The sequence below is a fragment of the Leeuwenhoekiella sp. NPDC079379 genome (assembly GCF_044542075.1).
Taxonomy (GTDB): domain Bacteria; phylum Bacteroidota; class Bacteroidia; order Flavobacteriales; family Flavobacteriaceae; genus Leeuwenhoekiella.
Genome location: NZ_JBITTU010000004.1, coordinates 57,672 through 115,342 on the forward strand (window position 1 = coordinate 57,672; position 57,671 = coordinate 115,342).

Here is a 57,671-nt window from a genome sequence, read left to right on the forward strand (position 1 = left end):
GAGCAATCTGGAGAATCTACAGCATTGACTCCTTTTGATATATATCAAATCGCCAAAGGTCAACAGGCCGGAAATAGGGAAGCAGCTTGTATAGCTTTTGAAGAGATGGCCCTTGCTGTTGGAGAATCTTTAGCTAATACGCTGGCACTTATAGATGGACCTGTGGTAATAGGTGGCGGGATTGCAGGAGCTTCAGATCTTATTATTCCTAAAATTATTGCGCATTTAGAAGGTTCTATTTATGATCTGAACGAAAATGCTATACCGCGAAGTATCGCTTCCATTTATAATATTGATACTGAACATGGGTTACAAACTTTTTTAAAGAATTCTGAAGTTGAAGTGACTATCCCATTTAGTTCTAAAAAGTCGATTTATTCTAAAGAAAAACGCATTGCACTAGGAGTTTCAAAACTGGGAACCAGTAGAGCTATATGTCTTGGAGCGTACGCACTGGCACTTGACTACCTTGATAAAACAAATCTATACGCTTAGTTTTAAAAAATTTGATACAAAAAAAGCCTAATCATAAGACTAGGCCACTAATAGTTCAGGAAATTATCTGCTATTTTAAAGCTTCAGCAATAGCAGCCTTAGCTAAAGGTTCCATCACTTTATAACCTTCTAACGTAGGATGCACCCCATCATGGGCAAGTCCTTCTTTAATACCATTTTCGGTATTTACCATAGCAGAAAAATAATCGAGGTATACAAAACCTTTGCCTTTTGCGTAATATTTGAGCATCGTATTGATCTCGTTTATAGGCTTTACAGATTCTACCTTCGGCTTCCACGGGTATTTTGCCGCGGGTAAAATTGAGGAGATCACAACTTTAATTCCGTTTGCTTCTGCGAGTTCTGCCATAGAAACGATATTTCCAAAAGTCTGCTCAGCGGTCATCGGGCCGGTATTGCCGGCAATATCATTGGTTCCGGCAAGTATAACCACCACTTCAGGCTTTAAATCAATAACATCTTGCCGAAAACGCAGCAACATTTGTGGAGTTGTTTGACCACTTATACCGCGACCTATATAATTATTTTCAGTAAAGAAAGCAGCATCGTCTCTTACCCAACCTTCTGTGATAGAGTTTCCTATAAATACAACCCTGTTTTCCGGGGAATTTGTTGCATCTATAGTGGCGTTAGCTTCGGCATACTTTTGAAGGTTAGGCCAATCCTGAGCTTTTAAATGAAATAAACTGCTGAAAATCATTAGAAGAGTAACTAGAGAAAACTTAAATTTTGTATGCATAACTCAAGACTGATTAAAACAATAGTGATTTTAAAATTAGCGTTTTTAATCTTCGTTTGAAAGCGAGTAAGGATATGCTGATTTTGTGGTTCCACGAGAGGTATTTGGTTTAGTACTCATATCAAAATCAATTTTCATTCCTTTGATCATAGCTTTATGGCTCAGCCAGTTTTTATCATAGATATTACCGTCAATTTTCATAGTTTCAATGTACTTATTTTCCGGACTATTTTTAGGAGCGTTAATTTCTACTGTATTTCCATTTTCAAGATTTAATGTGATTTTTTGAAATAGGGGAGCACCCAAAACGTACTGATCTGTAGCGGGAGCAACCGGATAGAAACCCATTGCAGAAAACACATACCAGGCCGAAGTTTGCCCGTTATCTTCATCACCGCAATAACCGTCTGGCGTGGGTAAATACATCTTGTTCATCGTCTCACGCACCCATTCTTGCGTTTTCCAGGGTTGACCGGCATAATTATACAGGTAAATCATATGTTGTATGGGTTGATTTCCGTGAGCATATTGCCCCATATCTGCAATTTGCATTTCTCGAATTTCGTGAATCACAAAGCCATAATAGCTATCGTCAAAAACCGGAGGAAGACTAAAAACAGTATCTAACTGCGCCACAAACTTATCTTCACCTCCCATGAGATCTATAAGACCCTGCATATCGTGAAATACAGACCAGCTGTAGTGCCAGCTGTTTCCTTCCGTAAAGGCATCACCCCATTTAAACGGATTAAAGGGAGCCATAAATTTGCCATTTTTATTTTTACCACGCATCAAACTGGTTTGAGAATCAAAAAGATGCGTGTAGTTCATCGCTCTTTTTTTATAAAGATTAATTTCATTTTTGGGCTTTTTTAAAGCCTTAGCCAGTTGATAAATTGCGAAATCATCGTAGGCATACTCTAGCGTACGCGCGGCATTCTCATTAATACCAACGTCATAAGGTACATAACCCAATTTGTTATAATATTCAGCACCTTTGCGACCTACAGCATCTAAAGGGCCTTCATTATTTGCACCATGAATTAAAGCTTTATACAAGTTCTCAATATCATATGTATAAGCATCACCGCTTTTAAGATAGGCTTCTGCAACTACCGAGGCTGAGTTGTTACCCACCATAACATTACGCAAGCCCGGGCTTGCCCACTCTGGTAACCAACCACTCTCATCATAGGCGTTAGAAAGACCTTCCTGTATATGTGCATTAAGTTCTGGGTACATTAAATTTAAAAAAGGAAATAAGGCTCTAAACGTGTCCCAGAAACCGGTATCTGTAAACATATAGCCGTCACGCACTTCCCCATTATACGGACTGTAATGAACAATTTTACCTGTAGCATCATACTCGTAAAACTTTCGGGGAAATAATAAAGATCGGTATAAACTGCTGTAAAAAGTTTTGAACTGGCCCGTAGTTCCGCCTTCAACGTTAATACGTTTTAAATTAGCATTCCACAGCGTTCTGCCTTTTTCTTTTACCGTATCAAAATCATCAGACCCTATCTCTTTAAAGTTTAATTCGGCTTGCTCGTAACTAATAAACGAAGAGGCCACCTTTGCATTTACCTGTTCATCCTTTTTTGTTTTAAAACCTATTACGGCACCAGCGTGGTTTGCAGTACTTTCTAAAGCATCAGATAATATGGAATCTTTATAGGTTTTAGTAAGATCAAATTCTTTGTCAAAAACAATGACAAAATAATTTTTAAAATTATCAGGAACTCCGCCGCTGTTGCGCGTGGTATATCCAATTATTTTTTGCTCCTTCGGAATTATTTTAACGTAAGAACCCCGGTCAAAAGCATCAATTACTACTGAAGCACTATCTGTCTGTGGAAATGTAAATCTAAAACGGGCAGCACGTTCGGTAGGAGTAAGTTCTGTCGTAATATCGTGATCTGCGAGATACACGCTGTAATAATAGGGTTTTACAAGTTCCGCTTTATGTGAAAACCAACTTTTACGTTCTTCTTCTTTAAATCGCAATTTTCCGGTAACTGGCATGATTGAAAATTGCCCGTAATCATTCATCCAGGGAGAAGGCTGATGCGTCTGTTTGAAACCACGTATCGTTCTGGCGTTGTAGGTATATGCCCAACCATTGCCCATCTCACCGGTTTGTGGCGTCCAGAAATTCATTCCCCACGGTAATGCAATTGCAGGATAAGTATTTCCTGTAGAGAGACTGGGATCACTATCGCTGCCTATTAAAGGATCTACATAATCTACAGGATTTTCTATAGATTGTATTAGCGCATTTTGGCCATTTAGAGCGTTAATTATTAAAGACAAGAATGCCACGAAAAGTATTTTTTTCATTCGAAGTATATTTGATTTAAAGATAGAAATTTACCCACATAAAACGATTTACTAAAATCAACATTATTATTACGGTATCTATTCTATCTAAGTAGACTAAACAAAACGACATTTAACTTAATAGCTTTTTAAGCTTATAAATTAAATGTCGTTTTATAATTATTAAATAGGATTGCTCCTTGATATTTATATTAAAGTGTGTAGCCTTCTCGGTAACTACGCTTTACAAATTGATTTGCTTCTTCAAAATTAGTCACGCGCATAGCATCAGAGTCCCAAAGCATTTCGATATAGCGTCCCGGGTAGTCAAAGCCACCACCTTCTCGTTCTTTACGCACATCAAAACCACGTATAGCAAGGTTTGCTATTAATAATGTTTCCGTTAAAGGTCCAGCCACACTAAATGGTGAGCTTACTTCTTTTTTACCATAGCCTGCAAGAGCAGCTTCTACCCATTGGCCGTAGTGTCCTTCGGCTTGCCCGGCAACGCGCTCGTACTTTTGAGGCACGGTAGTTTGCTCTGTTTTTGAAGTTGGCAAAAGCTGAGGATTACGAGAATAGGTACCACACATCATTTTACCTTTTGTACCTATAAATAAGACGCCATTACCGCCGTCACCAAAGACTTCATTAGGACCTAATTCTTCGGGGCGAGCAGGTTGTATACCGCCATCCATCCAATGTAATTTTACATCGCCTTTTGTTTTATCTGTTTGAGCAAAAGTCATTGTAACGTGACTTGATGGAGGACAAGCTTCTGGGAAATAACCACGTTTAAACTCATCTACATAAACACTACCTACACTGCATTGCACATCTTTAGGATATTTTAGATTGAGTACACGTACCGGTACTTCTACCAGGTGACATCCCATATCGCCCAGAGCGCCGGTACCGTAATCCCACCAGCCACGCCAGTTAAAAGGAACCAGACCACCTACATAGTCTTTATAGGGCGCTGTACCCAACCATAAATCCCAATCTAATTCACTTGGGATAGGAGCAGCCGTTTTTGGCCACGGAATTCCCTGAGGCCATACGGGACGATCTGTCCAGCAATAGACTTCTTGTATATCACCTATTAAACCGGCATCAAACCACTCACTCATTAATCGAGTGCCATCATTAGACGCACCTTGATTTCCCATCTGTGTAACCACTTTATACTGCTCTGCAGCTTCAGTGAGTTTACGGGCTTCATATATATCGTGCGTTAAAGGTTTTTGAACGTAAACATGCTTTCCTTTTTTCATGGCAGCAATGGCAGGAGCAGCGTGATTATGATCTGGTGTAGCTATAGAAACAGCATCAAAATGCTTTTCTTCTTTATCTAACATCTCGCGCCAGTCTTTATAATATTTAGCTTTAGGGAATCGTGCTCTTGAACTTGCTGCTCTTCGATCATCTACATCACATAAAAATGCAATATCAGCTTTGCCACTATCTGCAAAACTTTTTATGTCACTTTCTCCTTTTCCACCTACACCTATACCTGCAACAAGTAGCTTATCACTGGGAGCTGTATAGCCCACGCCACCTAATACGTGTCGGGGAACTATAGAAATACCTAAGGAAGCAATAGATGCTTTTTTAATAAAGTCTCTTCTTGGAGAAGAAGATGCATTTTTATTTTCGTTCATTATTTTGATTTTTAGTTGTTCTATGATTGAAAAAAATGTCTACGGAATAATTTTAAGAATTCTTCCGCAAACGACTTCATTAATTAGCCTTGAAGTTAATTAGAATTTTCTAAAGCGCTACATAAATCGTTTTACTTTATTTTTAGCTCAAATTAAGCCCATTGAAATTTCAAGAGTTAAAGCAGTTTTTTACCAAGAAAATGAAAGAATACGTTCTTCATCTTTATAGTATAAACTAAATTGTATTATCCTCTTAAGGAAGAATCTCTGGGAATGAGTTTAGCATCAAGAACCGTTTGTATAAGTGGGATGTCTTTGTCTTTAGTTTTTAAGAGTTTAAACATAATACGCATTAATTCTTCCGCCATTTCCTGCAGCGGTTGTGCTACTGCAGAAATAGACGGATTATTAATTTTAAAGAAGTCATTGTCGTCAAAAGTAACAATACCCAGATTGTAAATAAGTTGAGGGTTTGTCTCTTTAATAATCTCTAGTGCATTTTGTGTAAGATAGTTTGTTGAGAAAAAAACTGCATCAATATCATTTTCTAATAGCAGAGATTGAATAAGATTAGAACTTTCTTTATGATTAATTTGTTTAAAAGGTAATTCAAGAATAGTGCTTGTAAGCCCGGCATTTTTAATCGCATCTTCATAACCCCGTGCACGATCAAGCATTTGATTTTGATTTGTATCTGTGGTTATTAAAGCTATTTTTTTAAAATTATTATCAATTAGATGTTGGGTAGCCTCTTTAGAGGCTACATAGTTATTAATCACTACGTGATGTGTGGGTAAATCTTCAAAATAGCGATCGCCTAAAACTACAGGAGTTCCGTTTTTTATAAGTGTTTCAATTTCGTCTTTAATCCCGGAAGAGGGTATGATTAAAAATCCATCTACCTGACGCTCACTAAAGACACGTATGAGTTCGCGAGAGCGTTTATCATTGTTTTCGTTGCTGCAAAAAAGAACTTTATATCCCTTATCATAGGCAATATCTTCAATGATTCTGGCGATTTTAGCAAAAAAACTATTGCCAATATCTTCTACCATAAAAACCAGAATTTTACTTTTTCCTGTTCTTAGGCTTTGTGCAACCTGGTTAGGTGTATAGTTAATTTCCTCAACGTAATCTTTAATTTTTTTAATAACCTCCTTTGAGATTTTGCGTTCTTCTCCTTTTCCATTTAATACAAATGAGATAGTTGTTATTGATACACCAAGTGCCTTTGATATATCTTTTATTGAGGGTCTTTTTTGTTTCATTTTGCTAATCACCCACAACCCGGGATTTATATTTGAGAGTTAAACTCGTAGTGCTATTTAAATTCTTTTAGCAACGCTTTAAAAAAATAGCACAAGCTTATTTAAATAAGGTACTATTTACATACGGAAGCTAATACATTTTTATTTAACACATAAATTAAGGTACTGAGATAAAGCTTTTTTAAACCAACTTAGAATTAGTGATTATGCTCTTGTATTCTAAACTATGGGTTTTATTTTTATGGAAATCTCACCTATAATAATAACGTAGAGCAGCTCGCTTTCCCTTTTGTAGTATAACTTTACTCACTTATTTAAATAGCAATTTAGAGAACTTTTCCTTTTAAAGTATTTACTAAGTATGAGGTTAAAACTAGATAGGTTTGTGTTATCCATTATTTTGGTAATTGGCTTGGCCTACTTCATTCCACAATGGGGGACTGAGGAAAGTGCTATACCCATAAATACAATTAGTGCCATTGGTATCTCTTTGATATTCTTTTTTTACGGGGTTAAATTGAGTCCGTCTAAGTTAAGAGCCGGTCTTTCTAATTATAAATTGCATCTGCTTGTACAAGCCTCGACGTTTTTAATATTCCCGCTACTCATATTACTGTTTAGACCTTTGATACAAAATGAAGAACAGGAAACAATCTGGCTTGCATTTTTCTTTTTAGCCGCTTTACCCTCTACAGTAAGTTCTTCTGTAGTAATGGTTTCATTAGCTAAAGGAAATATTCCATCGGCGATTTTTAATGCCAGTATTTCTGGACTAATAGGTATTTTGATTACGCCTTTATGGATGGGTCTTTTTATAGACGCAGCAGAAACCGAATTTAATTTTACAGAGATCTATGTTAAGCTTATTGTGCAAATAATTTTACCGGTCGTACTTGGTATGTTTTTACAAAGGTATCTGGGTGACTTTGTACAACGTCATTCTTCTAAACTAACTTTGTTTGATAAGTCTATTATTCTGCTCATCATTTACAAAAGCTTTGCAGAATCGTTTGCTGAAAACTTGTTTAGCTCGGTTTCAATACTTGATTTGTTAGCTTTATTTGGTGGTGTTTTAGTGCTCTTTGTTTTGGTGTTTTTAATTACCGGTATAATGTCTAAACTTTTAGATTTTTCTATTGAAGATCGCATAACAGCTCAATTTTGTGGCACAAAAAAATCACTGGTTCACGGTACGGTATTTTCTAAAATACTTTTTGGTAATATGGCCGGTTTAGGTTTAATTCTATTGCCGCTTATGCTTTTTCACGCTTCTCAGATTATGATAATAAGCGCAATCGCTTCGCGTTATGCAAGACGACCCAATTCTCTCTAAAGCTTAAGAAACCCACCGCTCAAAAATATCCTGAGTAAAAGTATCTTCTTCTTTAAGAATTATTTTTTCAACGTGTGATGTTGTAGTGAGGTGTCTTCGAATAATACGATCTGCATATCCCGAATTCTTTTGAGGAACAAGATACGGTGTGAAGTCTTCGGCTTTATGTACAGATTGTTTGGCATCAATAAACCCATAACCCGCATATTTGCCTTGTTTTAAATAGATAAAAGATTTTTCTCCGGTATCTCTTCCTTCATCTAAAAGAAGACACGAATCATCATAGGTTTTCATAAAATTAAAAGCTTCAGCCACTCTTGCGTTGTAGGTACTCACTTCTATTTCTTCTTTGCAAACACCGCTACAAGTATGCAGTTTATAGTGATTGCATATAGTCACTCCTTGTTGTAAACCACAATATTTTGGACATAAATTAAAGGTCTCACAAACCAATTCTAAAAAATAAATGGCCTCCTCGTGGGTATAAAACTGCATTAAACTCACCGGTGCGATTTTATTTTTATGCAGTGCAAATTGCTGTATACCCTTTTTATTTGGGTAGGAGGTAAGCTTATAGGGCTTTGAAGGGTTTTTCTGTGCTTTGTTATATTTAGGATAATGCTTTAAAATGAGTTCTGCTTCGCGCAGAAGCGCAAGGAGTTCGCTTCCTGTGCGTTCAAAATCTATGCTATGCGTATCCTGTAATAACGCGTATTTTCGATTGCTCTTTTCTCTAAAGTGAGACAATACCCGTTTCTGAATATTTATCGCTTTACCTATATATAAAGGTGTCCCTTTTTTGTCTTTAAAGAAATACACACCAGCATTTGTGGGCAATTCTTCAAAGTCTGCTGATTTAAAATGTGGGGGTAGAAACGATTCTTTAGATTTTCGGTTTAAAAAACCAGAAATTACTTCATAGTCTGGATCTAGTTCTATACAACGCCGAAATAATAGAACTGTTGCTTCTGTATCTCCCTGAGCGCGGTGTCTATCGCGATGCGGAATATTTATAGAAGTACACAAATTTCCCAGGCTGTAGGAGAATAACCCGGGAATAAGTTTTTTAGCAAGTCGCACGGTACAAATGCGCTTTCGATTAAAATCAATGCCTAAGGCAGTAAATTCTGCGCGTACTACATTATAATCAAAACCAACATTGTGGGCGACAAAAATACAGTCTTTGGTAATTGTGTTAATGGCAGGAGCAAGGGTCTCAAATGTAGGTGCATCCTCAACCATAGCGTCGTCTATACCGGTAAGTTTTTCTATGTAAAAGGGAATTTCTCGCTGTGGATTAATGAGGGAAACAAAACGATCTATCTCAACACCATTTTGCAAGACAATAATACAGATCTCTGTAATTTTGTTTCCTTTAATTCCGCCACCGGTCGTTTCAACATCTATGATGGCAAACTTCGCTTCTTCCATAGTTCAAAAATAATTTATTCTTCAAAACTAAAGAAGGAATTTATCCATATTAACGGAATTTATCCATTAATGTTTATCAAAAAAAGTCCGAATAGAAATCCGGACTTAAAGTGCTATTCTGAATAGATTTTAATCATTTTGCTCTAAAAACCATTCTATTTTTTCAACTTCAGTTGTACAACCGCAATAAAACGGAGCACGCTCATGCAACTCATTTGGAATACGCTCCATAATACGGCCATACCCGTCTGAGGCTTTCCCTCCGGCTTGCTCGGCAAGAAATGCCATAGGGTTGCATTCATATAACAGTCTAAGTTTTCCTTTAGGAGAGGTCGTACCCGTAGGGTATAGGTAAACACCACCTAATAACATATTTCTATGAAAATCTGCGACTAAAGAACCAATGTATCTAGACGTAAAGGGTCTGTTTTCTTCTTCATTTAATTCTTGAGTCCAGCGAATAAATTTTTTAATTCCCTGCGGAAAGTGGACGTAATTGCCTTCATTAATTGAATATATACGACCAGATTCAGCATGTTTCATATTAGGGTGTGACAGAAAAAATGAGCCTATTCCCGGATCAAAGGTAAAGCCGTGAGTACCATTACCCGTGGTGTAAACCAGCATTGTTGAGGTACCATAAATTAAATAACCAGCTGCAACCTGATTGATACCGGGTTGCAGAAAATCTTCGATCGTAACCGGTGTCCCTACCGGGCTGATGCGGCGGTATATGCTAAAAATTGTACCTACCGTAATATCTACATCTATATTAGAGGAGCCGTCAAGCGGATCTATTAAAACCACATAATTTGCATTTTTATGCTTTTCTTCATTAAAAACTAAAAAATCTTCAAGTTCTTCTGAAGCAAGCCCACAAATTTCACCTCTGTCTTTAAGGGTGCTTATAAACATATCATTTGCGAGAACATCTAATTTTGCCTGAGATTCACCCTGTACATTTTCCTGGCCTGCTTTTCCTCGAATTTCGGCAAGCCCCGCTTTATTTATTTCTTGATTAACCATTTTACCCGCCAGGCGTATCGCGCTTAGAAGAGAACTTAATTCTCCTTTAGCATAAGGAAAATCTTTTTGATTTTGAATAATAAATTCGCCTAAGGTCGTGTGTCTTTCCATAATATGAAGTGGTTGTCTAAGTAATATGCGTTATGAATTTATATTTAACAAATTACGATTAATACAATCGATTGCAAAGGTTATTTATTTATCAATTTTGCACCGAATTATTGTGCTAAAATAACCCAAATTTTATGGAAATATTCTGTTTTTGTAAGTCAATTACTTATTTAACTCAATTGACTTAAATTGAATTAAAAAGGCTGTAATTAAGCATTAATTTTGACTTAAAGCACACGCCTTTCTAATTTAAAACTTTTAATTTTCAGCCTTAAGAAATAACTAAATGAGAAAGCGTATTGTAATTATAGGTGGAGGTTTTGCAGGAATTAATCTTGTAAAGCATCTTGTTAAATCTGAAGTTTATGAGGTAATACTTGTAGATAAGAATAATTACAATTTTTTTCCTCCACTATTATATCAGGTTTCAACGGGCTTTTTAGATCCTTCGAGTATTACGTTTCCGTTTAGAAATCTTTTTAGAGGTAAAAAGAACTTTAGATATAGAATGGGTGAGTTGCTTGAAATTTTACCCGAAGAAAAGAAAATAATTCTTGATAATGGCGAACTTACCTATGACTATCTTGTTTTAGCAACAGGAACAAAAACCAATTTTTTTGGTTTAGATCAATGTCAGCAGCATGCGATACCTATGAAAACGCTTGAAGATGCTTTAGAAATGCGTAATATTTTACTTCAGCGTTTAGAGCAGGCAACACGTATACATGATAAATCACAACGTTTACCTTATTTAAATATGGTAATTGCAGGTGGCGGTCCCACGGGAGTCGAGATTTCTGGGGTGTTTGCAGAACTTCGTAATAATACCATACGTAAAGAATTTCCTGAGCTTATAGGATCTGGATCTAAAATTTATCTGGTAAATGGAGGGAGCGAGCTATTATCTCCTATGAGTAAGAAGAGCCAGGATTATACGTATAAGAAGCTTAGTGAGATGGGTGTTGAAATTTTATTAAACACGCGTGTAGTTGATTTTGATGGTGAAAAAGTATTGATGAAAGACGGCTCCCATATATATAGTAAAAATCTCATTTGGGCTACGGGAGTGATAGGTCATAAATTTAGAGGTGTTCCTGAAGATGCATATCAACGCGGAAATCGTATTCAAGTGAATGCCTATAATAAAGTTGTAGGCTGCGACGCTCTTTATGCGATAGGAGATTCAGCTATAAGCAATGCAGATCCTAACTTCCCTGAGGGACACCCACAACTTGCTCAGGTAGCTATGCAGCAGGGTGTAAGGCTCGCTAAAAACCTTAAGTTAATGGAGGCGGGTAAGGAGCCTAAGACTTTTACTTATAACGATAGAGGCTCAATGGCAATTATAGGAAGTAATAAGGCTGTGGCAGATGTGCCAAAACCAAATCTACATCTCAACGGATTTATTGCCTGGTGCGCCTGGTTGTTTGTACATCTTTTCGCATTAATTGATTACCGCAATCGCGTACGTACTTTCTACAACTGGTCTACAGAATACCTAACAAAAAATCAAGATTTGCGTCTTATTATAAGACCTAAGAAAGAGGAATTAGACGTATAATTCACTTAATTAAAATTAAAGCATTCTGAAAAGTCCTATTTAATAAAATTAAGTGGGACTTTTCACTATGTGTATTTTAAAAATAAAATTCCTACAAAATCTATTCCTACAAATAATATTCTTCATAATTGTAATGTTAACATTTTTAACCAATAAAACGGTTTAGTTTCTATTTTTCAAAATCAGGTGATTATTGTAATAATTACGTTTAAATACATTCAAATTGAATGTAAATCATACATTTTATTGGTAAAAATCACTATTTTAATAAGTTTAAACTTGTAAAAAGCGATGAATTTATTTACTAAATCGTTTAGCCTATATGTATTTCATCGTATTATTTTGTATTTAAAAGATGTTTTTTTAGTTTTAGTTAATAGAAACTAACCAATTCTTTACGACCAATGATTCTCCAAAACGTTCAATCTTATCGTCTCAAAATTTTGCCCCTGAGCGATAAGGTTTAGTCCCCTAAGATTTTTACAACTAATGATTGAGTGCCTCGCGCATTTTCAATCCAGATCATTTTTGCCCAATTTTTAGATTTTAACTCTCATTCTAATACGCTTATACTATGGTGAACTTTACTTTTAAACAATTAGAAATTAGATTTGTAACTGTTGCGTTACTTTTCTTAATATCAAATGTGGCAGTACTGGGTCAAGACAGAACTTTTGCGACAACTGTCATTGATAATGCAAGCGTAACAAATTTGCCGTTTGCCACAGATCAAAATTTATCAACTCAGGCGCGTGTGCGGGCTAATTCAGGGGTATCTGCTTTAGGAGTTGAAATAACTGCTCCTACTATAGGGCATATCGAACTGGGTTACACTACCACGGTACTCGCAAATACAACGACTTATATTCAAGTTGAGACAGATAATCAATTATTAGATGTTTTAGTAGGTGGGACTTTAGGAGGTTTAGTAGGAGATGTATTAGATATAGTTTTAGGAGGACAGGAAGTTACAATTGAAGCTAAAAATGGTGGCACAAGTGTTTTAACAGTAAGCACTACAAATCCTTCCGCTTTCAATACAGAAACCGCACGCGTTTTAATAGGACCTGACGGTAACTATTATATAGCCATAACTCCAAATCAAAATTATACGAGTATTCGTGTTACTAATTCTACAGGATCTGCATTGCTTGGTCTTAATAATACAAGGGATTTATTTATATCAGGTATTTTCACTGCTTCAGGAACTAGTTTTTGTAATGAACCTGCATTTACTTCATTCAATTCAACAGGTATAACACTAGACGCCTTGCAGTTGGCCGGCTCGGGTGTTACAAATCCTGAATTTGCAATCGACTCAGACCCTTCAACTTTTTCTCAAATTAGCTTAGGTGTTTTAGCTGTGGCAGGTTCTATAGAGCAGGTGGTCTATTTTGATACACCTACTCAACCTACAGAAGATTTTAAAATAGCCCTTCGTGTAGATCCCTCATTACTTGCTTTAGGGCTGGCAAATAATGTGGAGCTATTAGCTTATAACGGTACTACTTTAGTCAGCTCTTCAAGCCTTTCATCCCTATTAAATCTTGATTTGTTAGGACTATTGCAAAGCAATGCAATTGTGCAGGTACCCTTTGATATTGCTGGTCCTGCAGATCGCATTGTGATACGCTACGAATCTTTAGTTAATGCCAGTTTAACGCAGCGTATAGATCTTTTTGACATTGCAGTTACTTCAGGGATTCCGGTGCTCGATACTGCATCCCAAAATGTGGAGATTTGCGCTGGTGAAACTGCAGATTTAGTAGCTACAACAAATACATCTGGAGCCGAGTTGAGATGGTACGACAGCGCTATAGGGGGTAATTTATTAGCAACTGTTGCGAGTGGTGATACGTTTACAACTTCCACGTTAACAGCGGATACCACATTTTATGTAGCCTCATTTTTAGCAGGCTGTGCCGAAGAATCTGGGAGAGTAGCGGTGACTGTGACAGTTAACCCTATTCCAGAATCAGGAGATATAACGGTGCTAGGTTTAGACTTGCCTATATGTATTCCTGAAATATTAAATATAGTACCCACAACAACTCTAAATGGAAGTTTTAAGTACTACTTAGATGCTAATGGAGACGTTGAAATAACAAACGGTCTCGTAGATGGAAATCTAACATATACTATAAATCCTGAAGGCGAACTAGAAGTAGAAGGTCTTACGGAAGCTGAAAGTCCGTACCGGGTTTATGTAAGTCTGGTTGATGCGGTAACCGGTTGCGAGAATGCACCGGGAGATTTAAAAGTTGTTGACGTAACTCTTAATGGGGGTCCTCAACCTACTATAACACTTAATCCTGTAACTACAGATGGTACTGTTAATAGTGCAGAAGCCTCAGCTCCAGTAACGATTACCGGGACCGTAGGAGGTGATGCAGAAGCGGGTGATCCAATTACGGTTACAGTTAACACTTTTGACTATACTACAACAGTTACCGCGGGGTTAACATTTATGGTTGATGTTCCCGGCGCTCAGCTAGTTGCAGATTCAGATTTAACCATTGAAGCTGAGGTTACTGCATCTGGTCTGTTATGTCAAAATACTGTAAGTACCAGCATTGGTTATACTTTAGATTTAATACCTCCAACAGTTCCTACGGTTAATACGCAAATCACTAATAACACCACTCCAACAGTTACGGGGACTGCAGATTCTATAGATAACCTGACAGTCGTGGTAAACGGAGTTACCTACACAGAAGGTGACGGAAATTTAACCGACAATGGTAATGACACTTATACTTTAGTTATCCCTATCGGAAATGAAATTTCAGAAGGAACTTATGATGTGGTGGCCAATGCTGTTGATGTGGCAGGAAATTCTTCAGTAGACACCACTACAAATGAATTAACAGTGGATCTTACTAATCCAACAATTCCCACAGTAAACACCCAAATTACTAGTGATACAACACCCACGGTTACGGGAACTGCAGAGTCTGTAGATGCACTTACAGTGGTGATTAATACTGTTACCTATATAGAAGGTGATGGTAATTTAGTGGATAATGGAAATGGTACGTGGACGTTAATAATCCCTGCCGGAAACGAACTTATCAACGGAATTTATGAAGTTTTAGTTACTGCTACAGACCTTGCTGGCAATATGGCAACTGACGTTACTACAAATGAATTGACAATAGATAATACCATCCCAACAACACCAACGGTTGTTGCTCAGGTAACAAGCAATACGACACCAACAATTACGGGAACAGCAGATAGTGCAGATGATTTGACGGTAACAGTTGATGGAGTTGATTATAACGAGAGCGGTACAGATTTAACTGATAATGGCGATAATACCTGGACCTTAATTATACCTACTTCTTTAGCTGAAGGTACTTATAATGTTACAGCAGTGGTTGTTGGTATCGGGGGCACAGCTACAGATCCTACAGTAAATGAGTTGGTAATTGATATTACAAATCCTGTGATACCCACAGTTAATTTCTTAACGACTAATGATACTACCCCAACAATTACGGGAACGGCTGATTCAGTTGATGATCTTGTGGTTGTTGTAAACGGAGTAACCTATACAGAAGGCGATGGTAATTTAACCGATAATGGGGATGACACGTTTACCTTAGCTATTCCTGCAGGTGATGCCTTACCTGACGGTACTTACGATGTAGTTGCCACAGCCACTGATGGAGCAGGCAATACATCTTCAGATATCACAACTGATGAGTTGGTAATTGACACAGCAGCGCCAACGGTCCCTACAGTTGATGCGTTAGTAACCAATAATTCAACCCCAACAATTACGGGAACGGCTGATTCAGTTGATGATCTTGTTGTCGTTGTAAACGGAGTAACTTATACAGAAGGCGATGGTAATTTAACCGATAATGGTGATGACACGTTTACCTTAGTTATTCCTGCAGGTAATGAAATTCCAGATGGTACTTATGATGTGGTAGCCACCGCAACTGATGGAGCTGGCAATTCATCTTCAGATATTACAACTGATGAGTTGGTGATTGACACAGCAGTGCCAACAGTTCCTACAGTTGATGCCTTAGTAACTAATTCAAATACTCCAACAATCACAGGAACGGCTGATTCAGTTGATGATTTTGTTGTGGTTGTAAACGGAGTAACCTATACAGAAGGCGATGGTGATTTAACTGATAATGGCGATAACACGTTTACCTTAGTTATTCCTGCAGGTAATGAAATTCCAGATGGTACTTATGATGTGGTTGCCACCGCATCGGATGACGCAGGCAATTCTTCTTCAGATATTACTACTGATGAATTGGTGATTGACACAGCAGCGCCAACAGTGCCTACAGTTGATGCCTTAGTAACTAATTCAAATACACCAACAATCACAGGAACGGCTGATTCAGTTGATGATCTTGTGGTGGTTGTAAACGGAGTAACCTATACAGAAGGCGACGGTAATTTAACCGATAACAGAGACAACACGTTTACCTTAGTTATTCCTGCAGGTGATGCCTTACCTGATGGTACTTACGATGTAGTTGCAACAGCCACTGATGAAGCAGGCAATACATCTTCAGATATTACTACTGATGAATTGGTGATTGACACAGCAGCGCCAACTGTCCCTACAGTTGATGCATTGGTAACTAATACAACTACCCCAACAATTACGGGTACGGCAGATTCAGTTGATGATCTTGTTGTAGTTGTAAACGGAGTTACCTACACAGAAGGTGACGGTAATTTGACTGATAATGGGGATGACACATTTACATTAGTGATTCCTGCAGGTAATGAAATTCCAGATGGTACTTATGATGTGGTAGCCACCGCAACAGATGACGCAGGCAATACATCTTCAGATATTACAACTGATGAGTTGGTAATTGACACAGCAGCGCCAACAGTACCCACAGTTGATGCCTTAGTAACCAATAATTCAACACCTACAATTACAGGTACTGCCGATTCAGTTGATGCTTTGACGGTTGTTGTAAACGGAGTAACCTACAGTGAAGGCGATGGTAATTTAACCGATAATGGTGATGGCACCTGGACTTTGATTATTCCTGCAGGTAATGAAATTCCAGATGGTACTTATGATGTAGTAGCCACCGCAACGGATGAAGCAGGCAATACATCTTCAGATATTACAACTGATGAGTTGGTAATTGACACTGCATTTCCAACTGTCCCTAGAGTTGATGCGTTAGTAACCAATAATTCAACCCCAACAATTACCGGAACTGCTGATTCTGTAGATGATTTGACAGTTATCGTAAACGGAGTAACCTACAGTGAAGGCGATGGTAATTTAACCGATAACGGAGATAACACGTTTACTTTAGTAATTCCTGCAGCTGATGCTTTACCTGATGGTACTTATGATGTGGTAGCCACCGCAACGGATGAAGCAGGTAATACATCTTCAGACGTTACAACTGATGAATTGGTGATTGACACAGCAGCGCCAACTGTCCCTACAGTTGATGCCTTAGTAACTAATTCAAATACACCAACAATCACAGGAACGGCTGATTCAGTTGATGATCTTGTAGTTGTTGTTAATGGAGTAACCTACAGTGAAGGCGACGGTAATTTGACTGATAATGGCGATAACACGTTTACCTTAGTTATTCCTGCAGGCAATGAAATTCCAGATGGTACTTATGATATAGTTGCCACCGCAACGGATGACGCAGGCAATTCCTCTTCAGACGTCACAACTGATGAGTTGGTAATTGACACAGCAGCGCCAACTGTCCCTACAGTTGATGCCTTAGTAACTAATTCAAATACCCCAACAATTACGGGTACGGCAGATTCAGTTGATGACCTAATAGTTGTTGTAAACGGAGTAACTTATACAGAAGGCGACGGTAATTTAACTGATAATGGTGACAACACGTTTACTTTAGTTATTCCTGCAGTTAATGAAATTCCAGATGGTACTTATGATGTGGTAGCCACTGCAACGGATGAAGCAGGCAATACGTCTTCAGACGTTACAACTGATGAGTTAGTAATTGACACAGCAGTACCAACTGTTCCTACAGTTGATGCCTTAGTAACCAATTCAAATACACCAACAATTACAGGAACGGCTGATTCAGTTGATGATCTTGTAGTTGTTGTTGATGGAGTAACCTACAGTGAAGGCGACGGTAATTTGACTGATAATGGCGATAACACGTTTACCTTAGTTATTCCTGCAGGCAATGAAATTCCAGATGGTACTTATGATATAGTTGCCACCGCAACGGATGACGCAGGCAATTCCTCTTCAGACGTTACAACTGATGAGTTGGTAATTGACACAGCAGCGCCAACTGTCCCTACAGTTGATGCCTTAGTAACTAATTCAAATACCCCAACAATTACGGGTACGGCAGATTCAGTTGATGACCTAATAGTTGTTGTAAACGGAGTAACTTATACAGAAGGCGACGGTAATTTAACTGATAATGGTGACAACACGTTTACTTTAGTTATTCCTGCAGTTAATGAAATTCCAGATGGTACTTATGATGTGGTAGCCACCGCAACGGATGAAGCAGGCAATACGTCTTCAGACGTTACAACTGATGAGTTAGTAATTGACACAGCAGTACCAACTGTTCCTACAGTTGATGCATTAGTAACCAATTCAAATACACCAACAATTACAGGAACGGCTGATTCTGTAGATGATCTTGTGGTGGTTGTAAATGGTATTACCTACGCAGAAGGCGATGGTAATTTAACCGATAATGCTGATAACACGTTTACATTGGTTATTCCTGTAGGGAATGCGTTACCCGATGGTACTTATGATGTAGTTGCCACCGCTACGGATGCAGCAAGTAATGCGTCTTCAGATATTACAACTGACGAGTTGGTGATTGATACGGCAGCGCCAACGGTCCCCACAGTTGATGCGTTAGTAACCAATTCAAATACCCCAACAATCACGGGTACGGCAGATTCAGTTGATGACCTAATAGTTGTTGTAAACGGAGTAACCTATACAGAAGGCGATGGTAATTTAACCGATAATGGTGATGGCACATTTACATTAGTGATTCCTGCAGGTAATGAAATTCCAGATGGTACTTATGATGTGGTAGCCACCGCAACGGATGAAGCGGGCAATGCATCTTCAGACGCTACAACTGATGAGTTGGTAATTGACACTGCAGTTCCAACGGTCCCTACAGTTGATGCCTTAGTAACTAATTCAAATACCCCAACAATCACGGGTACGGCAGATTCAGTTGATGATCTTGTTGTAGTTGTAAACGGAGTAAACTACACGGAAGGCGACGGAAACTTAACCGATAATGGAGACAACACGTTTACCTTAGTTATTCCTGCGGGTAATACGTTACCGGATGGTATTTACGATGTAGTTGCAACCGCAACGGATGCAGCGGGTAATGCATCTTCAGATATCACAATAGATGAATTGGTGATTGACACAGCAGCGCCAACTGTCCCTACAGTTGATGCCTTAGTAACTAATTCAAATACACCAACAATCACGGGAACTGCTGATTCTGTAGATGATTTGACAGTTATCGTAAACGGAGTAACCTATACAGAAGGCGATGGTAATTTAACCGATAATGGTGATGGCACATTTACATTAGTGATTCCTGCAGGTAATGAAATTCCAGATGGTACTTATGATGTGGTAGCCACCGCAACAGATGACGCAGGCAATACATCTTCAGACGTTACAACTGATGAGTTGGTAATTGACACAGCAGCGCCAACAGTCCCTACAGTTGATGCATTGGTAACCAATTCAAATACCCCAACAATCACGGGAACGGCTGATTCTGTAGATGATCTTGTTGTGGTTGTAAACGGAGTAACCTATACAGAAGGCGATGGTAATTTAACCGATAATGGTGATGGCACCTGGACTTTGATTATTCCTGCAGGTAATGAAATTCCAGATGGTACTTATGATGTGGTAGTTACTGCCACTGATGGAGCGGGTAATAGTTCTAATGATACAACTGCAGATGAGTTGACGATTGATACCTCAACTTTAAACCAGCCTACTGTGCCCACAGTTACTGCTCAAACTACGAGTGATAGTACTCCTATAATTACCGGTACTGCAGATTCAGTAGATATGTTGATGGTTTCTGTAAATGGCTTTACTTACGCAGAGGGAGACGGTAATCTGGTAGATAATGCAAATGATACGTGGACGTTGACGATCCCAACGGGTAATGAAATTCCGCAAGGAACTTATAATGTGGTAGCCTCTGTTACAAATACATTTGGGAATACTTTGACTGATGTGACTACAGATGAATTGACAATTAGCGTAGGAGCTCCTGCAGGAGATACAGATCAAAGCTTTTGCGCAGCAGATATGCCTACTTTAACAGATATCGTTTTAAACACGAGCGCTGTTAAATGGTACGGGCAGGCTTCTGGGGGTGTTGCTCTAGATCTTAATACTCCGTTAGTTAGCGGTATTACGTACTATGCGGCACTTACAGTAGGATCATTTGAAAGCTCAGTCCGTTTAGGAGTAACTGTAAGCTTAACAGAACCTGTTGAGGCCAGCTTAGATGCTTCAGTTGATACAGGATGTTTAGGAGCTGAAGTCATATATACAACAGAACCTGGTATGATAGATTATTTCTGGTCTGTTAGTACTGGCGGGCGTATTGTTTCCGGAGGTACTGATACAGATAACTCGATTACTGTTATTTGGGATGTTGCAGGAACACAAAATGTGAGTGTAAATTATTTAGCGAACGACGCTTGTCTTACTGAAACTTCTGCTGAGGTAGACTTAGAAGTTTCGGCTTGCTCAGATATGACTATTTCTAAAACGGTAAACAATATAAACCCTGCTATAGGAGAAGAAATTATTTACACGATTGAAGTAACTAATACGGGTCAGGTAGGTTTACGTGATGTGATTGCAGATGAAAGTCTTCCATCTGGTCTTGACTTTATAGGATTTACGGCTTCGTTAGGAGATTATAACAATACTACAGGTGTGTGGAGCATTCCAGTAATTGAAGCGAACACTACAGCCACACTTACGGTAACGGTAACGGTTTTAGATACTGGAAACTATTTAAATATCGCACGCATTATTACCTCAAATCCTATTGATGCTAATCCGGATAACAATTCAGCAGAACTTGAGATCGATCCAGATTGTCTTATGGTGTTCAATGAGTTTTCGCCAAATGGTGACGGTATGAATGATGTTTTCACAGTAAGATGTATCGAAAATTATCCTAATAATACAGTGCAGGTATTTAATAGAAATGGGCAGCTCGTATTTGATGCAAGTGGTTATTCAAATACTTGGAATGGTGATTCCAATGTGTCGAGTTCTATTCAAAAATCAAGCGGTTTACCAGCGGGAACCTATTATTATGTTCTAGAGATCAACGATGGTTCGAGATCGCTTACCGGATGGGTTTATATAGCCCGATAAATTAAAAATTCTCTCATTAAAAACTTTTATTATGACAACAGTAGTAACTCACTTAATCAGAATTCTGACACTAGTTTTATGTTGTGCAGGTGTATATGCTCAGCAGGAACCTAACTATTCTCAGTATATGTATAATACTATGGCGATTAACCCTGCCTATGTGGGATCGTCAGATAATTTTAATATCACAGCAAATTATAAAGCTCAGTTTACAGGCATTAATGGAGCTCCTGAAACGGTAAGTTTAGGTTTAGAATCACCGGTGACTTATAATCTGGGGTTAGGATTAAATATTACCCGGGATGCTCTAGGGCCTTCTGAAGAATTAAATGTAGATGGCAACTTCTCATATTCTCTACAGTTATCTTCACAAACCTATCTTTCATTTGGTCTAAAAGCTGGTTTTAGAGTCCTCAACGTAGATTTTCGGAAAGGTGTTTTCGATAACCCCAATGACCCGTTATTTATGAATAATATAGATAATCAGTTTCTAGGTGTACTAGGTGCAGGGGCATATTTATTTGGTGATAGATGGTATGTAGGATTATCAACACCTAATTTCTTTTCGCAGGAATATTACAATGATGAAAGTACCATGGTTAATACCGAAAAACTAAACCTATATCTTATAGGAGGGTACATTTTTGACGTGAGTAGTAATGTAAAATTTAAACCAGCAGTACTTTTTGATTATGTAGAAGGAGCACCTATGCGAGCCAGTCTATCTGCGAATTTCTTATTTCTAGAAAAATTTACAGCAGGTGTATCGTATAATGTTGATGCAGCTGTAGGTGCATTGGCCGGTTTTCAAGTATCTGATAATATTTTTATAGGCTACGCTTATGATTACAATACGTCAGACTTTAACCGGTATAATGATGGAAGTCACGAAGTGTTAATTAAGTTCTCTCTAGCCCGCAAACGTGGAGCTACATTCTCACCTAGATTCTTCTAAAAATTAAAACTATGAAACGTATATATATAGTGTTATTCTGTCTTATAGGTTTTAATCTATTTGCGCAGAGTCAACTGGAAAAGGCTAATAGCTTGCATGATCGATTTATTTATGTAGAGGCGGCAAAAGAATATGAACTGTATTTGCAAACAGCAAAAAAGGTAGATCCCATTGTCTATATGAATATGGGGGATACTTACTACAACCTCAAAGATTTTAATAAGGCTAAAGAGGTGTATGAGAAATGGTACACCATTGTAGGACCTAATAAAAATAACCTTCAGGGATATCAATACTACGATACGCTTCGATTCTTAAAAGAATATGATAAGGCGAATAAAGTGGTTGAAACCTATTTTAGAGAGCGGGGTCTAAATGATAAGCTTAATGCTCATTTCGAAGAGCGTTCCAGATTTAATGAATTGCTGAAGGGGGATACCCTGTATGATGTAAAAAATCTTGATCTCAATTCACAATATGCAGATTTTGGAGGAGCTTTTGACGGGAATACATTCGTTTTTTCCTCTTCCAGAAATAAAGACATTAATAAGATATCTGATCGGGATAACACTCCGTATTTAGCACTATATAAAGCTGAATTAGATGCCGGTCAAAACTTTATCAATGTAGATCTTTATAATGAAAAATTAGAGACACCTTTTCATGACGCTACTGTAAGCTTCTCTCCTAATAGTAAATATTTATACTATGCATCAAGTTTTCAAGATGGAAAGCGTAAAGTTTTTAAAGGAGATAAACGCAATTATTTTAAGATCTACAGAGTCGATGTAACTTCAAAACGCTTTAAAAAAGAGTTGCTTCCATTTAATGGTGATGAGTATTCTACAGGTCATCCTTTTGTGACAGAAGATGGTAAAAAATTATACTTCGCTTCAGATATGCCGGGAGGTTACGGTAATGCAGATATATATGTTTGCGATATTTATGAAGACGGTACATACTCAAAACCAATGAATTTAGGCCCGCTCATTAATAGTCTAGTAGATGATGTATTTCCGTATGTAAAAGGCAACACGCTATATTTTTCTTCAGAGGGTCACGTAGGCTATGGTGGGCTTGACATTTATAAATCGGTTTTTAAAGATGGGGTTTATGGAACGACCATAAATTTGGGTCCGGGTATCAACTCTAACGCAGATGATTTTGCATATTTAGAGGGTAAAGAACCTAATACAGGATATTTTTCTTCAAACCGGTCAGGAGGTAAGGGTGGCGATGATATCTATAGTTTTAAATACAATTTAAAAGAATGTCTACAGACGATAAGTGGAACTGTATTTAATATAGATACTAAAGAACCCTTGACAAATGCTATAGTTACTGTATTTAATAGTGAACTTAAAGAGTATATAAAAGTGACGACTAATGAGAAAGGTATTTACACATTGCAATTAATTTGTGGCCAAAAATATAAGATAGAAGCTAGTAAACTGGGCTTTAGTAAAGATGCATTAGAATTTAGTACAGATATTTTACCGGGTCATTTAATGAATATGGTAGATTTTAAATTGAAAGACTTATCAGACACATTTGTAACAGATGGTGTTATAGAAAAAATACGTATCGATCCTATTTATTTTGAGTACTACAGGTACAATATTAATGATATAGCAGCTATACAAATGCGTAAAGTGCTTGATGCAATGATAGCCTATCCTGAGATGATTATTAAAATAGAAGCCCATACAGATCAGCGTGGGACTGATTATTTTAATAAAATATTGTCTACAAACCGAGCTCTATCAACACGAGATTGGCTTATACAAAAAGGTATAAACCCATCAAGGATAGAAAGTGCTATAGGTTATGGAGAATCACAACCTATACATGTTTGTGATGAAGAAAGTAAAAATTGCACAGAAGTAGAATATTCTGAAAACAGGCGGTCTGAATTTATAGTAGTTAGTAGATAATGAGAGGCGCTAGTGCGCCCAATTGATCAAGTGTACTAGCGTAGAAACTCCTTCTTTTGAGGGAGTTTCTTATATTATAAACACTCTAGCTTCTTAAAATAGATTTATAAAGTTAAAAATATAGAATTAGAGATTTTGTTTTTACCTAAACGAAATGATATTGGTCATGATTTTTAAAGTAATTTAAGGGCTGTTTTCTAAAGATAGATAGGAAACATTTTAATACCTGATTAATGAAGCTTAATAAAATACTCTTTCTACTACTTGGTCCTCTTCTTTTTATCTGTTTGCAGCAACTAGATCCACCAGAAGCTATGTCTGCATCGGCGTATGCCATTTTATGTGCTACAATATGGATTGCGTTATGGTGGGTTACCGAGGCTGTACCCATTGCAGTTACTGCATTACTACCTATAGTTATCTTTCCACTAACGGGAGCACTTGATATTTCTACAACTACAGCTTCATATGGTCACAAGTATATTTTCCTCTATTTAGGAGGCTTTATGCTTGCCATAGCTATTGAAAAATGGAATCTACACAAACGTATTGCATTGTATTTAATACGGGCTATAGGCACTAATGTTAAGCAGATCATTCTGGGTTTTATGGTGGCTACCGCATTTTTGTCTATGTGGATTTCTAATACAGCCACAGCAGTTATGATGCTACCTATAGGGATGTCTATAATTTCTCAATTAAAGGACAATCCAAATACTATTGAAGATGAAAACAAAATTTTTGGGAAAGCATTAATGTTAGCTATTGCCTATAGTGCATCAATAGGAGGGATGGCAACGTTAATAGGTACACCTCCAAATCTGGTTTTTGCAGGGTATATACAAGAGGTTTATAAAATTGATATAAGTTTTTTTCAGTGGCTTAAGTTTGGTCTTCCTATAAGTATTTTATTACTGGCCATTTCCTGGGTATATTTGACCACTATTGCATTTAAATTTAAACAGAAAGAATTTCCGGGTGGTAAACAAGAAATAGAACGACTCATTGCAGAGCTAGGGCCTATGTGTCGTGAAGAGAAAATTGTATTAGTTATATTTATAATTACCGCTTTCTGCTGGATTACCAGAGCATTTTTATTAGAGCGTTTTTTACCACAGATAGATGATACCATTATTGCTGTAGCTGCAGGTATTCTTTTATTCACGATAAACACAAGAGATAAAAAAGACCGTATCATTAATTGGGATGATGCGATTAAAATACCTTGGGGCATAATATTACTTTTTGGCGGAGGGATGGCGCTTGCTTCAGGTTTTGAAGTTACAGGACTTGCAACCTGGTTTGGCACTCAAATGATTTTATTAGAAGCATTACCACTAATAGTATTGTTATTTATAGTCATATTTAGTGTTAATTTTATTACCGAACTCACTTCAAATCTTGCCACAACTGCGATGCTACTCCCTATATTAGCGCCTATCGCACTCAATTTAAATCTAAATCCATATATACTCTTAGTTTCTACAACGGTTGCAGCATCCTGTGCGTTTATGCTTCCTGTGGCTACGCCACCTAATGCAGTGGTATTTGGGTCTGGTTATTTGCGTATTCCAGATATGGTACGAGCAGGAATTTGGATGAATATAATTTCAATAATACTATTAACACTACTGGTTTATTTTGTACTGCCATTAGTTTGGGAATTCCCCATTTATAATATCTAACTAGATTTATTTTAATTAACTACTCATAAATGTAAATATTGCACATAAAAGTATTTATGGCAATATTTTCGTTGTATTGAAAATACAATAGACGGTAATATTTTGTTAAATATTAAGCTAAATGAGGAAATCTATAAAAACTTTTAAGTTGTTTTAGTTTACTTTGGCTTCATTATTAGAAGTGTTAAAGAATATCATTTTTAATGATAAGAATGGTATTTAAAATTATTGTTTTTTAAATTGCCTCAAAATATTCTTACATAGATATAGGGTAGAATAGGCCTCTGTTTTGAATAGTAAATCCGTGAGCTGTAGGGGGCGTTACGTATTCTGCTATCTTACAAGCCCGTTCTGCCTTTTTTTATTTAAATAAAGAACCTTTCTCTTTTTTGAATTTAAATGTATTCAAAATCAGGATTTTTATCATTATCAGATATAAATTCTCTTCACTATTTCAGAAAAATAACTCTTTTTTATCTAGTTTATTCGTCAGTTATTAATACTGATTTAGAAGGAATATAGAATAATCTCAAATTACTTTAAGAATTATATATAATAGAATTAATTCGCTGCCTCAGGCATAAATTGAAATTCTAAAGTTTTCCTGAAGGAGCTTAGGGTAAATAAGATTTTAAGACATTATTTTCTTCAAGTCTTTAATTGTTTCGGTAGGATTGTTTGCATTAAAAATAAAACTTCCTGCCACAAGGATGTCAGCTCCACTTAAAAGAAGTTTTTTTGCATTTTGATCAGTCACTCCGCCATCTATTTCAATAAGCGTGGAAGCATTTGCATTTAAGATCATTTCTTTTAGCTCTCGTACTTTTTTATAAGTATTTTCTATAAAAGATTGTCCTCCAAATCCAGGATTTACACTCATAATAATAACTTGATCTATATCTTTTATCACATCTTTAAGTAGATGAACCGGCGTATGAGGATTTAAAGCGACACCCGCTTTCATCCCTTCAGCTTTAATGGCTTCAAGTGTTCTGTGTAAATGTGTACATGCCTCGTAATGTACAGTTAGGTTTGTGCTTCCTAACTCTGCAAAGGCTGTAATGTAGCGATCTGGATCTACGATCATAAGATGTACATCTATAGTTTTTTTAGCGTGTTTTGTAATAGCTTTTACTACCGGAAAACCAAAAGATATATTGGGGACAAATACACCATCCATAATATCTACATGAAACCAGTCTGCCTCACTTGCATTAATCATATTGATATCACGTTCAAGATTTGCAAAATCTGCAGCGAGTAAAGAGGGTGCAAGGTAGGTAGGCTTCATAAGAAAAAATCTAGGTTGATTTGTAAAATTACATATTAGAAAGTATTTTCTCTAGTATAGAAATAGTAGAATCTATCTTAGGACTCTCTAAATGTTTTAAGTTATGAAGATGATTTTTTAAAAGTTCTAAAACAATTTTATTTTTCGGAACTAAAAAACCGGATTCATAATCGTTAAAAAGCCTATTTGGTGATTCGTCTTCTAAAATTTGAGTGACATTTTTATGACGGCCATCTTTTAGAATTTTATTAAACAGTCTTAAAACATCTTCTTTTTTGCCTTCTAATAATTGGAGGTAATTACCACCTTTATACACTAAAAAGCCTGAGATGTGGAGATTACTATTCCAATTAGCAACATTGTTCAGAATATCATTAACAATTTCATTATTAGATGGTTTTGAAGAATCGCTAACGTATACTAAGTAATAATACATAAGATAGATGGAGAATAAATAGGATATAATAAAAATCCCCGGTAATCAGCCGGGGATTCATTCATCAATCAAAAAACGAACAGTTATGATAAACTGTTGTTGTCTTAAATATTGTTTTTTGGGGTCTTTATATGATAGGCAATTTAATAAAAAAGTATCAGCAAGCCCTATATTTAACGAATTCTTGTAAAAATAACTACCCTAAATAGGTTTTCAAAATTTTACTTCTTGAGGTATGTTTTAATCGTCTGATTGCTTTTTCTTTAATCTGACGTACACGCTCGCGGGTAAGATCAAATGTTTCTCCTATCTCTTCTAGTGTCATTGGGTGTTGATTTCCTAGGCCAAAATACAACCGCACAACATCTGCTTCTCTTGGAGTAAGTGTGTCTAATGCACGTTCTACTTCGGTACAAAGCGATTCATTAAGTAATTCACGATCTGGATTAGGAGATTCTCCAAACCGAAGAACATCGTATAACGTAGAATCTTCACCAGAGATTAATGGCGCATCCATACTTACGTGGCGTCCCGCATTTTTCAATGACTCTTTTACATCATTGATGCTCATATCTAATTCTTTAGCAATTTCTTCTGGGCTAGGGGGGCGTTCATGTGCTTGCTCTAAATAAGCAAATGTTTTATTAATCTTATTAATAGAGCCTATTTTATTTAATGGCAATCTTACAATACGCGATTGTTCCGCTAGTGCTTGTAAAATAGATTGTCTAATCCACCATACCGCATAAGAGATAAATTTAAAACCACGAGTCTCATCAAAACGTTGTGCAGCTTTAATTAACCCAAGATTACCTTCATTTATCAAATCTGGTAATGTTAAACCTTGGTTTTGATATTGCTTAGCAACAGAAACAACAAACCTTAAGTTTGCTTTGGTTAGTTTCTCAAGAGCTCTCTGGTCGCCTGCTTTAATACGTTGTGCAAGTTCTACTTCTTCATCTGCAGTGATAAGGTCTACTTTACCTATTTCCTGTAAATATTTGTCTAAAGAAGCAGTCTCTCTGTTTGTAACCTGTTTTGTAATTTTAAGTTGTCTCATAGGACTATTACGTGTATTAAGTTGTTTAAACTATATCTTATACGTAAGGAGACGAGAAAAGGTTACAAAAAAAATGAAAATTCTTTAGAAAATTTTAACAGTATTATTTTTTAGTACTTGTGAATATATTATTTTTTAGATGGTCAATAGCTTTATTCTTGTTTTAGCTTGATAATTAATAAGTTAATTTCTGTAAGCGCTTTTGTGTAAATTTCTTCAAATGCTCGTAAGTGCTTTTTAGCTTCATCTGTTTTAGAAGGAATTATTATAGTACTCTCTATTTGTTGCAAATGATGTCCATGAGTAGTCATACCTAGATTCATAAAACTTGATTTCATTTTGTGAGCTAACGTGCTTGCCCTAGGGTAATATTCTCTGTCAACACAGTTTCTGAGGCTGTTTAAATCTTCTGGTGTTTCACTTCTAAAGACTTCTAGTAGGGAAACAATAAAATCATTATCGTTATCAAATATTTCTAGGAGCTGTGCGATATTAACATAATTTGTACTTCCTGTACTTTCAGTTATTTCAATTGATTCTTCAGGATTTAAGGCGGGTTTTTCATCTGAAATGAGCCAGTATAATACTTCTTTTAAGTCTTCTTCTTTTAAAGGTTTAGTGAGGTAAAAGTCTATACCCGCTTTTATTGCATTTTTTCTGGATTCTGGGAAAACATCTGCAGAGCAGGCTACGATAGGTATTTTATGCAAAGAGTCTTCATTAGATTGTCGTATTAATGAAATAGCTTCAAGCCCATTCATTACCGGCATATGCATATCCATCAATATGAGGTCATATTGAATCGGGTTATTTTTATAAATAGCAACCGCTTCTTCGCCATTTTCAGCAATATCTGCCTTAACACCCAGCCCTTGTAGAAGTTGACGTATATAAAACTGATTCATCTTATTGTCTTCGGCTACTAAGATGCGTAAATCACTAAGTTTAGCACCGCTTGTATGTTTTTGAAAATCTGTATTTTGAAGCTTTTTGAGTTTACTTTCTTTAAAATCTATAGTAAATGAAAAGGTAGATCCTTTACCCAACTCACTCTCGGCTAATAATCTTCCCTTCTGAAGTTTAATAAGTTCTCGGGTTATTGTTAGGCCTAATCCTGTGCCATTAATCTTTGCATTTTCTTTACCCTCAACCTGATAAAAACTTTCAAATATGCTTTCTAATTTATCAGAAGCAATGCCAATTCCCGTATCGATAACTTTAAATTCTATGGTATTTGAATATTCGGTTTTATTTAAAAGATTTAGTTCAACGCGTATATAGCCTTTTTTAGTAAACTTAATAGCGTTACCTATAAGATTGGTAAGTATTTGATTGAGTCTAAATTGATCTCCAACAACAATTTTAGGGATGGCATCATCTATTTCAACACTAATTTCAATACCCTTTTCTTTACCTTTAATTTCAAATCCTGAAGTAAGATTTGTAACTACTTCGCGCAAATTAAAATCTAAGGATTGCAAGGTAAGTTTACCAGCTTCGATTTTAGAAAAGTCAAGAATATCATTAACTATAGAGAGTAGATTTTTTGCCGAAAAAGAAATTCCGTCAATATTTTTTCTTAGAAGATTTTGATCTTTTAGGTCACTTTTAGAGATTATTTCAGAAAGTCCCAAAATCACATTTAAGGGTGTACGTATTTCGTGACTCATATTTGACAGAAAAGTTGATTTTGCTTCAGCCACACGCTCTGCGTTAATTTTAGCTTTAAGTGTATCTTTCCGGTTTGAGATGTTTTTTACAAGCGCAGTGAAGCTATCTTTAGGGTTAGCGAAGTTATTAGAGAACGCAATTTCATAATATGAGGTCAAGCCTGCTCTATTTGTAATATCGGTTTCTATACGATGTCCAATAATTTCAGTTGCGGTTACCGAATATAAATTGTGAAGATCATTTTTTAATTGTGAAGTTAAATCATCTGGAAAAAGCTCAAATACAGAATGTTTTACTAATTCCGTCTTGCTAAATCCAAAGATATTTGAAGCTAGTGTATTACAATCTTTAATAGTGCCTAATGTGTCAAACAACAGGTAGCCATCAAGCAGATTTTCTAATACGGAAAAGGCCTCAGAATCTGCAGATGAAGTAACAGCTTTACTGGTTATTTCTTTATTCTCTTTTATTTCGGAATTAAAATTTAGATTGATGATGGGTTTTGTGTCATCAAGAAGCGTGGTAAATGAATTAGGTATAACATCTGCAATGCACGTAACAGCAGGTAGCTGATTATAATAAATATAGAACTCGTCTTTAGTAGTAGCGAATATTGAAGTTACAATATCTGCCCCCAGGATCTCATTAAATTCTTTAGTCATTTTTAGAGCGTCGTCTTTTACTCTTCTAAATGCATTTATTTGCTTTACTAAATCATTTGAGCTTTTAGAAGTTATAGAAGATTTAATAGCTTCAATCCAGGCGGTAGTGCTTACAAATTCTGTATTTTTAATTTTTAATTTTTTAAGTATTGTGAGCAGATAAATACGAGCTATGAGTATTTCTTTGTTTTTACCTGATTCATAAAGCGGCATAAATGCTATAGCATTTGTTATAATCGGAAATTTTTCTCGAAGTTCCTGTCTTAGACTCTCTTTAGTGTTTATATAAGCGTTGTCAAATGTGATTAAGTAATTCTCAAGTTCTAAATAAAAATTAACGCAGTACAAATCTGAAGTAAAAGCATCATCTGGATACTGAAAATTTTCTATTTGTGACTTTAACTGCTGAAGTCGTGCACTAAAAGATCCTAAGTTTATTAAGTATTGAAAAAACACAATCTTAGGGTCTGTTATTTCTTCTTTGCTAAGCTTGCTTGCCCGTTGATTAAAAAGACGATCAATAAAAGAATTCATTTAGCAGTGGGGTATGATGCGATTAGATTGGAGAACAGAAAAACTAAATTAATCTTTTACAATTAACATATTCTAATTTCCTGTCATAAATACATTTATTTGATTTATATGAAACAAAAAAAGTCTGGCTACTGCCAGACTTTAAATAACTCTAAAACGAGTTCTTTTAGTATATATAATTATTATATACGAATATGACCATCACCATAAACGTAATACTTATTAGTTACTAATTGCTTAAGTCCTAAAGGACCTCTGTGATGTAATTTATCTGTGCTTATAGCAAGTTCTGCACCTACACCCATTTGACCGCCATCTGTGAAGCGCGTCGAAGCGTTATGATAGACGGCAGCAGTATCTATATTTTCCATAAAACGTGTTGCTGCTTCCACATCCTGAGTCATAATTGTACTGGAGTGACCACCACTATACGTATTTATTTTTGTCATAGCTTCATCTATACCGTTAACTGCGCCCAATACAATTTTCATTGCTAGAAATTCTTCATACCACGTATCCTCTGTGGGTAAAACTTCATTGTCTTTAAGCACATCTTTAGAAATGGTATCAGCTAATACTTCAACACCCTTAGCGTTTAAAATTTCATTTAACTCACGCAAGCGTGACTCATATTCTGGCAGATTAGTATCTACTAGTACTTTATCTAATGCATTGCAACCTGAAATCTTATCGGTTTTAGCATTTATAATTACATCAATAGTTTTTTTCCAGTCTGCTTCGGGATGCACGTATAAAAAGTTGTTTCCTCTACCGCTTATTAAAACGGCACATTTTGCATGCTGTTTTACAAAATCGATAAGACGCTCACCACCACGAGGTACTATTAAATCTAATGGTTGGTCAGGGTTTCTTAAGAATTCCTGAGTTTCGTCGCGGTTCATCTGTAACATAGTTATCCAGGACTCATCAAGACTATTTTCGCGCAAGGCTTGTTTCCAACAGTCAACTAAAACAACGTTACTATTATAGGCCTCTTTACCACCTTTTAAAAGGATTTTATTGTTGGCTTTAAATGCTAAAACAGCCGCCTCGATAGTAACATCAGGTCGGGATTCATAGATGATCATAATGGTACCAAACGGAGCAGTCTTGTTGACAATATTTAAACCGCTGTCTAAGGTGATATTTGATATCTCCTGACTTACAGGGTCGTCTTGCTCTTTTACTTCTTTAATAGCCTGAATCATTCCTTTTATTTTAGAATCATTCACAACTAAACGGTCGTAAAGAGCTTGATCATCACGATTAAAAGCCTCTAAATCTTTTTTGTTTGCTTCGAGTATTTCAGATTCTCTTAATTGTATGATGTGCATCATAGAATCAAGAACTTTATTTTTTATCTCTGTTGAGAGTAATTTCATATTTCTAATTTTCGGTTAATATTTTACCCAAATAGGATATTTAAAAAACCTGTACTTCTAACAGGCGATGATTTTAGATTAAAAACCATCTTTTTTTATTTTCTTAAGAAGAAAATTTAGTACCTATATTTTTGCCATCAAGCAAATCAAGTATCACATTATGTTTTTTACCATTTGCGATATAACAGGTTATATTTTTTCTGGCAGCATCTTTAGCGATTTTAAGTTTTGACCTCATACCACCTCGCCCTTCACCTTCAGCCTTGTTACTTTCCTGAACATATTGCTCTACGTTCTCTTCAGGATGTACTTCGGTTAATTTGTGAGAGTCATCATCATCAGGGTGACCTGTATAGAGACCATCTGTATCTGTTAGTAGAATTAATGCATCAGCATTGATTAATTCTGCTACCAGACTTGCCAACTCATCATTATCTGTAAACATCGACATCGTAAGCGATACAGCATCATCTTCATTAGCTATTGGGACAATACCTTCAGATAACAAACCTTCATAGCAATTTATCATGTTTTCACGGTGTTTTCCCGGAGCAAAATCACGTTTTGTGGCTAATAGCTGTGCGCAATGCATGCCAAAACTATTAAACATTGTATAATAGTGACGCATCATACGCGGCTGTCCTACCGAAGAGAAAATTTGTCTTCTGGTAGAAGGATCTGTATAACTACAATCGCCTAAAACTTCTTTACCTGCAATTGCAGATCCTGAAGAGACGAGAACAGGTTGGTATCCTTTTTCATATAATTCTGCTATTTGTCGTACTAATTCTTGTAAAACAGGACCAACAATTCTGTTGTTTTTGTTGGTCATAACATTTGTTCCTACTTTTATAACTACACGTTTTGTGCTCATAAAATTATTTTTCTTTACCAAGTTCTGTAGCTCGGTTAAATGCAGCATAAGCCGCATCTTTAATTAATTCTTTTACATTATTATCTTCCATCGAGTCAAGTGCAGCACGCGTTGTACCACCTTTTGAAGCAACTCTATCCATCCAGGTTTCTGGTGATAAATCTGAGTCATTAAACAATGTTACAGCTCCCTCAAATGTTTTCGAAACTAAAACTTTAGAATCGTTTGCAGAGAATCCCATTTTAAGTGCTGCTTCAAGCATAGATTGCATAAAATAGAATATGTATGCGGGGCCACTACCTGATATACCTGTAGAGGCATCAATAAAATTCTCATTTTCTACGTGAATAGAAGCGCCGGTTGTGTCTAATAAGTTACGTACGGTTAGAAGTTCTATTCTACTCACGGTTTTTGATTCGGTAAATGAGGTAACACCTTTACCTACTTTAGCGGGCAAGTTTGGCATTGTACGTATTACTTTACTAACACCTAAACCATCTTGAATTGTCTTAATTGTTACACCCGCCATTAATGAAACAAAAATTTGCTGGTCATTTATGTAAGGTTGCATAGATTTAAATAGTGACTGACTATGAAAGGGTTTTACTGCTATAAAAATCACATCTGCCTTGGGTACACATTCTTCAATACTATCGTAAGCGTCAAACTGAGCCATGGTTGATAGGGCTTCAGTTTTTTCTGGTGATACATCAAATATCATTAGCTTGCGATTGTTCAAAAATGGTGACTGCGCCATACCTTCTGCGTAGGTCAATCCCATATTCCCTGCACCTAATACTAATACTTTCATTAAGTTTTCTTTATTGGTTCGCCTTAATAGCTGCAAGTATCGTACGACAAATAGAAAAATCAACAGTATTCAGATATTAAGAAACTTTGTAGCTTCTTAAGGCAATTATACTAACGTCTAAGAAGCTTTTTAAAAATAAATGTTAAAATTGAAATAGTTTTGACTACTCAAGGGAGTTGCGTTTTTTGGCAGAAAAACTGTCAAACCCTGTACTAATGGCAGGTTTAGCCGCTTTTTGAATACAATTAATAATCGTATAAATTATTTTTAAAAATATCTTTAATTGTCACTTTTATATAAGATGGTGCATAAAAAAAGGAGCCATAAGGCTCCTTTTAAAATATTAAAAATAGTGAAAGAATTTAATCTCTTTTACGATCTCTAGAATCACGACTGCGGTTATCTCTACCACGATTATCGCGATCTCTGCTGCCGCCACGATCATTATTTTCACGTGGTGCGCGCTCTTTGTAACCTTCTGGTTTTTCAAGCAATGCTTTACGAGAAACTTTTTCTTTACGTGTACGAGAATCTAGGCCAAAGTATTTAACCTCAAATTCATCACCCATATTAACAACATCACTTACATTTTCAGTACGTTCCCAAGCTAATTCAGATACGTGAAGTAATACTTCATTTCCTGGAGCGTCAAGATATTCTACAACAGCACCAAAATCTAACATCTTAATTACCTTAACCTTATAGCTGTCACCAACTACTGGTTTAAATGTAATAGAATCAATTTTCGCAAGAACCGCATTAATACCTTCCTGACCTGTACCTAGGATTTCTACAACTCCTTCTTCTGTAACAGGATCTTCATTTATAACGATCGTGGTTCCAGTTGTTTTCTGAAGTTCTTGTATAACTTTTCCGCCAGGTCCTATAAGAGCACCTATAAATGCATTTGCGATACGTACAGATACCATTTTAGGAGCGTATTCTTTAACGTCTTCACGAGGAGCGCTAATAGTTTCGGTAAGCTTATCTAATATATGTAAACGACCATCACGTGCTTGTTTCAAAGCATTAACAAGTATTTCATAAGAAAGACCTTTAACTTTAATATCCATCTGGCAAGCAGTAATACCATCTGCTGTACCCGTAACTTTAAAGTCCATATCACCTAAATGATCTTCGTCACCTAAGATATCTGAAAGAACAGCATATTTACCAGAATCACCATCTGAGATTAATCCCATAGCAATACCAGAAACCGGTTTTTTTAATTGAACACCAGCATCCATAAGCGCCATTGTACCGGCACAAACAGTTGCCATAGAAGAAGAACCATTAGATTCTAGTACTTCTGAAACTACACGTACAGTATACGGGCAATTTGCAGGTATCATACCTTTTAAGGCACGTTGTGCTAAATTACCGTGACCTACCTCACGACGAGAAGTACCGCGTATTGGGCGCGCCTCACCAGTAGAGAAAGGAGGGAAGTTGTAATGTAAATAGAATGTTTCTTCACCTTCATAAGATGGCATGTCTATTTGATTAGCTTCTCTAGAAGTACCTAAAGTTACTGTGGCTAACGCTTGAGTTTCTCCACGAGTAAAGATAGAAGAACCATGTACAGAAGGTAGATAATCTGTTTCACACCAGATAGGACGTATTTCTGTTGTTTTACGACCATCTAAGCGTAAACCTTCATTCAAGGTTAAATCACGTACAGCAGCTTTTTCTGCTTTATAGTAGTATTTATTAACCATACCACCGTAATCTGCTAATTCTTCTTCAGAAAAAGTAGCTTTAATTTCTTCTTTTATAGCATCAAATGCAGCACTACGTTCATGCTTTGCAGAACCTGCTTGAGCTATTGTGTAGACTTTATCATAAGCCATGTCGTGTATTTTCTTTGCAAGATCTGCGTCTTCACGCTCTGGCTCATACTCACGCACTTCTTTCTTACCAAAGGCTTCAGCTAAACGAATCTGAGCAGCACACTGTACTTTAATAGCTTCGTGAGCAGCTTTGATAGCTTCAGTCATTTCTTCTTCAGAAATTTCGTCCATTTCACCTTCAACCATCATTACAGAATCTGCAGATGCACCAATTACCATGTCGATATCAGATTCTGCTAATTGAGTTCTTGAAGGGTTGATGATAAATTCACCATTTATACGACCTACGCGTACTTCTGAAATAGCACATTCAAACGGAAAGTCTGAAAGTTGAATTGCTGCAGAAGCGGCAAGACCTGCCATAGCATCAGGCATTACATCATCATCATGAGACATTAACTGAATCATAACCTGAGTTTCTGCGTGATAATCTTTTGGGAATAAAGGACGAAGTACACGGTCTACAAGACGCATGGTTAAAACTTCACCATCACTTGGGCGTGCTTCTCTTTTAAAGAAACCACCAGGATAACGGCCTGCCGCCGCAAATTTTTCACGATAATCTACCGTTAGCGGAAGAAAATCAACATCACTTTGTTTGTAGTTAGAGACTACAGTACAAAGCATCATACATTTACCGGATTGAACAACTACAGAACCGTGGGCCTGTTTTGCAAGTTTACCGGTTTCGATAGAGATTTCTCTACCATCACCAAGGTCTATAACCTCTTTGAAAGTTTTTGGAATCATAAAAATGTTTTTCAGTAGCACGACGTCGCGTGCAATTAATCAAATGCCTTAACTAGTTAGGGAAAGGCAAGGTCTGTTGTTGTGTTGTGTGTAGTGTTTGACCTGTGAAAAACCTTTAGGTAGCTTTCTTTGCCCTTGCGGGACTTTTAATTAATAAATAAAATAAAAGGGGCAAACTGCCCCTTTTAAAATAAGAATTATTTTCTTAAACCTAATTCTTTAACTATAGCACGATATCTTGTAATATCTTTCTTAATTAAATAGTCAAGTAACGATCTACGTTTACCTACTAGCATAACTAATGAACGCTCTGTGTTAAAATCCTTACGGTTTGTTTTTAAATGTTCAGTAAGGTGGCTTATGCGGTATGTGAATAACGCAATTTGTCCCTCTGCAGATCCGGTATCGTTCTTGCCTTTACCGTATTTGCTAAAAATTTCATCTTTCTTTTCTTGAGTAAGATACATGCCAATATTATTTAAATAGTTTTTATGTATTTAATGAGTCTATCTCATTAAGCCGGCAAAGATACAATTAATTCTTTAAGAAAGAGGATATTTTTAATTGCGTATAGCTTGATTAAGAATTAAATCTATATATAGGTTTATATTTTTCTTAAGTACTTTACGGTGTGATATAAAATCTAGAAAACCGTGTTCTTTTAAGAATTCTGCAGTCTGAAAATCTGCAGGTAACTCCTGACCGGTTGTATCACGTACTACTCGAGGACCTGCAAAACCTATTAATGCACCGGGTTCAGAAATATTTATATCTCCTAACATTGCAAAAGAGGCAGTTGTGCCACCAGTTGTAGGATCTGTACATAAAGAGATGTAAGGAATTTTAGCCTCAGCAAGTTGCGCGAGTTTTGCAGATGTTTTTGCTAATTGCATTAACGATAATGCAGCTTCCATCATACGAGCACCACCAGACTTAGATATTATAACTAATGGCACATTGTTTTTAAGTGAGTAATCTGCTGCACGTGCAATTTTTTCACCTACGACAGAACCCATTGAACCACCTATAAATTTAAAATCCATAGCAGCGACAACAAGATCTTTACCAAAACTTTTACCTACGGCTGTACGTACTGCGTCTTTAAGACCGGTTTTAGCTTCGGCATCTTTAAGACGATCTACGTATTTTTTAGTGTCTTCAAAACCTAAGGGGTCTTTAGAAGTAAGGTTCTTATCTAATTCTTTATATTTTCCTTCATCAAAAAGAATTGAAAAGTATTCTTCGCTTCCTATTCTTACGTGGTAATCATCTTCAGGGCTTACATAAAAGTTTTTAGCAAGCTCATCTGCATCAATAATTTTACCGGTAGGTGATTTGTACCAGAGACCTTTAGGTACATCCTTTTTATTTTCGGTAGCGGTTTGTATACCTTTTTCTTTTCGTTTGAACCAAGCCATAAATTTGTGCTTTTTAGTTTTCGACTCATTAATTATGCTTTATTCTCTAGTATTTAGATATAAAAACTTAATCGTTGTTGGTTTATTTCAGCAGTAAAGTTGATGTTAACCTTTTATAAGAGTCAGTATTTTTTAAAAGATAACTATTAAGGGTGAAAAACCCCGGGGTTAAATTCCCGAGGTTTCAATTTATTTAATTTTTAGGACAAGCAAAAAATACTAAAGTGTATTTACGTTGTTAAGGTCTTCAAACGCCTTTTCTAAACGTGTATTAAAAGCTTCTTCTCCCTTACGGAACCAAACTCTTGGATCGTAATATTTTTTGTTAGGGCTGTCGTCACCACCAGGGTTACCTATTTGTCCTTGAAGATAATCTGCATTTGCATCAAAATATTTTCTCACACCTTCAGTAAATGCCCACTGTAAGTCTGTATCAATATTCATTTTGATTACACCGTAGCTTATTCCTTCGCGTATTTCCTCTACTGTAGAACCGCTACCTCCGTGAAATACAAAATCAATAGAGTTAGGTCCTAGATTATATTTTTCAGAAACAAACTCCTGAGAATTTTTAAGAATTTTTGGAGTAAGTTTTACGTTACCCGGCTTATATACACCGTGCACGTTACCAAAGGCTGCAGCAATTGTAAATTGATCACTTACTTTACTTAATTCTTCGTAAGCGTAAGCAACTTCTTCTGGTTGAGTATATAATTTTGAATCGTCAACATCTGTGTTGTCAACACCATCTTCTTCACCACCTGTTATACCTAATTCAATTTCTAGAGTCATATCCATCTTGCTCATACGCTCAAGATATTGTTTACAAATCTCAATATTTTCTTCTAGAGACTCTTCACTAAGATCTATCATATGAGAGCTAAAAAGCGAGTGCCCGTGCTCTTTGTAATATTCTTCAGAAGCATCAAGAAGTCCGTCAATCCAAGGTAATAATTTTTTTGCACAGTGGTCTGTATGTAAAATTACAGTTGCACCATAACGCTTAGCCATCTCATGCACATGCTTAGCTCCGGCGATTGCACCACCTATTGCAGCTTGTTGATTTTCGTTAGAATATCCTTTTCCTGCATTAAATTGAGCTCCACCATTTGAAAATTGTAAGATAACGGGTGCATTTAATTTAGCAGCAGTTTCTAAAACACCATTAATAGTGCTAGAACCTATAACATTAACAGCAGGTAATGCGTAACCGTTCTCTTTAGCATGTTTAAATATTGCTTGAACTTCTCTTCCGGTTGCAACTCCCGGTTTGATACTATGACTCATAAGTTTTTGTTTACTTTGTTAGAAACGTAAAATTAATAAATATTTGGGGTTTACCCTTTATAAATACTAGAAAGGATAGTTAATACCCACGTTATAAACTGCATTAGTTAGATTGGTATTTTTAAACCAGCGCTCTCCTACAGGCAATGCCGGGTCATAGGTTTTTAAACCAATGTCAAATCGCAACACAAAGAAGCTAAAATCGTATCGAAATCCAAATCCAGTTCCTACTGCAATATCTTCTAGGCTTTTTAAGCCTGTAAAGGTTGATTGAGGATCTGTAACATTATCTAAAGCATTCCATATATTCCCCACATCTGTAAAAATAGCACCTTTTAAATCTCCTAAAAGGGTAAAGCGCTGCTCTAAATTGAATGACAGCTTCATGTTAGCTTCATTAAAATCATTAGGACTGTCTGTGCTACCGGGTCCTAATCTATAAGCCTGCCAGGCTCTGTTATCATTAGATCCCCCTCCAAAAAAGCTACGTATAAATGGGATGCTTTTAGAGTTTCCGTAGGGAATTGCAATACCTCCAAAAGCTCTGAATGCAAGAATATTATCATTTCCAAAATCCCAGTGCTTTATAAAGTCTATTTCGGTTTTTACATATTGCGAAAAACGTACACCCAAAACTCGATATGCATTGTCGTCATTTTTTTCTAAGCCTACAATATTTCCTAAAGCACTTAATGTATTACCTGCAACCTCAAGTTTTGTTCTAAAACTTGTAAACTCATCGTCAAATAAGTTCTCTCTGGTGTTTTTATAATAGGTGAAACTGGTGGCTAATATAAGGTTGTCTTCAGTAAGACGCTGGCGGCGCTCTTCAATATTAAATATATCTGAAAATTCAGGGTCTGTTACTGCGATATTGTTAGATTGTACAGCGTTTATAAAGCCTAGCGCACCGTCTGGTATTGTTAGATTATTTGTATTCTGGTCGAGTAGAGGACTATTAGCATCAAGATATACCTGTGCAATATCATTTAGCTGAGTATAAGAATTTTCATAAACCTTAAAATAATTGGCTACGTTTAAATTACGCACATATTGAATATCAAAAAGATCAAAACGGTAATTTAGATTGTTAGATGGTGACCATTTAAAATTTACACCACCAGTTATATTTTGCTTATCAAGACCTATATTCTGTTGAACACCTATCCCTGTAGTAAAACTGGTAGAGGGCGACATTTCTGGAGTGATAAATCCCTGTGTTTTTAAAGGAAAAAATATGCGTGGTATCGTGAGACTTACATCTGTTCCTATTTCGGTAATGTCAAAAAAGCCGGTGCTATTTTCTGTTGGGGCTTTTGAAGCACCTATACTTCCGCGACCCGAAATCTGTAAGGTTTCCATACCTCCCAAAACATTACGTATTTGAAGCGAACCACCTCCGGCAATACCAAATTTCTGAATGTTTGAAGTAGATACATCAAAATCTACCCTAAGGTTAAATTTAGGAAGCGGTATTAAATAAAAATTAGCAATTAAATCTGTGCCTTTAGGATCATCAGGATCTTCAGTAAACCTTAAATCGGGATATCTAAATGTGCTAAGCTGGCTTAAACGGATTAATGATTTATTACGAGAATCATCGCTATAAGTATCACCTGGTTTTATAAAAAGAGCATCTGTAAGGTACTTTGGCTTATAACGTATTTTATCATATGCGTACAGGTGATAATCATTCAGTGACGCACTATCTTTTAATGTATTGTTGCGAATAGAATACCCGTAATCTGTAGTTACATTAACCTTGCTAATTTTATGAACGTTAAGGGGCACTTCGTAAACAGAATCGCGAGCACGTATTTCTCTGTTTTTAATGTAGAGTTCAAGATTTACTTTATTGCCTGTTTTTACAGAATCTCCTATAAAACTGATGTAATCTCTGTCAAAATAAAATAGGCCGTTATTACGCATTAGTTCAGTAAGGCGCGCGGTTTCAGAATTTACATCGAGTAGCTCATATTGTGCTCCTTCTTTAATGAAAGTGTCGTTTATATATTTTTTATAAATAGAGTCTGCAGCAGCAGATTTTATAAATGTCGTTACAGAATCTATGATGTAGGGCTTGCCCGTAGCTACGGTGTATTCAACTTTTCCGCGTTTATCAAGACTGTCTTTTACTATTTTATAATCTGTAATTGCATTAAACCACCCTTTACTATTGTAATATTCTTTAAGACGCGCAGCAGAACGTTTTGAGAGATTTTCAGAAATTATGGTGGGAGCTTCGCCGGTATTTTTAAGTGTTTGATTAAAATTACTTCTAAATTCTATGTATTTGTCAAGTTGCTTACGAGATAATACGCCGGTCCAGAATTTACGAGCGCTCTCATCTTCAATAAAACGCGCTTGCATAATTGAGTCTATATTAGGTCGTGCCCAGTTGTAGATATGGAGACGTAAAGGAGATTTAAGCAATGGCAACCTTGCGTTAGGCTGTTGATAGGGTATATTATTAATATTATAAGCGTCATTTACCTCTCCGTTTACACGTATCGTATTTTGCGTAAGAAGTAATTGCCCGTCTGCCACTCGTTTTACCGCATTGCAAGAAGCAAGGGTAAGCAAGAGTATTATAATAAATCCTATTTTTGCCGGTAGTTGTTGCAAGTGAGCTGTTCTCAAAATAACTTCAAAAATACATAATAAGCGTGGTTAGCAAAAGCCAAATAAAATTAATAACGAGCCTTAATCAAAAAAAGTACCGCCAGCAGCACGGGTTATTTGTTGTAGAAGGTATTAAAGGTGTTGAAGAGTTTCTAAACTCTCATTTTAAACTGCATAGTCTTTTTACCATGGAAGGCTTTTTTGATGAGCAAGAAAACAAAGAGCACGTTTCAGAAAATGAACTTAAAAAAATAAGTTTCCTCAAAACACCTCAAAAAGCGCTTGCGATTTTTGAAATTCCGAAGGTATCCAAAACCGAAAAAAAAGGGTTGCAACTTGTTGTTGATGACTTACGCGATCCCGGTAATTTAGGAACACTCATTAGGTTGTGTGACTGGTTTAATATTGAAAATTTAGTGTGTTCTAAACAAACTGTAGATTGTTATAATCCTAAAGTAATACAGGCTACTATGGGTTCAATTACTCGTGTAAATGTTATTTATACAGATTTATACGAATATTTAAAAGCAGAAGATCTACCTGTATATGGAGCTTTTATGAATGGTGTTTCTGTTTATGATGCGGTTTTACCCAAGGAAGCTATTCTAATTTTAGGAAATGAAGCTAACGGAATATCATCAGAAATAGAAAACGCTGTAACTCATAAAATAAGCATACCACAGTTTGGCACATCAACTACCGAAAGCTTAAATGTTGCAATTGCAGGAGCTATTTTAGTAAGTGAATTTAAACGCCGCTAAGTTTATTTTATAGCGCAAATGCGCAAGCGCTTATAGTCTGCATAAAAATGACCATCTCTGTAGAGTCTATCGCGTACTCTATCCTGTACCGTATTACGTATTTGAGCTACTTCATTTTCAGGAATATCTGTAAAATACTTACCGGCAAACATCGTAAGCCAGTCAATAATTCCGGTTTCAGGATCATTTAATTGAGTGGGGCGGTCATATAAATGAGCAAAAGTTACTTTAAAACCATTTTTCTCTAAAAAATATGAGTAGGTGCCCAGTTTTGGGAAATACCAGTTGACGGTTTTAGATTGTTTTACATATCCGTTTTCTTCTAAAACATCTTGAAGTGTATCTATGATTATAGCCACGTTTCCTTTACCGCCCATTTCTAGCAGTAATCTTCCGCCGGGTTTTAGATTGCTATACATAGCAGATATTGCAGCTTCGGGATTTAAAATCCAGTGTAAAGTTGCGTTGCTAAAAATAGCATCATATTGTACGGTGTCTATAAAACTTTCGCCTCTGGCTTGAATAAATTTTATAGCTTCAAATTGTTCTTGAGCAGCTTCAATCATTGCTGCAGAAGCATCTATACCCACGAGTTCTGCGCCACTCTGAGCAATTTCTGCTGTAAGTTCACCAGTGCCACAACCAAAATCTAATATGCGTTCTCCTGCTTTAGGATTAAGCATACTTATTAAATCTTTGCCATAGTCAAATACAAAGCCGTGCTTCTTTCTGTATAAATTAGCCTCCCACATTATTGAAAAGTAAAGTTTAAAAATAGTCCTCTAGACTGCATCACTTCAATATTTGAAGTGTATAAACTATTAGGATTTTCATCTCTAACAAGTTCATCACTTAATGCAAATACACCACGTATACTAGGTGAAAATTTAAAGTACGGCAAATATAAATCGATACCAAAGCCTACTTCGTAATAAAACGTATTGTTTTTCATTCTAAACTGGCCTGCACTATTATCATCAGGATTAGTCTCATTACTTGATAAATTATAAGAGTAGGATAAACCACCCACTACAAAAGGCTTAAAGTTATTAAGTCTTTTTGTAGAAAATTTCACTAATAAAGGAATATATATATATGTTGAGTTAAGCTCGCGTAAACGATCATTTTCTTCGCCTGGAATATCAAGGTATAATAAATTCCGTGCATTATAAGCAAGTCCCGGTTCTAAGCGTAAATCTATATACTCATTTATACGCTTATTTGCCAGTAATCCTACATTAAAGCCATAGCTCTGTTCTACAAAAATATCTGGACGATCTTCTTTATAGTCAAAGTTAAAATCATATCTGTTTATACCAAAATAATACCCGAAGCTCCACGGTTTTTTGTCAAAATTCTCATCATTAAGAATACGCTCACGTGTTAAAAACTGAGCTTGAAGATTTGGAGTAAGCCAAATTAAAAGTAAAAGAGAAAATACTACTTTGCGCATAGTGCTACTTTGATGCTGTATAAATGGTTGAAACCCCAAATGTTTGTGGTAGGTCGTTAACATTATTAAACCCAATTTTGCGTAAAATATTGTTGAGGCGTTCTCCATAAGGGAAAACCGATGCGCTTTCACTCAAATATGCGTACGCATCTTTATCTTTTGAGAATAATCGGCCTATAAGCGGTAATATCTGGTTTGAATAAAAAGTATACCCTTGCTTAAAAGGAGTTTTTGTGGGAACTGAAGTTTCTAAAATAACAAAAAGCCCTCCCGGTTTTAAAACTCTAAATATTTCGGCTAAGCCTTTGTCAAGCGTTTCAAAATTACGAATACCAAAGGCAACAGTTATAGCATCAAAATGATTATCTTCAAAAGGCAAATTTTCAGAATCTGCCTGAACCATTTCTATGGTTTGATCAAGATTATTTGCTGTGATTTTTTTCTTACCTACAGCAAGCATACCTGCAGAGATATCTAGCCCTATGATTTTTTTAGCTCCGGTTTCTGCAAGATTAATTGCCAGATCTCCTGTTCCTGTAGCTACGTCAAGTATGTTTTGAGGGTTAGTGGCAGCAATCATAGCGACCACTTTTTTGCGCCATTTAATATCTATACCAAAAGAGATCACGCGGTTGAGACCATCGTATTCATTAGAGATCGTGTCAAACATTTTCTCTACCTGTACCCGTTTTGACTGGTCAGAATTTTTGTAAGGATTTATGTTACCGCTCATAACTGTTTTTTATTGGCAAATATAGTATTTGTTATTTGATGCAGGAGTTCTCTTTTAGATGGCAGTTATTTTAAATATATCTCTATTAAAACACGTACCTTTGCAAGGTTTTACCTTAAAATAAAATATGAAGATTGTTATTGCTGGTGCCGGGGAGGTTGGTTTTCATTTAGCTAAACTTCTCTCTTTTGAATCACAGGACATCACACTTATAGATATAGATAAAGATAGTATCGCCTATGCAGATACACATCTCGACATACGTACCATTCGCGGTGATACAACTTCTATTGCCACTTTAAAAGAGGCACGCATAGAAAATACAGATCTAATAATAGCGGTAACCGCTAGTGAAACTACAAATATTACCGTTTGCGTTTTAGCAAAGCAAATGGGAGCAAAACGCACAATCGCTCGTATTTCTAATACAGAGTTTATAGAAAATCAAGAAGTAGCAGGTTTTAAAAAGTTTGGGATTGATGAGCTTATTTCTCCTGAGAGCCTTGCTGCTTCAGAAATTGAATTACTTCTCAATCAATCTGCATTTAACGACAGCTATGAGTTTGAGAACGGTGCACTTACCATGGTGGGTACATCATTAAGTCGCACCGCTTCATTTGTAGGTAAAAGTGTAAAAGAAGCAGCGCTTATTTTTCCAGAATTGCATTTTATGCCTATTGCAATTCAGCGAGAGGGTACCCAATACACACTAATTCCCAGAGGCGATACTATTTTTAAAGAAGGGGATCAGGTTTATTTTATGACGGTAAAAGGTGGGGTTGATGAATTATATAAGCTTACCGGTAAAGTTAAACAGCGGATTAAAAATGTAATGATTTTAGGCGGAAGTAAAATAGGCTATAAGACTGCTCGTGATTTATGCACTCACAATTTTCATGTAAAGTTAGTGGAGAAAGATAATGACAAAGCCTTTGATCTTGCTGAAAAACTTCCTAAAACCCTTGTGATTCACGGTGACGGAAGAAATGTAGAATTGCTGGAAGAAGAGAATATTTATGATATGGACGCTTTTATTGCCGTTACCGGAAATAGCGAGACCAATATCATGTCGTGTTTGGTGGCAAAATCTAAAAGTGTAAAGAAAACAATCGCTCTCGTTGAGAATATGGATTATTTTCAGCTTTCTCACAGTATTGGGATTGATACACTAATTAATAAGAAGCTTTTAGCGGCTAATAATATATTTAGATATATACGTAAAGGAGATGTTGTTGCTATGACTAAACTCAATAATATGAATGCCGAGCTACTTGAGTTTATTGCAAAGCCTAATTCTCAGGTTATAGGTAAGCGTATTAGAGATCTTGATTTCCCAAGGTCTGCAACTATAGGAGGTATTGTACGTGAAGGTCGTGGTATTATAGCCTTAGGAGATCACACAATTAAAGTAGGAGATCGTATAGTTGTATGTTGCTTATTACGCTCTATTAATAAAGTAGAACGTATGTTTATATAAGATGCCAAACAGACCCAGACTTAATTATAAGATTATATTCCATTTAATGGGGGTATTGCTGCTGTTTAATGGTGGCTTTATGTTGATCTCTGCGATAATAGGATATTTTTATGATGATATTTCTATCGCTTTAGGAATCATTTCTGCAGGACTACTTACATTACTTACTGGTCTTGCTCTTATGTTTTTTACAAAAGATCACGAGAAAGTAATTCAAAAGCGTGAAGGGTATATTGTAGTTACATTTGGGTGGATTTTTATGTCTTTGAGTGGATGTTTACCCTATTTATTTACAGGTTCTATCCCATCATTTACAAATGCCTTTTTTGAGACGATGAGCGGGTACACTACCACAGGTGCATCTATTCTAAATGATATCGAGGCTATACCTAACGGAGTTCTGTTCTGGCGTAGTACCACGCACTGGATAGGAGGTATGGGGATTATTGTTCTGGCAATTGCAATTTTACCTTTATTAGGAATAGGTGGAATGCAGCTTTTTGCAGCAGAAGCTCCCGGTCCTAATGCAGATAAATTACACCCAAGAATTACCGATACAGCAAAACGACTTTGGTTAATTTATTTTGGATATACAGTAGCAGAGACTATTCTACTACAGATTGCCGGAATGTCTTTTTTAGATGCGATCAACCACGCTATGAGTACGTTGTCTACAGGAGGCTTCAGTACAAAGAATGCGAGTGTCGCATACTGGAATGATAACCCTGCAGTACAATACATTATAATACTCTTTATGTTTTTAGCAGGTACAAACTTTGTACTAAGCTACTTTGCATTTAAAGGTAAGTTGCGCAATGTCTGGAAAGATGAGGAGTTTAAATTGTATACTGCTTTTACAGTAGGTTTCACGATACTGGTGGTATTAATTATTATCATACGTGCAGATGTTTCAATTTCCTCAATAGATCATCCTATGGTCTGGGGTAGGTATGAGAGTGCAATACGTCATGGCCTGTTTCAGGTAATTTCTGTAATTACAACAACCGGTTTTGTATCGGCAGATTTCACCATATGGGCACCATTTGCAACGATTATTTTCTTTGGGTTAATGTTTTTAGGAGGTTCGGCAGGTTCGACTTCAGGAGGTATTAAAGTGGTTCGGCATTTAATGATTATACGCAATGGGATTCTTGAATTTAAGCGTACGCTACATCCTAATGCAATTTTACCGGTAAGACACAATGGGAAATCGGTTTCTAAAGAAATAGTTTTTAATATTTTGGGCTTTTTTATTCTTTACCTTCTCGCGTGGATTATAGGGGCTTGTGGTCTTGCATCTATGGGGCTTGATTTTGCGACTTCTCTTGGCGGTTCTGCATCATCGCTAGGAAATGTGGGGCCTGCCTTTGGTCTTTTAAGTCCGGTAAATAACTTTGACGCGCTTCCGGCAGTAGGGAAGTGGTGGTGTGCTTTCTTAATGATGATAGGAAGGCTAGAACTCTTTACAGTGCTCATTCTCTTTACGCCGTTCTTTTGGCGTAACCGCTAGTATCGGTTAACTTTGCGGTGTATTAAAGATTTTAGTGAGCGTAATAAAATTACGTTATATCTTCAATAACTCGTGTAATAGAATTAAAGAGTAACTTTCTTTAGTTCGACCAAAAAAAAATGATTTGAAAAATTACGATTTAATAATAGTAGGTGCCGGACCTATAGGACTTGCTTGCGGTATTTCTGCTGCCAAAGCCGGATTAAACTATTGTATTTTAGAAAAAGGAGTTTTAGTTAATTCGCTGTATAATTTTCCTGAGAATATGACTTTTTTCTCAACCTCTAACTTACTTGAGATAGGTGATGTTCCTTTTGTGGCGCATAATGATAAGCCTACGCGTAAAGAAGCATTAGAATATTACAGAAGAGTTTACGATAGCTGGAAGCTCAATGTGATGCTTTATACTCCTGTGCAGTCAATGACAAAAAACACAGAAGGGTATGTAATAGATACACCTAAAGAACAGTTTACAACTAAAGCAGTAATTATTTCTACCGGTTTTTATGATACGGCACGTAAACTGAATGTTCCAGGGGAAAATTTACCTAAGGTGAAACATTTTTACGATAGTCCGCATCCTTATGTTAATCAAAAAGTGCTCGTTATAGGTGCTGCAAATTCTGCCTGTGATGTAGCTTTAGAGACTTTTTATAAAGGAGCTGAGGTTACTATGGCAATACGCAGTAATGAGATTTATCCTAAAACTAAATACTGGATTAAACCAAATATTGAAAACCGAATAAAAGAAGGTTCTATTAAAGCCTACTTTGAAACTTCAGTAAAAGAAATAAAACCACATAGTGTCATTTTAGATACTCCCGATGGAGCAATAGAAATTGAAAATGATTTTGTTTTAGCGATGATAGGTTACACACCAGATTATAGTTTGTTTGAGAAGCTAGGTCTCCCTATTGATGAGGAAAATGCTAAAAAACCCATTCATAACGCTGAAACTTTAGAAACCCCACTTAAAAATGTTTATGTAGCTGGTGTAATCAACAGTGGTATGAAAACCAGTAAGCTCTTTATTGAAAATACTAGGGTTCACGCAGATATGATAATTAATCATCTTAAAACAGAGTTGACCCAATTAGCGTAGAAAGTTAATAATGTCTTAAAGAATGTGTTTTTAAAAACCGAATCTTGTCGTACTCTCGTAAGTGTACTGTAACTAAAAAAACTTTACATATTATGAAAAAGATTAATTCAATTACTAAGATGATTATGGTAGCCTTTATGGCTGTAGGTGCTTTAGCAACTGCTCAAGACACTAAAATGGTAGGTGGTGCTGAAATGTATCCTACTAAGAATATCGTAGAAAATGCGGTTAATTCTAAAGACCATACGACTCTTGTTGCTGCTGTAACTGCTGCTGGTTTAGTTGAAACATTACAGGGTGAAGGTCCTTTTACAGTATTGGCTCCGGTAAACGATGCTTTTAATAATTTGCCAGAAGGTACTGTTGAAACTTTATTAAAGCCAGAAAATAAAACTGCTTTACAAGGTGTTTTGACGTATCACGTTATTGCTGGTAAGCATTCTGCAAAAGATATTATGAATGATATCGAAGAAGGAAACGGTACAGCAGAGTGGACAACAGTAAATGGTCAAACTTTAACAGGTATGGTTGTTGACGGAAAAGTAAAGATTAAAGATCAAGCTGGTAACGTTGCTACGGTAACTATCGCTGATGTAAATCAATCTAACGGTGTGATTCATGTAATTGACACTGTACTTCTTCCAAAAATGTAAGAATTTGCATATATAAAATAAAAAAGCGACCAGAAATGGTCGCTTTTTTTATGTGTTTTATTTTTGTTTTCAGATTAAGAAACAGCTTTTTTAATACGAGCCATAGCTTCAATAATTTGTTCCTGACTAGCAGCATAGGATATACGTATGCAATTAGGATTACCAAAAGCTTCACCAGTTACAGTGGCAACATTCGCTGCTTCTAAAAGGTACAAAGCAAACTCTGAAGCATTTTCAATCTTAGATCCGTTTAATGTTTTTCCAAAGTATTGAGATACATTAGGAAAAACATAGAAAGCACCTTCAGGCTCATTGCATTCAAAGCCCGGAATCTCGCTTAGTAAGCCTAGAATAAGTTTTCTGCGTTCTTTAAACTCATCTACCATATATTGTATCTTACTTACAGGAGCTTCAAGAGCTGTGATCACGGCACGTTGAGCTATACAATTTGCACCACTGGTAACTTGCCCTTGTATTTTATTGCAAGCTCTGGCAATGTAAGTAGGAGCGCCTATGTAGCCAATTCTCCATCCCGTCATCGCAAAAGCTTTTGCAACACCATTTACAGTAACTGTACGGTCAAACATATCATCAAACTGCGCCATACTTGCGTGACCACCTACATAGTTTATATGCTCGTAAATTTCGTCACTTACCACTACAATTTGTGGATATTTCTGGAGCACATCTGCAAGAGCGCGCAATTCTGCCTTACTATAAATAGAGCCACTAGGATTACAAGGAGAGCTATACCAAAGCATTTTTGTTTTTGGAGTGATTGCAGCTTCTAATTGTTCTGGAGTCATTTTAAAATCAGTTTCCATAGAAGTTTGTACTTCAACAGGAACACCTTCTGCTAGTTGCACAATATCTGCATAACTAACCCAGTATGGGCAAGGTAAAATCACCTCGTCACCAGGATTTAAGCAAACTTGAGCAATATTATATAAAGATTGTTTAGCACCTGTAGAAACTACAATTTGAGAGCGGTCATAAGTAAGATTATTGTCACGCTTAAATTTAGTAATGACAGCATCTTTTAATTCAACATAACCGTCTACAGGTGAATAACTGTTGTAATTATCATTTACTGCCTGTATCGCAGCATCCTTAATAAAATCTGGAGTATTAAAGTCTGGTTCCCCAAGGCTTAGACCTATGATATCTTTTCCTTCAGCTTTTAATTCGCGAGCTTTAGCAGCCATTGCAAGAGTAGCAGAAGTGGCCAGGTTGTTAATACGATCAGATAGTTGATTTGTAATTGTTTCCATTAAATAACTTATGATTAGGCTGATTGAAGATTAGGTTGCGTACCCATCTCTTTTAAATATTTGAAATGTGCGACAACTGCTTTACGCGTAGTTTTATACTCGTTATACGGTAAATTGAATTCTTTTGCAGTTTCTCTAACGATCTTAGAAATCTTTGTATAATGTATGTGGCTTATATGTGGAAAAATATGATGTTCAACCTGATGATTAAGACCTCCTGTAAACCAGTTTACAATTCTATTTTTAGTTGAAAAGTTAACCGTTGTAAACAATTGATGTATTGCCCACGTATTTTTCATAGTGCCTGAGTTATCTGGCAAAGGCATATCTGCCTCTTCAATAACATGTGCAAGCTGAAAGACCATACTCAAAATTACACCTGCTGTGTAGTGCATAATAAAGAAGCCCATTAGAACTTTCCACCAGGCCAGGTCTAAAATAATAAGCGGTAAAACAATCCAGATGCTTACGTATATAACTTTAGTAATTACCAGTTTTGTCCATTCTACTTTTGGATTAGGAAATTCTCCATATGATAACTTACGTTTCAAATAACGCTTCATCTGAAGGAAATCTGTAGTAATCGCCCAGTTAAAAGTTAAAAGACCATACAGCAAAATAGAATAATAATGCTGAAATCGGTGATGCTTATACCAGGGAGCGTGTTTTGAAAAGCGTAAAATTCTGCCTGCTTCTAAATCTTCATCGTGGCCGTGAATGTTTGTATAGGTATGGTGTAGCACGTTGTGTTGTACTTGCCAGTTATATACATTACCCGCAAGGATGTATATACTACCACCCATTATTTTGTTTACCCATTTTTTCTTAGAAAAGGAACCGTGATTACCGTCATGCATCACATTCATTCCTACACCGGCCATACCTACACCCATCACAATGGTAAGTAAGAGTTGAGACCACCCGGGAAGATCTAATGTAAGAAGCAAAAAATAAGGAGCTAAAAATAAAGAAAACATAACTGCAGTTTTTATAAATAGCTTCCAGTTACCAGTACGCTCTACATTATTTTCTTTAAAGTAGGTATTAACACGCTTATTGAGAGTTCTAAAAAAATTTGCCGAATCTACGCGTGAAAATTTTATTGTTTTAGGATTTTTCATAGTCTATCTGCTTAAAGTAAAGCTGCCATAGCAAGCACTTTACACCGCTACTTCAAAAATAAGATTTATATCTTTTTAAGGTATGTTATTACCGTAATTTAACGCTGTAAAACCTAATTTTGTTGCCATAAAAGTTGATTATGATTCTTGTAGACAAATATTTTTCAGATCTTGATGAAAATCAGATCCTTCAGTTTAAAAAATTAAACGAGTTGTATCAGGATTGGAACCTTAAAATCAATGTAGTTTCACGTAAAGATATTGATGAAATATACCTTAGACACGTTTTACATTCTTTGGGTATTGCTAAGATTCAAAAATTTAATCCCGGTGCGTCAATTTTAGATGTTGGTACAGGAGGTGGCTTTCCCGGAATACCGCTTGCTATTCTTTTTCCCGAAACACAGTTTCACCTCGTTGATAGCATAGGTAAAAAAATAAAAGTAGTAGAGGAGGTTAGTGCCGGTTTAGGTCTTACTAATGTAAAGATTACTAATGATCGTGTAGAAAATATTAACGGGCAGTATGATTTTATAGTGAGTAGAGCAGTTGCTCAAATGGAAACCTTTGTACATTGGGTAAAAGGAAAGATTGCAAAAAAGAATGAGCACCAATTAAAAAATGGGATTCTTTATCTAAAAGGTGGTGATCTTTCTGAAGAATTGAGCTTATATACTACGGCACAAGTTTTTGATCTTAAAGATTATTTTGAAGAAGAATTTTTTGACACTAAAAAAGTAGTGCATTTGCCACTTAAATTTAAAGGATAAAAAAAAGCGACTTCTTAAAGTCGCTTTTTAATTTTATGTGCGTAGCATACTATAGTATGTTGTATTACAACGATTACCAAATCTCTTTAGAAGATCCTGAGCTTTCTCGACTAGTGTTGTCTTTTGATCAGATTCGATCTCGAGTAAGGTGTCTTCTAATTCTCTTAGTTTTTCTTCAATCGTTTCAGGATCTTTTACTAAGTATAGTTTTTCTTTTTTACGCGTTATTTTCCGTTTACTCTTCTTCTTTGATACATCAATTACAGAGTAATTTACCTTCAAAACATACATTTTGTTTTCTTCATTCGTCATAGTCCTAATATTTTGTAGTACAAAGGTAAAAAAAACTATTCAATTAACCTTAAATTTATGTTTACATAACATTAAGGTAACATTGAAATAGTGAATTAAAAAAAAACTGCCATCTATTAAATGGCAGTTTTTAAGTTGTTTAGGTTTATTTATTCACCTAAAAAAGGATACCTGTAATCAACTGGTGTTACAAATGTCTCTTTAATTAATCGTGGAGAAGCCCATCTTAGTAAATTTAATGCGCTTCCTGCTTTATCATTTGTACCAGATGCACGTGCACCACCAAAAGGTTGTTGACCTACAACTGCTCCTGTACATTTATCGTTAATATAGAAGTTACCGGCTGCATTTTGAAGAGCTTGAGTAGCTTCTGTTATTGCGTAGCGATCTGTTGCTAAAACAGCCCCTGTAAGTGCATATTCACTAGTACCGTCTACAAGTTTTAAAGTTTCTGACCAGTCTTGATCTTCGTAAACGTATATGGTTACAACTGGACCAAAAAGTTCAGTTTCCATAGTTGTATATTTTGGGTCTGTTGTTAAAATAACAGTAGGCTCTACGAAGTAACCTTTAGACTTATCATAATTACCACCTGCTATTATCTCTGCATTAGCATCTGCTTTCGCCTGGTCAATATATTTTGCTAATTTGTCAAAAGAGCCTTCGTGAATCACAGCAGTAATAAAATTACTCATATCTTCTGGTGAGCCCATTTTAAAAGATTTAAGATCTTTTAAAAGTGAATCTTTTACTGCGGGCCAGATTGATTTTGCAACGTAAACTCTACTCGCTGCACTACATTTTTGACCTTGAAATTCAAAAGCACCACGAGCAATCGCTGTTGATACCTGTTGAGGATTTGCAGTATGGTGCGCAAGAATAAAATCTTTACCACCAGTCTCCCCTACAATACGTGGGTACGTTTTATAATTGTGAATATTTGCACCTATTTTAGACCAAATATCTTTGAATACGTGAGTAGAACCTGTAAAGTGAATACCTGCGAAATCAGGACTTGCCAGCACAGTATCTGTAATCATAACAGGATCTCCCATTACCATATTAATTACACCTGCAGGTACACCTGCTTCTTCAAAAACTTCTATTATAACCTGCGCGGAATATACCTGGCTGTCACTTGGTTTCCAAACAACAACATTACCCATTAATGCGGCAGATGCCGGTAAATTTCCGGCTATAGCCGTAAAATTAAAAGGGGTGATCGCATAAACAAAACCTTCTAGCGGACGGTATTCTACACGGTTCCAGGCTGCAGATGAAGATTCTGGCTGGTCTGCGTAAATCTCACTCATATATTGTACGTTAAAACGTAAGAAATCTATGAGTTCACAAGCAGCATCAATTTCTGCCTGAAAGATATTTTTTGACTGCGCAAGCATTGTTGCAGCATTAATTTTTGCTCTGTAAGGTCCTTGAATTAATTCTGCAGCTTTAAGAAAAATTGCTGCACGGTGCTCCCAAGGCATTTTAGACCATTTTTTGCGAGCTTCTAAAGCTGTTGCAATTGCTGCGTCTATATGTGATTTTTCAGCAAGATGATAATCACCTAAAATATGCTTATGATCGTGCGGAGGAGACATAGGCTTAGTATTGCCGGTCTCGATTTTATTTCCGTTAATATAAATAGGAACAGTTACTTTACTGTTGTAGAGCTCTTTATATGTTTTTAAAACTTCTTCGCGTTCTGGTGATCCCGGTGCGTAAGATTTAACCGGCTCATTTATCGCTACTGGTACTTCAAAAAATCCTTTAGACATGCTTAAATATTTTATTCGTATTCAATTTTTTTAGGCTTGAAAGATACAAAATATTAGAGGGAAGCACTATGTATATGTATGAAGGAATTTGAGTAATTATACAGGTTAATTCTAATCTAAAAGCCTGCTTTAATTAAGAATGTGAATTGCGTTGAGATTAAACAAAGGGATCTCTACTTTAAACTGCTCTGAAGTTGCAAAATTGATCATAATATAATGTCCGCGCATAGAACCGAATGGTGATTTTAATAAGCAGCCTGATGAGTAAGTATGCGACTCTTTTGGTTTTAAAACAGGTTTCTTACCAATCACTCCCTCTCCTACGACGCGCTCAGGACTATTGAGGGCGTCAAATATAAACCATGATCTACTTAAGAGTTGAACGGTGTCTTTACTCGTATTTGCTATGGTAACTTCATAACCAAAGGCATAAAAGGTTTCGTTATTTTTAATAAACGATCCTTCAAAATGAGTTTTAACAGATACCCGTATTCCCTTTGTGATTTGTTCTACCATAGTTTCTAGTAGGTTGCAGCGGTTACTAATAAAAATAGTATACCTGCAAATGTTGAAAGTATTAAAAATACAATATTTAAGAATAAGAACTTCGTAAGAGTTCTAAGATGCCCCTCTTTGTAGAATTTTTTTAATGCAATATAAAAATATACAGGGCCTACAAATACTAGGAATAATGAAGAGAATATTTCGTGTCCTAAAAAACTATCAGGTAGTAACGCTAATAATAACCCTAAAAAAACAAACGTGAACACGTGAAATATAAAAATTACATGTTCTATATAAGTGCGTTCTCGATAGATAAAAAATAGTTTTCTCAAAAAGCCTAGTACAGTTAAAGTAACAGGTCCTAGATAGGGAATGCTTGTAAGATTTTTGAGTAATTTGCTGGAGGTCCCTTTGATGCTTAGTTTAGCTGATTTTAATGATTCTCTTTTGAAATAAACAAGAACAAAAAATAAGGCAAAAACGGGGGTAAAAAAGAACAAAAATATAGGAATTTTCTTCGTTAGATAAGATATAAATGCAAGAGGTTCTTCTAGAATCCGATTATATGTAGTACTACGGTCGTAAAGCCATATGTTTATCCGGCTTTTTTTAAATCTAAGGCTGTCTAGTGCCTGTCGAGAGTTCTTTATGTCTGAAGTATTTGCAAAATCCTGAAATAAAACCAGCTTCTCTTTAGTGCGCCCGTAAAAGCCTTTACGGTTAATCTCGTTCTCTGGGGTGTACAGAAAAACTGGAGTTTCTGTTGAGTCAGCCTTAGCTTTAAGTTCATTATAATTCTCTCTATAATACTGAATAGAATCTAATGAGATTTTATAATCGCCATTATTAAATTGCGATGTCACTTCTTCTAAATTAAATCCTTCTTCACTAGTACTGCTGCGTTCGGGAATTATAAAATCTAAAAAGCCGCTAAGTAAAAAATAGATGATGCTAATACTCAAATAGAACCGAAACGGATTTGCATATGTTAGACGCTTACCGTTAACATATCGTAGCGTGATTTTTCCGGGTTTAAATAGTAAATCCTGAAGAGTGTACCTGATGCGTGAATCGTAATTAATTATACTGGTTATAAACTCACCAAAATAATTTGTTAAGGATAATTTTTTAGTGGAATTTAATTGACCACAGTAGGGACAGAATTGATGTGTTATTTTTAGTTTGCGTTCGCAATTTAAGCAGCTGTTGCCGCGATACTGAAGCTTATTTCTTGAAGAAAGGGAGATTTTTAATTTCAAGTTCTAAATATATATTGATTTTATCAATATTTAATTACGTCTTACATTAGAAATTGATGTAGATAGTGCGTTTCCTGATCCTACAAGTTCATCAAAACGAGCGCCGGGTGCTCTATAGTAAATAAGAACCGCATATTCATTCTCAGTTTGCCAGAAATCACCACTTACGGGATTGTTAGGTAGCTTTTTACCATCTTTAGAAACCACATATTGATAGTTGTAGTACCCTTGTTTCAGTAGGAGCGGGAGTTCATAACGTTGTGATTTTTCATTAAAAATCATTTTAGTGTTCTCTTCTAGTGTGTAATTATTGAAGTTTCCGTAGATGTAAATAGCTTCACCTTTGGGGCGTT

41 protein-coding genes (2 of these 41 cut by a window edge) are annotated in these 57,671 nt (G+C 36.2%); 13 read left to right on the top strand and 28 right to left on the bottom strand.

The features are described from left to right. Positions 1-495, top strand: partial view of an ROK family protein gene (locus tag ACIGAM_RS08650; protein ID WP_396511063.1) — the end only. 624 nt of this gene lie to the left of the window's left edge; only the last 495 of its 1,119 coding nucleotides appear in the window; the start codon falls outside the window, past its left edge; its stop codon occupies positions 493-495. Positions 496-565: 70 nt separating this feature from the next. Here ACIGAM_RS08650 and ACIGAM_RS08655 read toward each other — a convergent pair whose 3' ends face one another. The 4 genes from ACIGAM_RS08655 to ACIGAM_RS08670 all read right to left on the bottom strand — a co-directional run bounded on the left by ACIGAM_RS08655 (position 566) and on the right by ACIGAM_RS08670 (position 6,503). After that, entirely contained in the window at positions 566-1,255 is a 690-nt protein-coding gene (locus tag ACIGAM_RS08655; protein ID WP_396511064.1) for an SGNH/GDSL hydrolase family protein, read from the bottom strand. Positions 1,256-1,300: 45 nt separating this feature from the next. Then, positions 1,301-3,595 carry a GH92 family glycosyl hydrolase gene (locus ACIGAM_RS08660; RefSeq protein WP_396511065.1) on the bottom strand — a complete coding sequence of 765 codons (2,295 nt, stop codon included), beginning with the start codon at positions 3,593-3,595 and terminating at the stop codon, positions 1,301-1,303. Positions 3,596-3,786: 191 nt separating this feature from the next. Next, positions 3,787-5,235 (bottom strand): Gfo/Idh/MocA family protein, encoded by a 1,449-nt coding sequence (locus ACIGAM_RS08665; RefSeq protein ID WP_396511066.1) that lies wholly within the window; start codon positions 5,233-5,235, stop codon positions 3,787-3,789. Positions 5,236-5,480: 245 nt separating this feature from the next. Next, complete coding sequence (locus ACIGAM_RS08670) at positions 5,481-6,503, bottom strand: LacI family DNA-binding transcriptional regulator (RefSeq protein WP_396511067.1); 1,023 nt, start codon at positions 6,501-6,503, stop codon at positions 5,481-5,483. 361 nt (positions 6,504-6,864) lie between these two features. Between ACIGAM_RS08670 and ACIGAM_RS08675 the strand changes: the two genes are divergently transcribed. Further along, on the top strand, positions 6,865-7,836 hold the full coding sequence (locus ACIGAM_RS08675) for a bile acid:sodium symporter family protein (protein WP_396511068.1): 972 nt from the start codon (positions 6,865-6,867) through the stop codon (positions 7,834-7,836). A 3-nt stretch (positions 7,837-7,839) separates the two neighbouring features. Here the strand turns inward: ACIGAM_RS08675 and ACIGAM_RS08680 are convergent, their stop codons facing one another. Next, complete coding sequence (locus ACIGAM_RS08680) at positions 7,840-9,267, bottom strand: exonuclease domain-containing protein (protein WP_396511069.1); 1,428 nt, start codon at positions 9,265-9,267, stop codon at positions 7,840-7,842. A gap of 129 nt (positions 9,268-9,396) precedes the next feature. Continuing rightward, on the bottom strand, positions 9,397-10,404 hold the full coding sequence (gene fbp / locus ACIGAM_RS08685; RefSeq protein ID WP_396511070.1) for a class 1 fructose-bisphosphatase: 1,008 nt from the start codon (positions 10,402-10,404) through the stop codon (positions 9,397-9,399). 286 nt (positions 10,405-10,690) lie between these two features. Here fbp and ACIGAM_RS08690 point away from each other — a divergent pair, with 286 nt between their 5' ends. The 5 genes from ACIGAM_RS08690 to ACIGAM_RS08710 all read left to right on the top strand — a co-directional run bounded on the left by ACIGAM_RS08690 (position 10,691) and on the right by ACIGAM_RS08710 (position 25,966). Beyond that, positions 10,691-11,965: an NAD(P)/FAD-dependent oxidoreductase gene (locus ACIGAM_RS08690; protein ID WP_396511071.1), complete on the top strand. Its 1,275-nt coding sequence runs from the start codon at positions 10,691-10,693 to the stop codon at positions 11,963-11,965. A gap of 574 nt (positions 11,966-12,539) precedes the next feature. Beyond that, positions 12,540-21,392: an Ig-like domain-containing protein gene (locus ACIGAM_RS08695; RefSeq protein WP_396511072.1), complete on the top strand. Its 8,853-nt coding sequence runs from the start codon at positions 12,540-12,542 to the stop codon at positions 21,390-21,392. A 31-nt stretch (positions 21,393-21,423) separates the two neighbouring features. Next, positions 21,424-22,347 carry a type IX secretion system membrane protein PorP/SprF gene (locus tag ACIGAM_RS08700; RefSeq protein WP_396511073.1) on the top strand — a complete coding sequence of 308 codons (924 nt, stop codon included), beginning with the start codon at positions 21,424-21,426 and terminating at the stop codon, positions 22,345-22,347. Between the two features lie 11 nt (positions 22,348-22,358). Next, complete coding sequence (locus ACIGAM_RS08705; RefSeq protein WP_396511074.1) at positions 22,359-24,281, top strand: OmpA family protein; 1,923 nt, start codon at positions 22,359-22,361, stop codon at positions 24,279-24,281. A 233-nt stretch (positions 24,282-24,514) separates the two neighbouring features. Continuing rightward, positions 24,515-25,966: an SLC13 family permease gene (locus ACIGAM_RS08710; protein ID WP_396511075.1), complete on the top strand. Its 1,452-nt coding sequence runs from the start codon at positions 24,515-24,517 to the stop codon at positions 25,964-25,966. 631 nt (positions 25,967-26,597) lie between these two features. Here the strand turns inward: ACIGAM_RS08710 and rpe are convergent. The 12 genes from rpe to ACIGAM_RS08770 form a co-directional block, all read right to left on the bottom strand. After that, on the bottom strand, positions 26,598-27,257 hold the full coding sequence (gene rpe, locus ACIGAM_RS08715; RefSeq protein WP_396511076.1) for a ribulose-phosphate 3-epimerase: 660 nt from the start codon (positions 27,255-27,257) through the stop codon (positions 26,598-26,600). A 28-nt stretch (positions 27,258-27,285) separates the two neighbouring features. Next, positions 27,286-27,693, bottom strand: a complete 408-nt coding sequence (locus ACIGAM_RS08720) for a BLUF domain-containing protein (protein WP_396511077.1) — start codon at positions 27,691-27,693, stop codon at positions 27,286-27,288. A 196-nt stretch (positions 27,694-27,889) separates the two neighbouring features. Then, positions 27,890-28,753, bottom strand: coding sequence for an RNA polymerase sigma factor RpoD/SigA (locus ACIGAM_RS08725; protein ID WP_028374563.1), 864 nt, complete (start codon positions 28,751-28,753; stop codon positions 27,890-27,892). Between the two features lie 152 nt (positions 28,754-28,905). After that, entirely contained in the window at positions 28,906-31,620 is a 2,715-nt protein-coding gene (locus tag ACIGAM_RS08730) for an ATP-binding protein (protein WP_396511078.1), read from the bottom strand. Positions 31,621-31,802: 182 nt separating this feature from the next. After that, entirely contained in the window at positions 31,803-33,002 is a 1,200-nt protein-coding gene (locus ACIGAM_RS08735; protein WP_396511079.1) for a glutamate-5-semialdehyde dehydrogenase, read from the bottom strand. A 103-nt stretch (positions 33,003-33,105) separates the two neighbouring features. Further along, positions 33,106-33,876: a glutamate 5-kinase gene (gene proB / locus ACIGAM_RS08740; RefSeq protein WP_396511080.1), complete on the bottom strand. Its 771-nt coding sequence runs from the start codon at positions 33,874-33,876 to the stop codon at positions 33,106-33,108. Positions 33,877-33,880: 4 nt separating this feature from the next. Continuing rightward, positions 33,881-34,687, bottom strand: a complete 807-nt coding sequence (gene proC, locus ACIGAM_RS08745) for a pyrroline-5-carboxylate reductase (RefSeq protein ID WP_396511081.1) — start codon at positions 34,685-34,687, stop codon at positions 33,881-33,883. A gap of 362 nt (positions 34,688-35,049) precedes the next feature. Further along, positions 35,050-37,287, bottom strand: coding sequence for a polyribonucleotide nucleotidyltransferase (locus tag ACIGAM_RS08750; protein WP_396511082.1), 2,238 nt, complete (start codon positions 37,285-37,287; stop codon positions 35,050-35,052). A 197-nt stretch (positions 37,288-37,484) separates the two neighbouring features. After that, entirely contained in the window at positions 37,485-37,754 is a 270-nt protein-coding gene (gene rpsO / locus ACIGAM_RS08755; protein ID WP_396511083.1) for a 30S ribosomal protein S15, read from the bottom strand. A gap of 93 nt (positions 37,755-37,847) precedes the next feature. Then, complete coding sequence (gene accD, locus ACIGAM_RS08760) at positions 37,848-38,705, bottom strand: acetyl-CoA carboxylase, carboxyltransferase subunit beta (RefSeq protein ID WP_396511084.1); 858 nt, start codon at positions 38,703-38,705, stop codon at positions 37,848-37,850. Positions 38,706-38,924: 219 nt separating this feature from the next. Further along, positions 38,925-39,992 (bottom strand): class II fructose-bisphosphate aldolase, encoded by a 1,068-nt coding sequence (gene fbaA, locus ACIGAM_RS08765; RefSeq protein WP_396511085.1) that lies wholly within the window; start codon positions 39,990-39,992, stop codon positions 38,925-38,927. A 66-nt stretch (positions 39,993-40,058) separates the two neighbouring features. Continuing rightward, positions 40,059-42,617, bottom strand: a complete 2,559-nt coding sequence (locus ACIGAM_RS08770; RefSeq protein ID WP_396511086.1) for a BamA/TamA family outer membrane protein — start codon at positions 42,615-42,617, stop codon at positions 40,059-40,061. Positions 42,618-42,658: 41 nt separating this feature from the next. On the opposite strand from ACIGAM_RS08770, the gene ACIGAM_RS08775 reads away from it, so the two are divergent. Beyond that, a complete protein-coding gene (locus ACIGAM_RS08775; RefSeq protein WP_396511087.1) occupies positions 42,659-43,375 on the top strand; it encodes a TrmH family RNA methyltransferase in 717 nt (238 codons plus the stop codon). A gap of 2 nt (positions 43,376-43,377) precedes the next feature. On the opposite strand, the gene ACIGAM_RS08780 is transcribed toward ACIGAM_RS08775, so the two are convergent. From ACIGAM_RS08780 to ubiE, 3 genes are read right to left on the bottom strand one after another with little or no spacing between them, the layout of a single operon-like run. Then, entirely contained in the window at positions 43,378-44,127 is a 750-nt protein-coding gene (locus ACIGAM_RS08780) for a class I SAM-dependent methyltransferase (protein ID WP_396511088.1), read from the bottom strand. Next, entirely contained in the window at positions 44,127-44,828 is a 702-nt protein-coding gene (locus ACIGAM_RS08785) for a porin family protein (protein WP_396511089.1), read from the bottom strand. Before ACIGAM_RS08785 ends, ACIGAM_RS08780 begins: the two co-directional genes overlap by 1 nt. A 4-nt stretch (positions 44,829-44,832) precedes the next feature. Further along, positions 44,833-45,561, bottom strand: a complete 729-nt coding sequence (gene ubiE / locus ACIGAM_RS08790) for a bifunctional demethylmenaquinone methyltransferase/2-methoxy-6-polyprenyl-1,4-benzoquinol methylase UbiE (RefSeq protein WP_396511090.1) — start codon at positions 45,559-45,561, stop codon at positions 44,833-44,835. A gap of 127 nt (positions 45,562-45,688) precedes the next feature. Between ubiE and trkA the strand changes: the two genes are divergently transcribed. From trkA to ACIGAM_RS08810, 4 genes are all read left to right on the top strand, one after another. Continuing rightward, positions 45,689-47,038 (top strand): Trk system potassium transporter TrkA, encoded by a 1,350-nt coding sequence (gene trkA / locus ACIGAM_RS08795; protein WP_396511091.1) that lies wholly within the window; start codon positions 45,689-45,691, stop codon positions 47,036-47,038. Between the two features lie 46 nt (positions 47,039-47,084). Then, a complete protein-coding gene (locus ACIGAM_RS08800) occupies positions 47,085-48,548 on the top strand; it encodes a TrkH family potassium uptake protein (RefSeq protein ID WP_396511092.1) in 1,464 nt (487 codons plus the stop codon). A 124-nt stretch (positions 48,549-48,672) separates the two neighbouring features. Next, the gene (locus ACIGAM_RS08805) at positions 48,673-49,650 is read left to right on the top strand and encodes a YpdA family putative bacillithiol disulfide reductase (protein ID WP_396511093.1); all 978 of its coding nucleotides are present in this window, start codon (positions 48,673-48,675) and stop codon (positions 49,648-49,650) included. A gap of 119 nt (positions 49,651-49,769) precedes the next feature. After that, positions 49,770-50,303, top strand: coding sequence for a fasciclin domain-containing protein (locus ACIGAM_RS08810; protein WP_396511346.1), 534 nt, complete (start codon positions 49,770-49,772; stop codon positions 50,301-50,303). A gap of 74 nt (positions 50,304-50,377) precedes the next feature. On the opposite strand, the gene ACIGAM_RS08815 is transcribed toward ACIGAM_RS08810, so the two are convergent. Together ACIGAM_RS08815 and ACIGAM_RS08820 are read right to left on the bottom strand one after the other, a co-directional pair. Further along, positions 50,378-51,574, bottom strand: a complete 1,197-nt coding sequence (locus ACIGAM_RS08815) for a pyridoxal phosphate-dependent aminotransferase (RefSeq protein ID WP_396511094.1) — start codon at positions 51,572-51,574, stop codon at positions 50,378-50,380. Between the two features lie 14 nt (positions 51,575-51,588). Beyond that, complete coding sequence (locus ACIGAM_RS08820; RefSeq protein WP_396511095.1) at positions 51,589-52,695, bottom strand: fatty acid desaturase family protein; 1,107 nt, start codon at positions 52,693-52,695, stop codon at positions 51,589-51,591. Between the two features lie 140 nt (positions 52,696-52,835). Between ACIGAM_RS08820 and rsmG the strand changes: the two genes are divergently transcribed. Beyond that, positions 52,836-53,465: a 16S rRNA (guanine(527)-N(7))-methyltransferase RsmG gene (gene rsmG / locus ACIGAM_RS08825; RefSeq protein ID WP_396511096.1), complete on the top strand. Its 630-nt coding sequence runs from the start codon at positions 52,836-52,838 to the stop codon at positions 53,463-53,465. A gap of 33 nt (positions 53,466-53,498) precedes the next feature. Here the strand turns inward: rsmG and ACIGAM_RS08830 are convergent, their stop codons facing one another. The 5 genes from ACIGAM_RS08830 to ACIGAM_RS08850 form a co-directional block, all read right to left on the bottom strand. After that, a complete protein-coding gene (locus ACIGAM_RS08830; protein ID WP_396511097.1) occupies positions 53,499-53,777 on the bottom strand; it encodes a hypothetical protein in 279 nt (92 codons plus the stop codon). Positions 53,778-53,926: 149 nt separating this feature from the next. Next, positions 53,927-55,555: an L-glutamate gamma-semialdehyde dehydrogenase gene (gene pruA, locus ACIGAM_RS08835; RefSeq protein ID WP_396511098.1), complete on the bottom strand. Its 1,629-nt coding sequence runs from the start codon at positions 55,553-55,555 to the stop codon at positions 53,927-53,929. A 129-nt stretch (positions 55,556-55,684) separates the two neighbouring features. Beyond that, a complete protein-coding gene (apaG, locus tag ACIGAM_RS08840; protein WP_396511099.1) occupies positions 55,685-56,071 on the bottom strand; it encodes a Co2+/Mg2+ efflux protein ApaG in 387 nt (128 codons plus the stop codon). A 5-nt stretch (positions 56,072-56,076) separates the two neighbouring features. Continuing rightward, complete coding sequence (locus tag ACIGAM_RS08845; protein WP_396511100.1) at positions 56,077-57,318, bottom strand: DUF3667 domain-containing protein; 1,242 nt, start codon at positions 57,316-57,318, stop codon at positions 56,077-56,079. A gap of 30 nt (positions 57,319-57,348) precedes the next feature. Then, on the bottom strand, positions 57,349-57,671 hold the 3' portion of the coding sequence (locus ACIGAM_RS08850) for a DUF5103 domain-containing protein (protein WP_396511101.1). Its footprint extends 937 nt past the window's final position; the window shows 323 of its 1,260 coding nt (coding positions 938-1,260); its start codon lies beyond the right edge, outside the window — the gene reads right to left on this strand; its stop codon occupies positions 57,349-57,351.

What these genes read in the sequence shown, in the direction of transcription:
- ACIGAM_RS08655 (WP_396511064.1), bottom strand. Translation starts at nt 1,255, where the DNA reads ATGCATACAAAATTTAAGTTTTCTCTAGTTACTCTTCTAATGATTTTC.
- ACIGAM_RS08660 (WP_396511065.1), bottom strand. Translation starts at nt 3,595, where the DNA reads ATGAAAAAAATACTTTTCGTGGCATTCTTGTCTTTAATAATTAACGCT.
- ACIGAM_RS08665 (WP_396511066.1), bottom strand. Translation starts at nt 5,235, where the DNA reads ATGAACGAAAATAAAAATGCATCTTCTTCTCCAAGAAGAGACTTTATT.
- ACIGAM_RS08670 (WP_396511067.1), bottom strand. Translation starts at nt 6,503, where the DNA reads ATGAAACAAAAAAGACCCTCAATAAAAGATATATCAAAGGCACTTGGT.
- ACIGAM_RS08675 (WP_396511068.1), top strand. Translation starts at nt 6,865, where the DNA reads ATGAGGTTAAAACTAGATAGGTTTGTGTTATCCATTATTTTGGTAATT.
- ACIGAM_RS08680 (WP_396511069.1), bottom strand. Translation starts at nt 9,267, where the DNA reads ATGGAAGAAGCGAAGTTTGCCATCATAGATGTTGAAACGACCGGTGGC.
- fbp (WP_396511070.1), bottom strand. Translation starts at nt 10,404, where the DNA reads ATGGAAAGACACACGACCTTAGGCGAATTTATTATTCAAAATCAAAAA.
- ACIGAM_RS08690 (WP_396511071.1), top strand. Translation starts at nt 10,691, where the DNA reads ATGAGAAAGCGTATTGTAATTATAGGTGGAGGTTTTGCAGGAATTAAT.
- ACIGAM_RS08695 (WP_396511072.1), top strand. Translation starts at nt 12,540, where the DNA reads ATGGTGAACTTTACTTTTAAACAATTAGAAATTAGATTTGTAACTGTT.
- ACIGAM_RS08700 (WP_396511073.1), top strand. Translation starts at nt 21,424, where the DNA reads ATGACAACAGTAGTAACTCACTTAATCAGAATTCTGACACTAGTTTTA.
- ACIGAM_RS08705 (WP_396511074.1), top strand. Translation starts at nt 22,359, where the DNA reads ATGAAACGTATATATATAGTGTTATTCTGTCTTATAGGTTTTAATCTA.
- ACIGAM_RS08710 (WP_396511075.1), top strand. Translation starts at nt 24,515, where the DNA reads ATGAAGCTTAATAAAATACTCTTTCTACTACTTGGTCCTCTTCTTTTT.
- rpe (WP_396511076.1), bottom strand. Translation starts at nt 27,257, where the DNA reads ATGAAGCCTACCTACCTTGCACCCTCTTTACTCGCTGCAGATTTTGCA.
- ACIGAM_RS08720 (WP_396511077.1), bottom strand. Translation starts at nt 27,693, where the DNA reads ATGTATTATTACTTAGTATACGTTAGCGATTCTTCAAAACCATCTAAT.
- ACIGAM_RS08725 (WP_028374563.1), bottom strand. Translation starts at nt 28,753, where the DNA reads ATGAGACAACTTAAAATTACAAAACAGGTTACAAACAGAGAGACTGCT.
- ACIGAM_RS08730 (WP_396511078.1), bottom strand. Translation starts at nt 31,620, where the DNA reads ATGAATTCTTTTATTGATCGTCTTTTTAATCAACGGGCAAGCAAGCTT.
- ACIGAM_RS08735 (WP_396511079.1), bottom strand. Translation starts at nt 33,002, where the DNA reads ATGAAATTACTCTCAACAGAGATAAAAAATAAAGTTCTTGATTCTATG.
- proB (WP_396511080.1), bottom strand. Translation starts at nt 33,876, where the DNA reads ATGAGCACAAAACGTGTAGTTATAAAAGTAGGAACAAATGTTATGACC.
- proC (WP_396511081.1), bottom strand. Translation starts at nt 34,687, where the DNA reads ATGAAAGTATTAGTATTAGGTGCAGGGAATATGGGATTGACCTACGCA.
- ACIGAM_RS08750 (WP_396511082.1), bottom strand. Translation starts at nt 37,287, where the DNA reads ATGATTCCAAAAACTTTCAAAGAGGTTATAGACCTTGGTGATGGTAGA.
- rpsO (WP_396511083.1), bottom strand. Translation starts at nt 37,754, where the DNA reads ATGTATCTTACTCAAGAAAAGAAAGATGAAATTTTTAGCAAATACGGT.
- accD (WP_396511084.1), bottom strand. Translation starts at nt 38,705, where the DNA reads ATGGCTTGGTTCAAACGAAAAGAAAAAGGTATACAAACCGCTACCGAA.
- fbaA (WP_396511085.1), bottom strand. Translation starts at nt 39,992, where the DNA reads ATGAGTCATAGTATCAAACCGGGAGTTGCAACCGGAAGAGAAGTTCAA.
- ACIGAM_RS08780 (WP_396511088.1), bottom strand. Translation starts at nt 44,127, where the DNA reads ATGTGGGAGGCTAATTTATACAGAAAGAAGCACGGCTTTGTATTTGAC.
- ACIGAM_RS08785 (WP_396511089.1), bottom strand. Translation starts at nt 44,828, where the DNA reads ATGCGCAAAGTAGTATTTTCTCTTTTACTTTTAATTTGGCTTACTCCA.
- ubiE (WP_396511090.1), bottom strand. Translation starts at nt 45,561, where the DNA reads ATGAGCGGTAACATAAATCCTTACAAAAATTCTGACCAGTCAAAACGG.
- trkA (WP_396511091.1), top strand. Translation starts at nt 45,689, where the DNA reads ATGAAGATTGTTATTGCTGGTGCCGGGGAGGTTGGTTTTCATTTAGCT.
- ACIGAM_RS08800 (WP_396511092.1), top strand. Translation starts at nt 47,085, where the DNA reads ATGGGGGTATTGCTGCTGTTTAATGGTGGCTTTATGTTGATCTCTGCG.
- ACIGAM_RS08810 (WP_396511346.1), top strand. Translation starts at nt 49,770, where the DNA reads ATGATTATGGTAGCCTTTATGGCTGTAGGTGCTTTAGCAACTGCTCAA.
- ACIGAM_RS08815 (WP_396511094.1), bottom strand. Translation starts at nt 51,574, where the DNA reads ATGGAAACAATTACAAATCAACTATCTGATCGTATTAACAACCTGGCC.
- ACIGAM_RS08820 (WP_396511095.1), bottom strand. Translation starts at nt 52,695, where the DNA reads ATGAAAAATCCTAAAACAATAAAATTTTCACGCGTAGATTCGGCAAAT.
- rsmG (WP_396511096.1), top strand. Translation starts at nt 52,836, where the DNA reads ATGATTCTTGTAGACAAATATTTTTCAGATCTTGATGAAAATCAGATC.
- ACIGAM_RS08830 (WP_396511097.1), bottom strand. Translation starts at nt 53,777, where the DNA reads ATGACGAATGAAGAAAACAAAATGTATGTTTTGAAGGTAAATTACTCT.
- pruA (WP_396511098.1), bottom strand. Translation starts at nt 55,555, where the DNA reads ATGTCTAAAGGATTTTTTGAAGTACCAGTAGCGATAAATGAGCCGGTT.
- apaG (WP_396511099.1), bottom strand. Translation starts at nt 56,071, where the DNA reads ATGGTAGAACAAATCACAAAGGGAATACGGGTATCTGTTAAAACTCAT.